This window comes from Desulfosarcina sp. (assembly GCF_046496365.1).
Classification (GTDB): Bacteria; Desulfobacterota; Desulfobacteria; order Desulfobacterales; family Desulfosarcinaceae; genus Desulfosarcina.
Genome location: NZ_JAWOHB010000058.1, coordinates 1 through 57,000, shown reverse-complemented (window position 1 = coordinate 57,000; position 57,000 = coordinate 1). Strand labels below are relative to the sequence as shown.

Below are 57,000 nucleotides of genomic sequence, written 5' to 3'. Positions count from 1 at the left end.
ACCGCAGACAGGCCAACCCCATGATTCCAGAGCGCATACGTTAAATATCACAGTTTTGCCGAAACGAAAATCGAAAAGCGGTCGGCGGAAAATTGACCGGCAGGGCTCGCAAAAAAATCATAAAAATACCGCCCAGCCAAAGCGCCGCTTGAAAAGCCGGCACCCCTTTGATAATTTGGTGAAAGTGACCCAGCCGCAATCCTGAGAGGTTGTATTGGAATATGACCATGATCAAATCCGAAGCCCTTGAAGCCAACCTGGCCAGCACCCATGTGGACGTAACCGTCGATGCCCGTTATGAGTGTATCCAGGCAGTCATGTCCCGTTACTACGGCCTGATGGAGGGGGTGAACACCTTCCTTCGGGAATTGAGCCATCCTTTTCGCAACTGGCAGTTTATCGTGGGGGAGGCCCGGGGATATGCGCTGGACTACTTCCACCTGTTTCAGTCGCATTCCCGTGGCGTCGAAGCCGCCGGGGCCATGGTGGGAATTTTTTGCGAAGTCATCGACGCTGACGTGGAGGACGGCGTACGCACGGATGCAGTCGACGACCTGCTGTTGTATCTGCAGCAGATCGTCATCGACTCCCGTGACCGTCTGCCCGAATTTCTGCCAGTTCTCAACACGGCCTTCAACTGGATCTACGAGTGCCCGGACGATCGGTTTTTTCTCTTTGTCAAAAGCTTCTATCCCCTCAAACGCATCATCCGGCTCCTGGGAGATAAAGCCAACGGGGCCATCTCCGATCATACCGTTGTCAACCGGCTGTTGATCCGCAGCTGCAGGGTCACCTATGATTTCTGGTGCGACATGAAGGACCCGTGGGAATCTTTCCAAGCCGCAGCAGGCCGGATTCAGGATTCGACGCCTGTCCGCGAATGTTTTTCTGACATTTCCCATGACGTACTGAAGGCCCTGAAAGAAGAATTGATTCAGATCGAGAACCTGCCCATTGATGCCGCCAGGTCGGTATTTGACCAGCTGCTTGGCCTGACCGATTTCAGCACCATTGTCGAGAGATATCGCAAAATGCCGCAAATGCTCCTGGAGGCGGGTACCGGCAGCGGCCATGGCAACCAGTGGAAGGTAATTTTTCTCTTTCACATCATGAGCATTTCCGACCTGAATCGGATCCATGAAGAGGCGTTGCGCGACATCAACCGTACCGTGGGATGGCTGATTGAAAATGAAAGCTATCGAAACATCGGAGATCTGATCGAAAAAACCTTATACATTCTCAAAACACGCACGGAGCAGTTCCCGGCCACCACACTCACCTGCGTCCTCAACATGGGCCAGGGGGTTTACAAAACTGATGAGATCGACCTGATCAACTTTTTTATCGATCGGGTGGTGGATCTGGGATTTCAGACCCCCATGCTGGGCGGCGTGGGCAACGACTGGCAGATCCAGGTCAATTCGGCACACCTGCAGAACATCCGCACCTGGCTGGAACTGATCGAATGCAAGCCCAAGTGGTCCTCACGGCTGCTCTCCAGTCTGATCATCAAGATCTCACTATCGGGCATCTTCATCAAGGACACCGACCTGTTCCCCAGAGATATCACCCGGTTTCTCAACAGTGAGATCGGGCCGGTTTATAATCTGGCCAAACAGCTGACCCGTCTGTTCCCGGCCTATTTTAACGACATCGGTGCTGAAGGGGTTTTGCGTGACATTTCCACCCGGCTGGATGAGATCACTCACCGGCGTGACATCTTGATCCATTTTCTGCGCAAGCAGAGCCATGTGGAGAGCTCCAATCGAATCATTCGGTTCATGGAGGCGGTTCTGCACTTCTGGAAGACACGGGAAAAGGCCCCGCTGCAGCCCTACGTTCCCCCCAACATCTTCGCGCAAATCGACGTTCAGGGTGAGTACATTGAGGGGGTCAATGCCCTGTTCACCCACCTGGAAACCCGTGGCCTAAAGCTCCCCGATGAACTGCTCGTGGAGGATGACGAACGCATCCATGCCCTGCTGTCCGAAGCGCCAGGCGCCCATGCCGTCGACATCGAGCGGGTCGCTCTCATCGCCGCTTTTTACAAACTGCTCTACCACAAGTATCAGCTGGACTACAGGTCCCTGCACCACCATCTGGATCAGCTGGACCGGGAGTCTTTTGCAGACCTGGAAAGCCTGCGTGTCGCCCTGGACGAGCCCGATCTGAAACGGCGCCTGTTCATGCTGATGGACTACCTGGAGAATCTCAAGGCGATCATTCTCTCCGAGGATACTTACGAAATCCGGTCCGACATCTATAAAAAACGTCACATCACCATTGACATCCCCTCCATGTACGGCAGCTACCATGAACGCAAGTTCGACGCACTCGGGCTCACCTTTCGGGTCGAGTCGCTGCTCAATGTGCTCTTCGAAGAGCTGGTGGATCAGATCAACCTGGGCCTGATCACCCGGGCAACCTTCCACGACATCTATGAACGGCTGACCCTGTTTGACAAGGCCCTTAGACTGGACGGCATTTATTCGGTGGAACTCGAACGCCAATTGGATCTGCTCGCGCATGCTTTAGAGGTGAGAGGGTTTACCTTTACCCAGTACCTGGACATTTTCAAGGGCTTCGCCGTGGCTGTCAAGAATATCATCAACGACTACTTCAACAACATCCACGGGCAGAACCTGACACGCATTCTCGGGCGTATGCCCATCGACCGGATCCTTGAAAAATACCTTCCCCGGGAGCCTGCCGTGGAAATGGACAAACTCAAGCACAGGGTGTCCGAGATCTTCTTCAGGGACCGTATCACCACCTCCCTGGGCCTGCAGCAGCTGGACCTTTTTTTGACCCGCATCCTCAACACCTTGTTCCACCAGTCCAACATGCTCCCCAAGGGCAAGCTCCACCTGTTGCTCAACTATGACCCCCAGCGAATCATAACCGGCCTGGAACAGATCAACAACAGTGCCGCGGGCATTATCTATATGGGCAACAAAGGGCTGAACCTGCTCAAGCTGAAAAATTTAGGCCTGCCGGTGCCGCCCGGGTTTATCGTAACCACCGAGGCCTTTCGCTGTCGGGAACTGATCGACGGTTTTGCACCGGTAAAGAAAAATTTCCGGCAGCAGGTTCGGCGCCATATCGCCCTGCTTCAGAAGATTACCGGCAAGCGGTTCGGAGACCCGGTCAACCCCCTGCTCTTTTCGGTGCGCAGCGGCGCCTCCATTTCTCAACCCGGCATGATGGAAACATTCCTGGACGTGGGCATCAATGAGGAAATCGCCGCCGGACTTGCCCGCAAGATGGAAAACCCCTGGTTCGCCTGGGATAACTATCGCCGGTTTCTGCAGTGCTACGGTATGGCCTTTGGATTGGCGCGCGACGATTTCGATGCCATCATCGCCGATTTCAAAGCACGCTTGGGGATCCCATTGAAAAAGGGGTTCACCGGTGAACAGATGAAGATGGTCGCCCTGGCCTACAAATCGCGCATCCAGGAAGCGGATGTTGAACTTCTGGAAGACCCTTTGGATCAGCTCTTCATGACCATCAATGCGGTGTTCGCATCATGGGAATCCCCGCGGGCACAGACCTACCGGAAGATCATGGGCATTTCGGACGACTGGGGCACCGCCGTCACCGTACAGGAAATGGTCTTCGGCAATTTATCCCCTCAGGCCGGCGCGGGTGTTTTTTTCACCCACAACCCACGCTGGTCCGGAGACACCTTGAGTCCCTGGGGCGATTTCAGCCTGGAAAACCAGGGGGAGGACGTGGTAGCCGGCCTGGTAAGGACCCTGCCCATCTCGGTCAAGCAGCAGGAAATCGAGATGCGCGACACCGACATCACCCTGGAAACCCATTTCCCGGCCATTTATGCAGCCATCCGCAAATGGGCTTCCCAACTCATTTATAAAAAAGGCTGGGGCCCGCAGGAGATGGAATTTACCTTCGAAGGTCCCACGGCCGAGAACCTCTACCTGCTGCAGACCCGGGACATGGCCATCCGTGAACGCAAGAGCGTACTCACCTTCGATCTCGACGTCGACCCGGAAGATCGCTACCTTGGCCACGGCATCGGTGTAGCCGGCGGCGCCATGAGCGGTCGGGCCGTCTTCACGATAGCGGAAATCAGCCACTGGCGGGAAGCCGAACCGGACAGGGCCCTGATCCTGATTCGCGGGGACACGGTTCCCGACGACATCAAGGAGATCTATGCCAGCGACGGACTGCTCACCGCCAGGGGCGGGCTGACCAGCCACGCCTCGGTGGTGGCCCACCGACTGGGAAAGACCTGCGTGGTGGGTTGCGGCAGTCTGGTATGCAGGGAGAAGGAGAAAACCGCCGTGTTCAATCGGCTGACAATCCAGGCGGGAGACTATATAAGCATTGACGGTCGGGAGGGATCGGTTTATCAAGGGGAGATGAAGATCAGGGAAGCTTGACACCCCGCCGTCGATGACCATTCCCGGCTTTGTTTTGCAAACTCCGGAGGAAAACCATGAACGAAGGATTGATGAAAATCGGTATCAACGGCCTCGGCCGCATCGGCAAGCTGAACGTGTGGCATCACGTGGGGCGACGCTATTTCAATGAGATTGTGGTCAATATCGGCCGGCAGGCGGGTTCGGGCCTGGCCGACGTGGCCCACTACCTGGAACGCGACTCCACCTATGGCGCCCTGCATGCATTTCTGCACGGGTATCAAGCCAAACCGGTGATCACCGATATCGATGACGGCGCCGGCACCATGGTTATCGACGGCATCCCGGTGAGGTTGCTGCGCAGCGCGCGCTTGCCCCAGGCTGTCGACTGGAAAGCACATGGCGTGCGCCTGGTGGTGGACACCACCGGCCAGTTCCTCGATCCCACGCTGCCCGCCAACCACCCCAAAGGATCGGTCAGGGGTCATCTGGAGGCAGGCGCAGAAAAGGTGGTCGTCTCGGCCCCATTCAAGATTAAGGAGGATCGCCTGCCCATGCCGAACGATGCGGTCACGACGGTAATGGGAATCAACGCCAACGATTACGACCCCCGGCGCCACCGGATCGTTTCCAACGCCTCATGCACGACGACCTGTCTAGCCCACATGATGAAACCCCTGATCAACGCCTTCGGGGCCAAACGCATCCTGTCGGCCTCCATGGCCACCATCCATGCCGCCACGGGATCCCAGCAGGTCCTGGATCGCCTGCCCCAATCCGGGAAAACCGATCTGAGAAAAAATCGGTCGATTTTAAACAACATCATTCTCACCTCCACCGGCGCGGCAAAAGCACTGCGGCTGGTAATACCTGAAATGGAACACATCGGCTTCATTGCCGAATCGGTTCGGGTGCCCGTCAGTTCCGGATCTCTGATCATCCTGGTGCTCAGTATCCAGGAGCGTCCGACCGAAGAACCCATCCGCCGCGGGGTGATCAACAGCGTCTATGAACAGGCGGCACAGCTGGATCCCAACGGGTACCTGCAGTATAACGAAAAACAGAATGTCTCCGGTGATATCCTCGGCACCCCCCAGGCTGCGGCGGTGATCGAAGGCGATGTAACCCATACCCGAACCGCAGATTTAAGTCTTGATCTGGCCGGCGTCCCTGGCTTTTCCCCAACCGTATTGAAAAGCCTGACAGACACGGTGGTGCGTGCGCCGGTTACCCAGGCCGTCATATACGGCTGGTACGATAACGAGATGGGCAGCTACGTGAATATGCTTGGCGACCGAACGGTATCCATCGCCGAAAACATGTAATCGATTCTGCACCGCTGCGGGATGCATGCACGGCAACGGTTTTGAACCCAAATGGCATTCAGCCCGCTCAAAAGATTTTTTCGGGCCACGGTATAGGCTGATCTTAGGGCTTGACGATATCGCGGCATGAACCTTATATTGTCGTCATTCAGTTTTCAATCCATGGAATCGGCAAGCCCACGAAAGAGTCATATAATGAGTGAAAAATCTGAAACGACGTTAGATGACTGCATCTGCACAGACATTCCCAAAGCATTGTACGATCGCGTCGAAGACTACTGCAAAGCAAGTGGCATCGCCCCCAGGGAATTCATCTTTGACGCGATCAGCGAAAAACTGTTTTCCATTCACCGGGAGCGGCGCCGAAAGCCACGGCTTTAAAGGAATTGGCATTGCTGTTTCCACACGATTCCGCCACAACGCCAACCTTGTCGCACCTCAACCCATCCACCCGGCAAAAATAGAGTCAAGCATCGGCTTGACGTCGACAACGCCCCATGCATCCCTTTGACATGTGCCCGCTCAAGTTGCTGCCGATCAGTCTGGCGCTCAGCCTGATTCTCTCCGGCTGCGTCGGCAGACAGCTGGGTCAATTCGAAACGCACGCGGCCCGTGGCGACCATGAATGGCTTGCCGCACAGGCAATTGTGTGCCCGAGAAGATCCGACGACGTTTGCAGGCGGCTGCATCTGATCAAGGCAGAGGCCTGCTTTCGCCTTGCAGAAGCGGGCAGGGAGGCCGCCGTCAACTACGCCTGTACCGCCGATGAACTGGAAAAGGGGCTTGCCTTGAAGTCGTCCGAAAAAAATGAAGGGGTTCAGGCTGACTATCACGAGAAGCTTTGCGAATCCCTGAGCCGCCTGCAGGATCTGCAACCTGCTGAAATGAACGCGCTGAACCCGGACCGGTTTGTGGAAGCGGCCAAGGCGCTTTTCCAGTTGGCCCCGCACAGCCTTGCAGCAGTGTACTACCTCGCCAGAGCCAACCTGAAGAAGGTTGAACCCGTTCTGGAGGAAATAAACGCCGCCAGCCGTCTACCCGTGTGCAACCGGCTCAAACGCAGCGTCACCGATGTGCTGGTGGTGATGCAAACCGCTAAAGGCCGGTCCGACAACGACTGGGAACGATTCGCCGACCGTTACCAACGGCTTGCCTTTGACCTGGGAAAGGCCATACAGGCTGCCGAATGCCGGTAAACGGACAGGAGCAAACACCCATTTCCAGAAACGGAAACGTAAGTTGAGCGGGTTATGGAATCCTCCCCGCGGCAAACCGCGGGGAGTGCGCTCGCTATCGCGGTTCAATTCTCAAGTGTGCATGGATTTCAGCACTGCCTGACGTATAGAGGCTGTCCAGGAATGCCACGAAAAAGCTGCCCGGCCGGTTGCTGGCGCCAAACGCCAGCTCCCCGCACAGGCCGTAAAAGCCGAAAGCGGCTGCCACAGCGCTTAAAAGGTGTTCACCAGCCACAGCACAGAAGGCACCGGCAACCGCCGACAACCCGCATCCCAGACCGGTCACCCGGGTCATCAGGGGCACGCCGTTGGCCACCCGCAACATCCGGCTGCCGTCGGTGATCAAATCCTTTTCCCCGGAAATGGCCGCGATACAACCGTACCGGCGAGCGATGTCACCGGCGGCATCCACGATCTCGTCGGACAGGCTCAGAGACGACTCCACGCCTCTGGTCTTCACGTCGTCAACGGCCAGAGAAAGCACCTCCGATGCGTTGCCCCGGATGATGGCTATTTTTGCTTCTCCAAGGATGTGCTTCACGGCTCGGGTGCGATAAGGGGTGGCACCGGCACCGACCGGGTCCAGTATTACCGGGATGCTCCGTTGATTGGCCGCCTTGGCTGCCAGTACCATGGCCTCGATCCATTTCTCCTCCAGTGTGCCGATGTTGAGCACCAGGGCACTGGCCATGGCGGCCATATCCGCCACCTCCCGTCGGCTGTGGGCCATGACCGGAGACGCCCCCAATGCCAGCAAAATGTTGGCCGTAGGGTTCATCACCACGAAATTGGTGATGTTGTGCACCAGTGGGGTGGTTGTTCTGATTTTATCGAGGAGCTCAGCGGTTATGGTCTTCATGTTCATCAAAATATCCCTTATATTTGAAGTGCTCAGGTGTGGGACGGCGGGGCATTTTCCAGTTGAAGCGCCACGAAATCCCAGTTGACCAGGTTGTCCAGGACGGTGCTGACAAAATCAATCCGCCGGTTCTGGTAATCCAGATAGTATGCATGCTCCCACACGTCCACAGTCAATAGGGGAATCTGACCATGGGCAAGCGGTGTATCCGCATTGGCGCCCGTAATCACCATCAGCTTGCCATCGTCCAGCACCAGCCACACCCAGCCACTGCCGAACTGGTCCTTGGCCGCGGTCAGAAAAACCTTTTTGAAATTGGCGAAACTGCCGAAAGCCGCATCGATCATTTCCGCCAGCAGGCCCCCCGGGGCGCCGCCGCCGTTCGGTTTGAGGCATTGGAAAAAAAAGGCGTGATTCCATGCCTGGGCGGCGTTGTTGAAAACAGCCGCCTTGGATGCATCACCCGCCGTCATCTGGATCACCGCTTCGGCTGATTTTCCGGCGTAGGAACCGCTTTTGGTCAGATCATTGGCCCTGTCCACATAGCCGGCGTAATGTTTATCATAATGAAACCCCATGGTGTCCGCACTGATAAAGGGCGCCAGTGCATCCTCGGCGTATGGCAGCGGGGCCTTGACGAAGATGGGCGAATCGCCGCCTCCACTGCACTGCAACAGGAAGAGGGCGGCGATGGCACAGGCCGCCAGAACCGATGAACGAACAAAAAGGCGTGGGCTGATAACGGGAAGGGTTGCCATGGTTTTTCTCCTTTTCGGTGGTCCGTAATGACGGTTGTTGAAGACTCAAGGATCGACGGAATCATCAATGCTTGGGGAAGCAATGGTCGGCTTTCAGGCAAGCGTCTCCTGAAACCGGACAAAAAGCACCAGCCCCGCACCGGTGACCAGTATCCCCACCACGCCGAGGGCATTGGGCGGGGCCGCGCCGATGATCAGGATCTCCCCGGCCAGGGCAAAGATCACCTCGCTGGACTGGGTGGCGTCCACGGCGGCCAGTTGGCTGCCGGATTTCGATTCGTTCCTCGCAAAGAGAAACAGGCTCGTGGCCATTACGCCTGAGAAAAGGGCCACCAGAGCCGTGTTCACGATCTGCCCGACGGCAGGCGGCGGCGGTGCGGTCACGGCCACCAGCAGGCACCAGAAGGGAACGCTGCCCAGGCACATGAGCAGCACCTTGACAAAGGGGTGTTCCAGTTCCGATCCGCTGATGTCAGGCAGCCGGCTGTGGCCGGTCTTGGCCTCCCACACCAACTGGTTGCCGATGGGGTAGCAGAAAGCGGCGATCAACACGGGCAGGGCGCCGTTGACCAGTTCCGCTGGATCGACCGCCCCCGCCTGGCTGATATTGACCAGAAACACACCGGCAAAGACGATGGTGGAAAATAGCCAGATCCGTCGGGGAAAGCGCCGGCCGAAAGCCGTCAGCACCACCAGCGTGGCAATAATGGTAAACTGCCAGGTGGTGGCAACAATCCAGCCGGGTGCATAATCGGCGCTGAAACAGATCAGGGCATAAAAAGCCCCGAAGCCGATGCCGCCCGCCGCCATCCAGAAACCCGCGTGGTTGAAAAACAGGCCCAGGGTGCGGGCAAAGGCGGCCGTTCCCCGAAACACCACCAACCAGGCCGTCAACAGAAGAATCATGTAGAGATAGCGGAGACTGGCGCTCCACACCCAGTGACCGCCGCCCAGGCTCATCATCCGATTGAGCACAAACGTAGAGCTGAAGAAGAATCCGGACAACAGGCCGATGAGAATTAGTCTCACCATCGTTTACCGCCTGCCGCGGTCATTTCCATATCCACGCCTATCGCCTTCCACGGCGAATACTCTCATACAGGGCGATGCCCGCTGCGGTGGAAAGGTTCAGCGAACGAATCTCGCCATTGATGGGAATCCGGAAGCAGGCTCGGGGATAACGGGAGAGAATCGCTTCAGGGAGCCCCCCGGTTTCAGATCCGAACACCAGAAACATCCGCCTTCGGGCCGGCATCTCCCAGAAAACCCGTTCTCCCCCCTTGGAGAACATCGCCATTTCACCGTCCACGGGATTGAGGGCCTCGCAGAACGCATCGAAACTATCCCAGATGCCGGGAGATACCCGGCTCCAGTAATCCAGGCCGGCCCGCTTCACCTGGCGGCTGTCCAGGGAGAAGCCCAACGGGTGGATCAGGTGCAGCCGGGCACCGGCCCCCAGACAGGTGCGGCCGATGTTTCCGGTGTTCCAATGGATTTCGGGCGCCACCAGCACCACGTGGCGCTCCGGTCCGGTGTCTGAGCATAGGGCAGTATCGCCCATATCGACACTGTTTGATGAACCCACCATTAGCAGTCGTCGTCTTGAAATTCAAATTTGGTTTCAAAGGGCGTCTTGGAGCAGGGTCAGTCCATAAATGTCAGCTTGTGGTTCAGATCAAGGCCGCAGCTATTTTGGTAACCGCAGGCGTAGCAGCGCTACGTCGAGGATTTCCAAATGGCGAGAACGCGGATCTGGGCCGCAAGGTGATATTTAGGGATCGGCACTACTTGATGTAGCCCCACTCCTTCAACCGCTGGTACGCGTACTGGGCCTGTTTTCCCTGCTGGACCTGCTTCAGGTACGCGTTGTATGCCTGAGCCGCCGGCTCGACTTTCTCCATGCCCTCCAGTGACAATCCCTGGAAGAACACCGTATTGGGATTGCCGGGCAGGCGCCGTTCATAAATGGAAAAATCCTCGTGAGCGGCGGCGTATTTTTTGGTGCGGATCTTGGTAATGCCGCTGACATGGTAGGCCTGGGCCTCGTCGGGGTAAACCTGCTTGGCCCGGTCGGCAAATCGCTCCGCCTCACTGTTTTTTTTCTGAACCAGCTGGCATTTGGCCATGAGCAACAGCCCTGCGTAGTCATTGGGCACTTGGTCCAGGGCCTGTTTGAACAGCCCTTCCGCCTGGCTGAACTGCTCTTTGCCCATGGCCGCTTCACCGTCCTGCATCAGCTTGATGGCGCCTTTGATTTTTCTCAGGCCGGCGGTATTGTCCATGTAGCGCTCCCGGTACAGGGGCTGACCGTCGTACTGTCGGTAATCATTGGTGGCCTGATTCACCGAGGTCTGGTAGCGTTCCGAGGACATGGGGTGGGTGGCAAACAGAAGGTCCGTGACACCGGCCTTGTGCTGGTTCATGCCGTTTAGCATCTCCATGAGCCCCACCATGCCCTGGGGGCCGTAGCCGGATCGGGCCATGTATTCCATACCCAGGCTGTCGGCCTGGCGTTCGTTGTCACGGCTGTAGGAGGCCAGCAGGGCTCCGGAGCCCAGCTGCCCCAGTTGCCCGGCAAGGTTCCCCGCACCGGAACCGACGGCCACACTGGTAAGGATGGCCAGGCCGCCCACGGCCATGCTGGTCAGCTGGGCCTTGGACATGATCTCAGCGGTATGCCGGGCATTGACGTGGCCCAGTTCGTGTCCGAGCAGGGCAGCCAGCTCGGCCTCGTTCTCCAGTTCCAGCAGAATGCCCCGGGTGCAGGCGATGCTGCCGCCGGGAAAGGCGTAGGCATTCACGTAATTGGCATTCACGCAGTGAAAATTATAGGGCATATGGCTGCGATGGGTATTGGGGGTCAGCCGCATGCCTGCGGTCTGCACATAGCCTTGCAGGACCCGGTCCTGAACGGTTCCGTAATCGGACGAAAACTGGTGGGGGGACTGCTGCCGGTCAACGGCAATTTCCTGCTTTTCATCCATGATCATGAACTGGGATTTTCCCGTTACGGGATTGGTGGCGCAACCCATTGCCAGCCCCGTGGCCGCCATGGAGGTCATGATGAGAAATTCACGCCGGCTCAGCCCGTTGATCGCCCTTTGGGAAACATGCATTTGCACCTCCTTGGTATTTAGGCCCGCTGCCCACAATGCGGACAATATTTGAACGCACTGTCGAATTCCCTCTTGCAGGCCACACAAACGGTGGAAAGTCCTGACAGCGGAACCTCCCGGGCCGGCGCCCGGCTGCCATCCACCGGCCGCTGGCAGCCGTCGCACCATAAAAACGGCGCACCCTGTTTCACCCGGATCAGGGGGATGAAAAACAGGCTCAGGTAATGATCCACCCGCGTGCGATAGGCCTGCGCCAGTCCGCAGACCGGGCATCGCTGGGGGTTATCATCCACCCGTCTGGTTTTGGGTTGAACGCCGGCGATTAAAAACATGCTGTCCCTGAAAAGACACCTGCCCGTAGATGAGCAGGGTTCCCCACGCTTGGCTGTTGCAAGCACTGGTTGTATTGTATAAGAAAAAGGCCCATAGTCAATAAACAAAACGCCCTTCCAGGAGCCTTTCATGATCATCGACTTTCACGTCCATACCTTTCCCGCCCGGATCCGGGAGCACCGGGATCGATTTTTCGGTGCCGAACCTGAATTCAAACTGCTGTACGAATCCTCCAAATCCAAACTGGTGGCCGCGTCGGAGATCATCGACATGATGGACGACCAGGGCGTGGATCTGTCGGTGGTGTTCGGCTTTCCCTGGCGGACACCCGACACCTGCCGGCGCAACAACGACTACGTCATCGAAGCGGCAAACCGCTATCCCCAACGGCTGCGGGGCCTGTGCTGCGTGGACAGCCTGAACCCGGACGCGGTAGAAGAGGTGCAGCGCTGCCTCGACGCCGGCCTGAGCGGTGTGGGCGAACTGGCTTTCTATGGCTGCGGCATCGACGGTGAATGCCAGCTGAGCCTGGACCCCATCATGGCGCTGTGCCGGCAGCGGGATGTGCCCGTGCTGCTCCACACCAACGAAGAGGTGGGCCACCTATACCCGGGCAAAACCCCCAACACCATGATCCAGATCTACGAAACCATGGCCCGCTTCCCGGACAACACCGTCGTTCTGGCCCACTGGGGAGGTGGGCTCTTCTTCTACAACCTGCTAAAAAAAGCGGTCAAGGAAACCCTGAAAAACGTCTATTACGACACTGCCGCCTCCCCGTTTCTCTATGACAACCGGATTTACCGCTATGCCAAGGATCTGGTGGGGATGGAAAAGGTGCTGCTGGGAACCGACTACCCCCTGCTGAAACCGCAACGCTACATTCAGGAGATGACCGACGCCGGATTGAGCCCGGATGATATGGCGATGGTCTGCGGACAAAACGCTGCGCGGCTGCTGAAAATCGGCAGCCGCGAAAAGAGATCCCAGCGCTGATAGATGCGCCTCGGGAGGATTCCTTCCTATGACGATCCCCCGCGGCAGGTTTGAAGGGACAACTCAATCGCCCTGACCAGTGCCTCTGGGTTGAACGGCTTGGCCAGGAAAGCAGAACCCGCGATCGCGTTGAGCTGGTCTGCGACTTCGTCACGCCCAAGACCGGACATGAAGACAATCGGGATATCGGACATTGACCTGATGCGGTTAGCCACATCAAATCCACTGTTTTCACAGCCTAAAAAACAATCCAGGAGGACCAGATCCGGCAGTTCCGCTTTTAACTTTTCCAAGGCATCCTCCCCTGAACAGGCGGATTCACACAACTGATAGCCCCTCCTGGCCAATTCTCTTTCCACGGACGAAACAAGAATAACTTCATCGTCGACAATCAGAATCTTGGCTTTGGGTGTCATTGCAGCGCTCCTATTCACCAGCAGGTGCTTTGAATCTCATGGGAATGTTTAAACGCAGGACTTGAGGTCGGTGATGTCCGCGCTGAAGATCACGATGCCGCCGATATCACCCGCCTGATCGCGCCAAGGTCCGGCCTCCCAGCGCAGCCACTGCACCGACCCGTCGGCCCGTTCGATCCAGTCGCACCGGATCTGCATCACCTCGCCCGCAAGTGCTCGGCGGTGGACTGTCTTCCAGCTCTGGGGGATTTGCGGAAAAAGGTCATAGTACGAAAGGCCGATCGGGTCGCGATCTTCGAGTCTGTTGTCGCTCAACCACCGTCGGCTGGCGATCAGGCAGCGCATTTCACGATCGAACATGGCCACGGACGCCGGGACATGTTCGACCAAAATACGGTATCTTGCCTCGCTTTGGCTGATGGTCCGCTCCACTTTTTTACTTTCACTGATATCACGAAATACCAGCACCGCTCCCAGAATACGGCCCCGTCGGTCACAGATGGGCGCACCGCTGTCATCGATGGGCACCTGCTCGCCGTCTCTGCGGATCAACACGGTGTGGTTGGCCAGACCCACAATTGTGCCGAGTCGGAGCACCTTCTCCACCGGATCATCGACAACCGCCCGCGTATATTCGTTGACGATGTGAAAGATCTCCTTCAGGGGTCTTCGCGTCGCCTCGGCCAGGGGCCAGCCGGTGAGTGACTCGGCCACGGGATTCATGAAGGTGATGCGGCTCTCGGCGTCGGTGGCGATAACGGCATCACCGATGCTGGTCAGGGTAACCCGCAGCCATTCACGTTGGTCGCGCTGTTGCCGCTCGGCCGCGTGCTTGAAAAGGGCCAACTCGATCTGTGCGGCCAGATCCCGCATCTCGAAAGGCTTCAAAATATAGCCAAACGGCCCGGTAAGCTTGGCGCGGGCCAGTGTGGCGGGATCCGAATGGGCCGTCAGGTAAATCACGGGAATATCGCATTGCGCCTGGATCATCCCGGCGGCTTCGACACCGTCCATTGGACCCTGCAGGTTGATGTCCATCAGCACCAGTTGAGGTTCGAGACGCAGGGCCATTTCGACCGCCGCTTCGCCCTCAGCAGCGATGCCTGCAGGGTCATGGCCGAGCTGCATCAGCTTGCAGGCCAGATTATGGGCAACGATGGCCTCGTCTTCGACGATAAGGATGGTGGTCCGGCTCATGGCTTCGGTCCCGCGAAAGTGATGGTAAAGGCGGTGCCTGCATCCCCGGCGACCGCCACAGTGGCGCGCAGCTGCCGGGCCAGCATCTGAACCAGGCGCAAGCCCAGGGAAGGCGCCTTCTTCCAGTCAAGCCCCGGCGGCAGACCGTTGCCGTCGTCGCGAACCTCGAGGCGCACCCGACCGCCGGCGTCTTGCCCCAGCGACACGGTAATCTGACCGCTTGGGCGTCCGCTGAAGGCATGTTTGAGCGTGTTGCTGAACAGTTCGTTCAGCATCAGACCGCAGGGCACCGCCAGATGGATCGGCAGAAATACCGGCGCCAGATCCAGGTCGAGCCGGATGCCGGATGCCGCGGCCCCCTGGGCCCGCCACAGATAACCCAGCAGCGTTTCGGTGTAGTCGGCAAACTCCACCCGGGCCAGGTCGCTGGACTGGTAGAGCTTCTCATGCACCATGGCCATGGAGCGCACACGGTAGACCACGTCCTGGAAAACCTCACGCATGGCGGCATCTTCGACCGCATCGGCCTGCAGATCCACCAGGCTGGAGATGACCTGCATGTTGTTTTTAACCCTGTGGTGGATCTCCTTGAGGAGCACCTCCTTCTCGGCCAGGGAGGCCTTGAGGCGCTCCTCGCTGTTGCGCTGCACAATTTCAGCCTGCTTGCGCTCGGTGATGTCCGTGTTGGTGCCACTCACCAGCAGCGGCCTGCCCGCCTCGTCGCGCTCCACGACCCGTCCACGCCCCAGGATCCACAACCAGGATCCATCCTTGGTGCGCATCCGGAATTCGGCGCTGTAGGACAGATCGTCGGAAGATTCCAACCTGGACCGTATCAAGTCCAAGGTCGGCTGGAGATCATCCGGGTGGCACAACTTTTTCCAGCCCTCGAGATTCATGGGGATCACCTGATTCTCGTAACCCAGCATCGCATACCATCGCGGGCTGTAATAGGTCTCCTGGGTAGCCAGATTCCATTCCCAGATGGCATCGGCGGTGGCGGACACGGATAGAGACAGCCTGCGTTCACTTTCCCGCAGCGCCTGCTCGGTTGCTTTCATCGCAGTGACGTCATTGCCGATGGCCAGAATTTCCTGAACATTGCCCTGCCCGTCCAGGATGGCCTTGTTGGCCCAGACAACCCAGACGCTCCGGCCGTCTTTGGTGATGTTCTCATTGTGTGTGTAGCGCTCGGAATGGACAACGATGTCCCTATCCAGTGCGTCCAGGTCGCCGCCGGTGCTCTGTTCACCCTTGGGTACGAGGAGCATCACGTTCCGACCGATCAGCTCCTTTGCCGAATACCCGAAAAAACGCAAGCCGAAATCATTGACAAACCGGATGACGCCCCGGTGGTCGCAGCGTAAAATGATGCTGTTGGCGGTTTCCAGCAGCTCGCGGTACTTTCTCTCGCTGGCGGCCACAGCCTCTGTGGCCCGCTTGCGCGCGGTGATATCTTCGGCGACGAAACCGCACCTTGGGTAGCCTGAATCGCCGGCCGGGACCGGCGTGACCGTTGCGCTAACCCAGGCAGCCCCCCCTGCAAAGCGGGGCTGTTGGTACTCGAACCGGACAGTGCTGTGGTCGGCCTGGCACTGGTGGTAGGCGTCGAGCCAAAGCGCATTGATCTCGTGGTTGGGGTTGAGCTCGGCAAAATCGCGTCCGGGGATTCGGTCGGGGGTGGTGTCGAAGAATGCGGCGACAAGTGTGTTGCCGTGAACGGCAATAACCTTTTCGCCATGGAGTTCGACCATGCCCATCATGAGTGGGGAACTGTCGTAGAAGGCTTGAAGCGTGGCCTGACTCTGGCGCAAGGCCTCCTCGGCCCTCCTGCGCTCGGATATATCTCGGCTGGAACCGGCAACGAAGGCGACCTGCCCGTCTGGTCCCAGTATGGGTGACAAGACATTTTCGAAATAGCCACCGAGGCCAGTGGTGCTTGTGTAATGGGTCACATTGATAACCACTTCCCCGGTTTGGCAAACACGCCTCACGCCGTCCAGCAACAGCCTCTCGACGCTCTCCGGATAATTCAGGTCGCGCATGGTTTTACCGACCGCTTGCCCAGCGGACATATTCCAAAGATCCAGAAGTTTTTTGTTCGCGAAGGTAAAGCGCCCCTCGGGATCGAAGATATAGACATAGTCCTGCACAGAGGAAAGCACCGCGTCCAGCTCCCGGGATCGCTTTTCCAGCAGTTCAGTGGTTCTAAGCAGGTTTCCCTCGATCTTCTTGATGTCGGTGATGTCCGCGCCAGTGGTGATGAAGCGGTTTCCCAGAGGAACGAAGGCAAACCGGAAGTATTTGTCGAGATGGGGAATATAGTCTTCATAGACGTGGGGTACACATTCGGTCATGATTTTGTGTACCACGGGGAGGTGGTGTTCGGTTGCACCCGGGCCGAAAATCTCATCGGCGGTTTTTCCCCTTATTTCGTCAACCGTTTTTTTGCCCCAGCTTTTGAGTGTCGGCGGGTTGACATCCACCAGCCGCCAGGTTCTGATCTGTCCGGATTCGTCGCGGACCACCTGCCAGAAATGCACCTCTTCGGTCATGTTTTCGAACAGGTTGCGGTATTTGGCTTCGCTCTCGCGCAGCGCCGCATCGGCCATATGGCGTTCGGTAATGTCACGAACCATGCCCACCGAGCGGACAATCCGGCCACCGTGGTCCCTTAGATGCTCGCATCGCTCGAGCACATGGCGAACCTCCCCATCGGGCCGGACGACCCGGTGCTCAACCTCATAGCTGTCCCGATTTTCCCGCAAAGAACCCGCATAGGCGTCGTCAACTTTTTGCCGGTCATCGGGGTGCACAGAATTTAAAAAAGCCGCGTATGTCGCATCGAACTGCTGGGGCTGCAGGCCGAATATGCGGTACACTTCATCGGACCAGGTCAGTTGGTTGTTTTGCAGGTCCAGTTCCCAGCCGCCCAGATGGGCGATCTCCTGGGACCGTTTCAGGCGCTCTTCGCTCTGCTTGATGGTGTGGGTCTTTCTGGCGACCTCGCGCTTCAAATACCAGGCGCTCGAGATCCCGATCAACGCCAGGAGCGGCAAAAGGATGAAAAACATGTATTTGGCGATCCTTGCCGGGCTGACGGCGGGCTGCGGCAGGATCGGACCGAACCACTTGTCATACAGTTCATCGTATTTGCCGGTGGTGACGACCAGGGCCAACCCCTCGTTCAGGCGCGCCAGCAGTTCCTTGTCACCCTCCTTGACGGCGATACAAATTTTTTGCTCGAACCCGGAGAGCGGGTCGGTGGCAGGTTTCAAGCTCGATTCATTAAATGAACGCACGCATACCACATTCGAAAGACCTAGTTTTTTGATGAGCTGAAGCCCGACCAGTTGCTGAGCGATCACTGCGTCATGCTTGCCGTCGGAAAGCAGCCTCATCGCTGTTTCGATGCTGTCGGTGGGGATCAGCCGGTCGGTAAGCTTCCTTCTGAGCGCATATTCGTGCGTCATGTCGTCCCGCATGACCAGAACTTCTTTTGCCTTCAGATCGGTCTCGTCCTGAATTGAATTTTCACCCCGGCGAACGAAAATGGTGCCATGCATCCGCAGGTACGGTGCCGTGAAATCAAAGGCCTTGTCACGTTCCGCCGAGTGCGCGACCAGGGGAAGGACGTCGAGTTCACCATTGGCCAGTCCGGTCTTGATTGCATGCCAGGGACCGACCTTGAATGTGATCTCCAAACCGACGGCGCTGACGACAGCCTTTAGAAGATCCACCGAAAATCCATCCGCGCCGCCGTCGTCGCGAACCAACGCAAAGGGCGGATAGTCCAGTTCACTCGCCGAGGAGAGTACCCTGGGGAAGGAATTGGGATGGTCGCCGCTGTCTGCCGCGCAGGCTAACCCCGCAAACAGGAACGGCAAAAAGACCAACAGTCGGGTGAAGATCCAACGGGAAGGCTGACTCAACATGAAACCCCTGCTTTCGGCTAGGCATCCCCTATGTGGTAGTCAGGATAAAGTTTTCTGATGCAATCCGGGCATATACCGTGAGTAAACTCAGCCTCGGAGTGATCCCTGATATAGGTTTCAATTTGATTCCAGTAGCCCTTGTCATCGCGGATTTTTTTGCAGGCGGAGCAGATGGGCAGCATTCCCGACAGCGTTTTGATTTTACCCATCGCCTCTTTTAAATCCGCGATCATCGCATCTTTTTCTGCTTCGGCGCGTCTTCGGTCGCTGATATCACGAAATACCAGGACCACACCGATAATACAGCCGCCCAGGTCACGAATGGGCGCAGCGCTGCTCTCTATGGGCACTTCCCTGCCGCCATGACCGAGAAGCAACGTGTGCACTTTCAAATCCATATTCCTGCCGCTTGCGAGCACATCCTTGAACGGATCGGTCAGGACCTTTCGCGTGAACCCATCCATCACGCCAAAGACCTCCTTCAACTGCTTTCCGGTCGCTTCTTCTAAGGGCCAGCCGATGAGGGAGGCCGCCACCGGGTTGATGAAGGTGATGCAACTGTCTGCATCGGTGGCAATGACGGCATCGCCGATGCTCGACAGGGTCACCCGCAGCAATTCGCGCTGCTGACGCAGCTGTCGCTCGGCCCTGTGCTTGAAAAGGGCCAGTTCGATCTGAATCTTCAGATCGTGTTCATCAAAGGGTTTGAGGATATAGCCGAAAGGTCCGGTAAGCTTGGCGCGGGACAATGTAGCCTGATCGGAATGGGCCGTCAGATAGACCACCGGCACGTCGAGCCGTTCCTGCACCGCCTTGGCCGTTTCGATGCCGTCCAGCGGACCTTTCAACTGGATATCCATCAGAATCAGCTGGGGGTTGCGGGTCCGTGCCATGTCCAGGGCTTCCTGGCCCTGTGAGGCGATTCCCGCGACCGCAAATCCGATGTGCTTCAGTTTGATCTCCAAATCTGCTGCAACGACGGACTCATCCTCGACAATGAGAATATCGGTTTTCACATGCAAAGCGCACCTCTTATCCTGCCGGACGATTGCCTAACATTCGCCGCTGAGGCCAAATTGTTTGTACATACCAATAACAACGCTCGGTCTGCAATCCCGTATTACTATATCGCCGATCGATTCTGGGCCTATGGCCTCACCAGCAGCACCTCATCGTTTTCAAACGCTTTGCGGCGAACATTGGAAAACATCTCCAGCAGTTTGGGCACAGTGAGCTTTTGTTTTTCCGCACCGGTGACGTCAATGATGATTTCACCGGCATCCATCATGAGCAGGCGGGTGCCGTAGGCAATCGCATGGTTCATGTTGTGGGTGATCATCAAGGTGGTCAGACGATGTTCACTGATGAAGCGGGTGGTCAGATCCATCACGATGGCGGCGTTGCGCGGATCCAGGGCCGCCGTGTGCTCGTCCAGCAGCGCGATAGACGGATTGGAGAGTACCATCATCAGCAGGGTCAATGCCTGGCGCTGCCCCCCTGACAGGGTGCTGACGTTCTCCTTCATGCGCGATTCCAGCCCCATCTCCAGTTTCACCAGCTGGCGCTTGAAACGGGCCCGCGTCTTGCGGTTGAGGCTGATCACCGGCCACTTGAAGCCCTTTTTGCAGGTAATCATCATGTTGTCTTCCAACGTCATGTTGGAGGCGGTGCCGGCCAGCGGATCTTGGAAAATCCGACCCATGGTTCCGGCCCGTTTGTACTCCGGATGGCCGGTGACATCCACCCCCTTGATGAAAACACTGCCGGATGTGGGTGACAGGTTGCCTGAAATCAGGTTGAACAAGGTGGTCTTGCCGGCGCCGTTGCTGCCGATGATGGTGACAAATTCACCGGCATCCACCGTCAGGTTCAGGTCCCGGATCACCGTTTTAGCGCTGGGTGTACCCACATGAAAGGTGCAGTTGAGATCCTTGAGGCGAATCATGCGGCGGTTCCCCCTTTTCCGCGAATACGGCGGTAGTTGGTCACGGCCAGGGAGGCGATGATCAGAACGCCGGCGATCAGCTTCAGGTCGTTGGGGGTCATGTTGACATAGTAGCCGTAGAAGCGGCCCAGATACATGATGGCCTTGAACAGGATCGCGCCCAGGATCACGCGCAGGGTAAGCATACCGATGCGGTTGGATTTGATGATAAACTCGCCCAGCATGACCGAAGCCAGACCGGACACGACGATCCCCTGGCCCAGATTAACGTCGGCAAAGCCCTGGTACTGGGCAGCGAAAGCGCCGGACAGCGCCACCAGCCCATTGGAGAGGCCCACGCCGATAACTTTGAGGGTGGCTGGATTGACCCCCTGGACCTTGACCATCTGTTCGTTGTTGCCCAGGGCGCCGAACACCAACCCCATATCCGTGTGAAAGAACAGATCCAGGGCAAACTTGATCGCCAGAACGACCATGGCGAAGAAAATCAGCGCGGCCCAGTCGGGGGCGATAATATGGCGTGTGGCCGCGGTGACCTGCGTGATGATCGTATCCACGCGCAGAAGCGGCAGGTTGGCCCGGTTGTCCAGAATGCGGATATTAACCGAATAGAGCATGGTCATGGTCAGGATGCCGGCCAGAAGGTGGGGCACCTTGAGCCGGTTGTGGATGGCCGCGGTGACGAATCCGGCCAGCACCCCGCCGGCAAAAGCCATCAGCAGCCCCACAAGCGGGTGGACGCCACCGGTGAGGGCCGTGGCCATGATCACCGCGCCCATGGGGAAGCTGCCGTCGACGGTAAGGTCCGGGAAATCGAGGATACGGAAGGTGAAAAACACCCCCAGAGCCATGATGGCGTATATCAACCCTTCGACAAAGATTCCTTCAAGCATGGTGAGTCAGCCTTCGGGTTGGCAGCGGCGAAAAAGGCGGAAAACCGGTATTTCCCGGCCTTCCGCCTTCCTTTGTGTTCAGATGTTCGCGTGTCAGGGTCTGCAACTTACTGTTTGATCAGTTGGCCGTCCTCGACAATGGTGTTGGCCTTGACGATGACATCTTCCGGGAAGCCCAAGCCCAGATCGTCGGCCACATCCAGGTTGATCAGCAGATCCACGTCGGACGCATCGGTCATGAAAATAGTGGGGATGGTTTCAGGCTTTTCGCCCTCGAGAATTCGAATCACCAGGCGGCCGGTGGCCTTGCCCATCTTGTAGTAGTCGAACCCCCAGGCGGCCAACACCGGCGTGGTCTCAGCGCTGCTGGGGTCGGCGGACATGACCGGGATTTTATATTTATTGGCCACGCTGGTCACGGCGGCCAAGGCCGACACCACGGTGTTGTCATTGGAGATGTAGATGCCGTCCACCCGACCCGCGATGGTCTGGACGGCCTGCTTCACCTCGGCGGAGTTGGATACGGTGGTTTCAACGAACTTGATGCCCATCTCCTGGCACACCTGCTTGGCAATGGCGGCCAGGCTTACGGCATTGGCTTCGCTGCTGGCATAGACGTGGCCAAGTGTCTGAATGGGCTTGATGCGGTTGAGCAGTTCAATCTGGGCCTTTACCGGGGTCATGTCGGAGATGCCGGTGACATTCTTCTCACCCTTTTGGGTTGACCCGATCAACCCCGCACCCACCGGATCGGTGACTGCACTGTATACCACCGGACGATCCTTAAGTACATTGACCAGAGCCTGGGCCGTGGGCGTGGCGATGCCGACGGCCAGGGTCACATTTTCGGCTTTGAACTTCTGGGCGATGGAAGCGGCCGTGGACATCTCGCCATTGGCGTTCTGCAGGTCAAATCGGGCATGCGGGTATTTGGCGGAGACCACTTCCTGAATCCCCTTCTCTATAGCATCCAGCGCCGGATGGGAGACAATTTTGGAGATGCCGATGAGAATCTGTTCGGATGCGGCCGCAGAACCCCCGACAACCCACCCAACCAATACCAGTATGACGGCAAGGGCGCACAAACACTTTCTCATGTACCTTTTTCCTTTCCTTTCCACAGGATTTTCTTTATGTACTGATGAGCAGAAACAAAAACAAACGCTCCTTAAGTATATAGGGAGGCAGGTAAAATCAAGACCTTTTTCCTGCACCCGACAATGAAAACCCAATCGGATCCATTCGGCTGCCTCCAGCCGCGACCCAAAAGGCCGACCCCATGAAAACCGTCACCCGTGAACTGATCGATATCTTCGCCCGGACAGATGACCGCAAAGAGATGGAAGTGCTTTTCCGGGAAATCTTTACCCCCAGTGAAATCGACACCCTGACCTTGCGCTGGCAACTGCTCAAGGATCTATACGCAGGCAAGACCCAGCGCAGGATTGCCGCTGAACACAAGATCAGCCTGTGTAAAATCACCCGCGGCTCCAAGCTCCTGAAAGCCAGAGGCAGCTACCTAAAAAAGGTGCTCGATGACATGTACGAAACGAAAAAGAGGGCGTAACGATACGATGGGGCTGCAGTCCGGTGATGATCATTTCTTCACATCCTTTTCCGCACCTGACATGTGCCTGGCCTTATTTGCACGGATGCACCGATTCGGCATGGCATAGCGATAAATCAAATTGAGGAGACATACCATGGGAATGACAACGGATGAACTCTACTTTAAACCCCGTCTTCAGGTCGTCAACGACGCCCAGATTGCCCAGATTCATATGGCCACGCTGGATGTGCTGGAGCGCACGGGCATCAAGATCACGCACCCGAAAGCCCTGGAAATCCTGGCCGGCGGCGGCGCCAGGGTCAACGGCGACCGGGTCAAGATTCCGGGGTGGCTGGTGGAAGATGCCATCCGCAAAGCCCCTTCCCGCATCGTTCTGGCCAAGCGCACCGGTGAACGCACCATCTTCCTGGAGCGGGACAAGAGCTATTTCGGCCCCAGCCTGGACTGTGTGGACTACCTGGATCCCAAAACCCATCAGCGCACCCGTTTTGTCAGCGACAACGTCAAAGCCACGGCGGCCCTGTGCGATGCCCTGCCCAACTTTCAGTGGTGCATGACCATCGGCATGGCCGACGACGTGCCTGCCGACATCGCCGACCGGGTCATCGCCCGCAAGGTGTTTGAAAACTGCAAGAAACCCCTCGTGTTCTGCTGCAAGGACACCAACAGCGTCAAGGACACTTATGACATGGCCCTGCTGCTGTGCGGCGGCAAGGAGAAGTTCGACGAGGCACCCACCATCGTGCACTACTCTGAGCCCATTTCACCCCTGGTCTATTTCGACCCGGCCATCGACAAGATCATGTACTGTGCCGAGAAACGCATCCCACTGATCAATTTTCCGGCACCCCAGTGCTGCGGCAGTTCCCCGGCCACCTTCGCCGGTGCCCTGGTTCAGGCCAGTGCCGAATCCCTCAGCGGTCTGGTGGTCCACCAGCTGGTGGCTCCAGGCGCGCCCTTTATCTACGGGGCTTTCACCACCATCATGGACATGCGTTCCACGGTCTTCTCCTACGGTGCCGTGGAGATGAGCCTGATGACCGCGGCCATGGCTCAGATGGCCCAGAATTACAAGCTGCCCTTCTTCGGCACCGCCGGCGCCACGGACGCCAAATTCTGTGACGCCCAGGCCGGCGCCGAGGCTGCACTCCAGATTCTTTCCGCCGCCACGGCCGGCTCGGGACTTGTGCACGACTGCAGCAGCTGGATGGACCACGGATCCTTGGCCTCACCGGAATTCATGGTGCTGGTCCACGACATCGTCGATTCGGTAAACCATTACATGCAGGGCATCCCCGTGACCGAGGAGACCCTGGCGCTGGGCGTGATCCACCGCGTGGGTCCGGGCGGACATTATCTCCAGGATCCCCATACCCTCAAGAATTTTAAAAAGATAAAATACTCCGAGATCTTCGAGCGCATGGTCTATGACCAGTGGCGCAGCGCCGGTGCCAGGACATTCGAGCAGCGGCTTCAGGAAGTAACCTTGAAAAAGATGGCCCATCGGCCGGAACCGCTGCCGGAAGAAACCCTTAAAACCCTGGACGACATGCAGCAGGGCTGGCACTGACAACCAGGCAGGAATAAAATGCCGTCATCCCAATCCGCTCAACGTCTCACAACAGTTTCCGGTGTCCTTGCCGTGCTGCTTGCGGCCGCCTGCTGGGGCGCATCGGGAATCTTCGTCAAGCTCATCATGGCCGCTGGCCCGGTCTCGTCCCTCTGCCTGGCGTTCTGGCGGGATACCGCCGCTTTTGCCGTCTTTTTCACCCTGGCCGTGAGTGTTGACCGCGACCGGATTGTGATCCGCCGGGCGGATGGGTTGCGGTTGCTGGGAATGGGCATCAGTCTGGGATTTTTCCACGTGGTCCTCAATTTGGGCTACCGCCTCAACGGGGCGGCCATCACCACCATTCAGCAGGCCGCCATGCCGGCCATCGTTCTGGTAGCGGCCCGGATCGTCTGGAAAGAGCCGCTCACCGAATTAAAGCTCTTCTGCCTGGCCATCATCGCCGTGGGAACGGTTCTGGTCTCCGGGCTTCTCAAGGCCGACGCCCCGGATGTCACCGCCGGGGGCATTCTGGTCGGTTTTTTGGTGCCTTGCCTGTATGCCGGTTGGAGCCTTTTCGGCAAGGCCCTGCGCACGGGTTACAGCGCCCTGGTCACCTTGTCCTGGGCCTTCGGAATCGCGGCCCTGATTCTGCTGCCGTTCCAGCTGCTTACCGGCGACCGTTTCATTCCCCGGCTGCCATCCATCGGGTGGGTATGGTTCGCCGGGTTGACTGGCATCTCCACGGCTGGCGGTTTTTTCGCCTTCACCTTCGCACTGGGGCGTTTGCCCGCCGGCATGGCCACCATTCTGGTGATGTCCGAAATTGCATTTGCCGTGGTCTACGCCCGCCTCTTTCTGGCTGAAATCCTCACGCCGCTGGAGATTGCCGGCACCATCGTGATTGTGGCCGGTGTGATCATACTGCTGATCCCCGGGACGACGGCGGCACAGATCCGGTCGGGTTGGCGCCAATAATACACCCACCGCGGCCCTTTTCCTTCAGCCCAACGGGAACGCCTTGCATAATCGATCGATCTATTATGCCATCGTATCTATTGATTTGACCGATGATCTATGGGTCCCTATTATATGCCCTTATGGATGGATCCGTCAGCGTGACCCTATGGCCCGCTGAACGCATTCGTTCACAAATACAAGATCTTAAAACGATAACTGGCTGCGGTGGACGACTACCGCCCCAGATAAAACTTTAGTCAAAACTGGAGGAGACCATGAACCACACTCTGCCCGAACTTCCCTATGCATATGACGCCCTGGAACCTTATTTGGATTCCCGAACCATGGAAATTCATCATACAAAACACCATCAGACCTATGTGGACAAGCTGAATGCCGCCCTCAAGGAGCATGCAGCGTTCCACGCCAAACGTGCCGACGAACTCTTAAAAGACCTGCACGCGATCCCCGAGAGTATCCGAACGGCTGTGCGCAATCACGGTGGGGGGCATGTCAACCACTCGTTCTGGTGGCCACTGTTGAAAAAGGAGGTTGCTTTTGGCGGGCCCATCGCCGATGCCGTCGCAAAACGATTCGGCAGCCGTGAGAAATTCAAAGAGACCTTTTCAAATACCGCCGCCCTGCTTTTCGGCAGCGGGTGGACCTGGCTGGTGCTGGACCGGGGCAGCCTGGAGATCGTGGCGACGCCCAACCAGGATAACCCGATCAGCCAGGGAAAAACACCGCTCATGGGCATTGATGTCTGGGAGCATGCCTACTACCTGAAATACCAGAACCGCCGGCCGGATTATGTCGCCGCCTTTTTCAATGTGGTCAACTGGGACCGGGTAAACGACATCTATACCGCAGCAAGGTAACCCTCGGCTGCGAAATTTTCCCTCGATGGAAGCGCCAACAATGACGCCCTTGGTTCTGGGCGGCGGCCTGCTGGCCCGTGGTGTGGTGTGCGAATTGCGTGAGGACGCGGATGACCTTTTTTTTCTTTTCTTTTCGAAAGGGTGTTGGATGGTGGCCGCCTCTTGTAAATAAGTGAATACTTCGTATACTAATGGTTCCCAGACATCGATGGCTGCCGTCAACTTAACCGGAAGGAAGGTCAATATGGTCGAACTGAAAGCCCTCAAACCCGAAGCGGTTCCAGCCGCGCTCGAAATGGCCGAACGCTATCGTCTGCTCAATGAGCCGGACGGGGCGGAGAGCATCTGCCTGGATATCCTGGCGGTCGCCCCCGACAATCAGGAGGCCCTGATCCTCCTTCTGCTGGCATTGACCGACAAGTTTTCCGAAAGCGGGCTCAACCCATCGTTTGAACAGGCCCGGGATCTGGTGACCCGGCTGGACAGCGCCTACTGCAAATCCTACTATAGCGGGATTGTGTTCGAGCGCCGGGCCAAATTTCATTTCAATCAGGGTGGGCCCGGTTCAGGCGCCGTGGCTTATGACTGGTTCGTCAAAGCCATAAAATCCTACGGTGAAGCGCTGTCCGGTTGCGACCCCGACAACCAGGATGCCGTCCTGCGCTGGAACGCCTGCGCCCGGTTCATCAACAGCCACCCCGAAGCCAAAGGGGATGGCGATGCCGATCATCCCGAAATGCTGCTGGACGCTTTCGATACGCCCCACTGAGACGTCGCATTCAGTTGTCGGCCTTTTTCTCATTGTGTTTCTCGATCATTCGTTTGGTCTGGTTGATCCGCTTGGTGATCAAAATGGAGCGCGGGCATGCTTGCGTGCATTTGAAATGGTTCTGGCAGGACCACACGCCGTCGGGTTGATCCAGCACGGGCAAACGCGCCTCGAATCCACGATCACGCGTGTCGGCGATAAAGCGGTAGGCCTGGGAGATAGCCGCCGGTCCGAGGAAATTGGTATTGTCGCCCAATACCGGACAGGCCGAGTAGCACGACGCGCACAGGATGCAGTTGGTGGTGTCATCGAATTGCATGCGTTCATCCTGGGACTGAATGCGTTCTTTTTCAGCCACCGGTTCGTCATTGATCAAAAATGGCTTGACCGCCCGGTATTTCTTGAAAAACTCGGCCTGATCGACAATCAGATCACGCTGAACCGGCAGGTACCTGAGTGGTTCCAGCACGACGGTATCGCCGTCCTTTTGGGCCACCTCCTTGACTAGGGTCTTGCAGGCCAGGCCATCCTTGCCGTTTATGCGCATGGCATCCGACCCGCAGACGCCGTGGGCGCAGCTCTTGCGAAAGCCCAGACTGCCGTCCTGAAAGCGTTTGACCAGCATCAGTGCATCCAGCAGCCGCTGGTTGGGACCCACCTTCACCTTGAATTCCTGAAAGTAGGGGGCGTCGTCGACGTCGGGGTTGTAACGCTGGATGTTGAGGATGATATTCATGATCGGCTCCTTGGAATCAATACGTACGCGGTTTGGGTTCCCAGATGGATGTGTCCACCGCTTTATGGTCAAGCCTGACCGTATCCCCTTCTAAATAGGCCAGGGAGTGCTTGAGCCAGTTGTCGTCGTCTCTTTGCGAGAAGTCCTCCCGGCTGTGGGCCCCGCGGCTCTCCCGGCGGTCGAGAGCCGCCGCTGCCGTCAGCAGCGATAGATCCAGCAGGTTGCCCAGCTCGATGATTTCCAGCAGGTCGGTGTTGAACGGCTTGGCAGTATCCTGCACACGCACGGAGCGATAGCGCTGCCGCAGGGCCTGAATGTGATCCACGGCCGCCTGCATCTCTTTCTCATTGCGATAGATTCCCACTTTTTCCATCATGGTGGTCTGCATCTCATCGGTGATGTGCCCGCCGTGGGGACCGGATGAACCGTCGGTCAGGCGTTCGATAAAGGCACGCGCCTCGTCGGCGGCGGCTGCATCCGGCTGGGGCATATCGGCCTGCTTCACGTAATCGCCGATGTGCTGTCCCGCCCGCCGGCCGAACACCACCAGGTCTAAAAGGCTGTTGGTCCCCAGACGATTGGCCCCGTGCACGGAAACGCATGCACATTCCCCGGCCGCGTATAGGCCGTCGACGATGGTTCCGGCAGCGTCCATGATCACCCGCCCGTGCACGTCCGTGGGGATGCCGCCCATGGCATAGTGCGCCGTGGGCAGCACCGGTATGGGCGTTTCGGCCGGATCGATACCCAGGTAGGTGTTGCAGAAGCCGGTAATGTCGGGCAGTTTGCTGGACAGGACCGCTTTGCCCAGGTGCGTGGCGTCCAGATGGACGTAATCGTCAATCTGACGGTCCCCACGAATTCCCTGGCCGGCGCGGATCTCAGTCAGAATGGATCGGGCGACAATGTCCCGGGGGGCCAGGTCCAGCAGTGTGGGCGAGTAGCGCTGCATGAAGCGCTCCCCGTCGCGGTTGCGCAGGATGCCGCCCTCGCCGCGCACCGCCTCGGAAATAAGGATGCCCAGCCCCATGATGCCGGTGGGATGAAACTGGAAGAACTCCATGTCTTCTAGTGGAATCCCGCGCCGGGCGCATACCGCCGGACCGTCGCCGGTATTGGCGTAGGCGTTGGAGGTGATCTTGAAAATGCGCCCAAAACCGCCGGTGGCGAACAGGACAGCCTTGGCGGCGAAGACATGCAGCTCGCCGGTGGCCAGTTCCACGGCCACGACGCCCTGGGAGGTGCTCCCGTCCAGGAGCAGATCCACGACCTGAAACTCGTCGAAAAAGGCGACCTCATTTTTGATGCACTGCTGATAGAGGGTCTGCAGGATCATGTGACCCGTGCGATCGGCAGCATAGCAGGCCCGACGAACGGGCCCCTGGCCAAAATTGCGCGTATGCCCGCCGAAGCGGCGCTGGTCGATGCGTCCCTCGGGTGTACGGTTGAATGGCAGGCCGCGGTTTTCCAAATCGTAGACTGCCTGGACAGCCTCTTCGGTAAGAATTTTGGCCGCCTGCTGATCGACGAGGTAGTCACCACCCTTGACCGTGTCGAAGGCGTGCCATTCGGGTTTGTCCTCTTCCACATTACCCAATGCGGCGCTGATGCCGCCCTGGGCGGCACCGGTATGGCTGCGGATGGGATAAAGCTTGGAGAGAACCGCTGTTTTGGACTGCTGACTGGCCTCCAGTGCGGCGTAGAGTCCGGCACCGCCGGAGCCGACAATCACCGTGTCGAATTGATGGATCACGAGCACCTCCTTTTGGTTTATCTCGGTTTCAACCCGAATACCGGGCACCTCAATTTCTTAGGGGGTTCCCGATCTACTGAATTTTTGGTAGCGGCCCACAAGCATGACGCCTCAACCGCGACCAGCACCAGGTTAACCGCCTATAATCTCATTTAATCCGTCAATAATGAGCGTTAATTCCTCCTCAGGTGCTTTTGCTATTTTCTTGCCGATCCGCTGCGTTGAAAACGTTCGAATCTGACTGAGCTTCACCCAAGATTTTTTGGGCAGATCGGTATCCACAAGTTCCAGGGTCAGCGGATAGCCAGCCCTTTGTGGTTGACTGGTGATTGCCACAGCAATGACAGTACCGGATCTCTCATTGAACACATTGTGGCTTAAAATAAGAACAGGGCGCAAGCTGCCCTGTTCGCTGCCAATTTCTGGGTTCAAATATGCCCAGTGGATGTCACCCCTCAGTATTGTGGCCATTCTTCCAACTCCGGCAGGAAGCCTTTCTCCGCCAAGGATTGTTCGAATTCTGGATTCAGTTTGGCGCACTCCTGGGCCAGACGGCTTTTCTCAATGCGCATGAGTTTTTCGTTGACAGCCTGCTGGATAGCCTTGCTCCGGTTTGGAAAAAATTTCGATTTAACAAGAATATCTAAACGTTTAAGTGTCTTGTCATCCATTGTAATTGCGATTTTTGATGCTGCCATTTAACCACCCCCGGTATGCAGTATGACAATATATCATACCATGGCGGCTTGCAAGCTAAATTTGCCTGACTTACCATTGGGTTGGGGAAACAGCAGGCATCAATGGCTTACATGGGCGCATCGAATGGTTGGGCATAACCGGTCAGCTCCACATAACCGAGGCCGTCGATCGCCTTTTCGTTGCGGGTGCCTTTGGCTTGAACACTGCCTTCCCAATATACCAAATTGGTGCTTTTCGGGGTGCGCATCTCCTGGTCGTCCAGGTTGGCCCTGAGGATCAATTCCAAGTCCAGCGGGACCACGGCCACCCGCCACTTTACCGGGTAGCGTGCGCCGCTGTGGGGACTGGTCCAATGCGACAGCGGCTGAATGCGCAGGTCAGTGGGCCGCAGGGTCTGCGTGCGTCCTGAAGGCGCAACGAATGTGCCGCCGGAGGCCGGATTCAGGGTTCCATCCCCATGACGCAGCAAAAAGATCATAAGCTCGGTCCGGTCACTCAACTGAAGGCCGAACCAATCCCAACCGGCGATTCCCGGCTGCAGTGGCGCCGTGCTGAATTCGTGGTCCATCCAGGCCGATCCCTGCACCTCATGGTGGTTTCCGTCCACCGTCAGGGTGCCTGCGGCCTTCAGGCGGGTAAAGGAGTAGTAGCAGCTGGCCCGCTCGGACGACTCTCCTTTGCGGCTGTAGCCGCCATCTCCGTGCATGACCACAGGCTTGTCCGAGGTCAGGTCGAGGGCCAGAGCAAATGCATCGGCGCTGGCCTGCAGGCGGTGACCCTGGGGCGCAATAACCGCCTGCCAGCCATGGAGGTGGATGGTTACCATGCCGCCCACCTGGCCCACCCCGGCCATGGAGAGCACCGGGCGGGCCATGCGTTCGGCCTGCAGATGGCGGCCGCCGCCGATGTCGCTGATTGCGGCATGAGCCAGGTAGATCTGGTCGGTGCGCCAGGCCGAGGCCGGATCCGGCCACTGTTTGCGTTCATCGGGCGGTCGCAGCCCGCTGCGGAAGAAGGTCAACTGAAAGCCGAAGCGGCGGTTGTCGCCATCGGTCACATTACCCGTGTAATACCACCATTCGGTGCGGTAATCCGTGTGGGGGCCATGATCGGCGGGAAAGGAGAACCGGCAGGGACCGGTGACCTGCTTGAATCCGTCGTCCGCCGCGGTCGCCCCAAAGGCGGTAAACGCAATCAGGAACACGGTCCGGATGAGAAGGCCATCGTGCCTGCAGGGTCCCATTTTGTTAATTCCTTTCCAATCAAAATTATTGGCGCGTTCCTCCGCGAAGCAGCATGGCCGGTGACACGCTCAGGGCCAAGTTGACCGCCGGCAGGGCGGCCAGCAGGGCTGCAGCGAAAATCAACGGCACGGCCATCAGTAGAGACGGCCAGTCGACCTGGTAGACAAAGGTCCATCCGAACGATTGCCGGTTGACGACGAAAATCAGCAGGGTCGACAGAATGAACCCGCAGGCCAGCCCGGCCGCCTGGCCAACCATCACGATCAGTCCCGCTTCCCAGAAAATCATCTGCCGCAGCTGGGCGGCGCTGCCGCCCACGGCGCGGATGGTGTTGAGCTGTCGGCGGCGCTGAAGTACCAGCACGGCCAGGGTCGTGGCGATCCCCAGGGCAGCCACCACCAGGGCAATCAGCAGCAGGACGGTGGTGATGGCAAATGTTTCGTCGAATATGCGCAGGACTGCCTGGCGCAGGCTTTGGCCCTCAATCATCTCTATCGTCTCCCCACAGCAGTTCAAAAGCGAGGTGCGCACCCGGTCGACGGCACCCGCCAGACCGGGGCCGCGCTCGGAAAAATTGATCTGCACGCCGCTCCAGGTTGGATCGTCGAAGCGCCGTTGGTAGTGGGTCAGCGAATAATACACCGCGCCGCCCCGGGTGCGATAGTCGCGAAAGACGCCCAGGATCGGCGCGTCGAGCAGATGACTTCCAATCTGCACCCGATAGCGGTCGCCGGTTCTCAGACCGGTGCTGTTGGCGAATACCTCGGATACCGCAACGCCCTTGCCGGCGATCAAATCGGCTTCGGTCCGCCGGGTGTCGCCGCCCATCCAGATAAATCGACTGCGCCGTGCATAGGCGCCGTAATCCATGGCCTCGAATAGGTGTTGGTGTCCGTTGACCTGCAGTTCCAGGCGATGCGTGGGCACCAGCTCCACGGGAACCGGCAGTGCCTGTACCGCTGCAACGACCCGGGGCGGCAACGGGTCCCGGAAACGATTCAGTTCGGCCAGTCTGGGTCGGACGTAGATGTCGCCGGCGATGCTTTGCTGCACCCACAGGGCCACGGTGCTGCGGAAGCTGTGGATCATGACCACCAGGGCCGTGAAAAGGGCCACCGCCGTGATCAACGCGCCCACGGATATCGCCGTCTGGACACCGCTCTGTTTGAGATAGCCGGCGGCTAGGAAGGCCGGTTGGCCGCCCAGACGCAGCAGCCGCGGCGGCAGCAGCCGACCGAATTGCTGCAGCATCAGGGGGGCCAAGAGCGCGAAGCCGACAAACAGCAGCAACGCCGCCAGGTATCCGGGCAGGGAGATCGACGGTGGACTGGGAAGTCGGGCGATGGGATAGACCAGCACCAGCAGGCCGACGCCTCCCAAGGCCATGCGTCGTATCAGCTGTGGCCGGATATTGGCGGTGGGGGCGATGTCCAGCGCTTCGCGCGGGGGTACGCGCATGGCCTCACGAGCCGGCTGCAGGGCAGCCAGAATCGCCACGGTCAGGGTGACACCAAGGGAGAGCAATATTTCCCAGGGGTCCAAGGTCAGCCCATCCACCTGCACACGAACGAAAAGCACGGACACGGTCCGGCTGACACCGGCCAGCAGGGTTTTGACCAGCAGGCTGCTGATCGGCAGGGCCAACAGCCATCCGCACAGGCCGATAAAAGCCCCCTCGCCCACGAACAGGAAAAAGAGCAGCCGCCCCGACGCACCGGTGGCCCGCATGACCGCCAGCTCGCGTCGACGGGCGGCAGCATTGAGCGCTACCAGGCTGTATACCAGAAACATGCCCACGAACAGGGATACGAAGCTCAAGAAGGTGAGACTGAGCTGGTAGCCCCGGATCATCCCCTGCCCGCTTTCACTGGGTGCCGAGGGCGACTGCATGACGGCGCCGGCGGGCAGCAGCGGTTGCAGAATGGTCGATGCGTCCCCCGCAGCGTCAGGCTTCAACCGTATATCGATGCGGTCCGCCAGGCCGAACTGGCCGGTGAATTCCTGGAAGGTGGCAATGTCGCACAGGGCGATGCGGCCGCCCTCAACCAGGGCCAGCCCTTGGGTATCCAACTGGGCCAGCACCTTGAAATCCAGGGTCTGCCGGGAGTGAACCAGCTTGATCGATTGACCCTCCCGCCAGCCAAACTGCTCGCCCAATTGTTGCCCGATCAGCAAGCTAAAGGGCTGGGTCATCATCGACGCCCAGTCGGCCTCCCCGCCTCCGCCTGGGGCTCGAACCGTCCAGCTGCGCAGGTCGCGGTCCAGGACGGGATCCAAACCCATCAACAGAAAAGGGGTTTCATGGTCGATCGGCCGGACATAGGCGGACAATACCGGCGACGCCGACTGAACGTCCGGGTGCCGCATCAGCGCAGCAACGAGCATGTCGGGTACCCGGCCGCCGGGGCGCAACAGAGTCAGGTCGCTGCTGCCGGCGATCAGGTCCATGCTGCGCGAATAGGAATCGATGGTGGCCTGTACGGCCAGGCGGACGCTGGTGAAGACCGCCGCACCCAGGGCAATTCCCAGCAGCACCGCCAGGGTCCGGCCCAGGTGGCTGCGCTGGTGGCGCAGAATAAACCAGCCAAACAGACGCAGGTCATTTGGCATCGCCGCCAGGGTATTCTTCATGTAGCCACACGGCCGTCTTGCAGCCTGAGCACCATGGTGGCGTATGCGTCAGCCAGGTCGCTGTGGGTGGCAATCACAACGGTCCGTTCGAACCGGCGGTTCAGGTCTGCCAGCAGGGCCATGACCGTGCGGGCATTGCGTGAATCCAGGTTGCCCGTAGGCTCGTCGGCCAGAACAATGGCCGGATCATTGATCAGCGCCCGAGCGATGGCGGTGCGCTGCATTTCTCCACCGGAGAGCTGACTCGGCTGGTGGCCGAGGCGGTCTCCCAGGCCAAGCCATTCGAGCAGTTCCCTGGCCTTGGCGCGTACCGTATGGTAGCCACGACCGGCCAGGAGACCAGGCAGACAGACGTTTTCCAGTACGGTCAACGTAGGCAGCAGGTTGAAAGCCTGAAAGACCATACCGACGGTGTGGCGTCGAAAGTCGGTCAGTTCGGCTTCACTGCCCTGATTCAGGTTGCGGCCGGCCACGGTCAGCTCTCCGGTGGTAAGCCGGTCCAGCCCGGCCAGCAGCGACAACAGCGTACTTTTTCCCGAACCGCTGTCGCCTTTGAGCACCACGAACTGACCGCGGGTAACGGAGAGATTGATCCCGTCGATAGCGCTCACCTGCACCGAACCGACCGTGTAAATACGGGTCAGATGTCGGGCGCGGATCGACAGGCGCCCTGCATCAGGTGGTGCTATCGCTGCCGGCGGCGCGCTCATGGCCACTGAACGCCTCATTTAAATAGGCATGACTGGCCCTTGTTCCTTGACAGGCATGCCCAGGTCACATAGATTGTCATAAAAAGCTTGACAGTACATTGCCGAACGTTCGTCATCGGCTGCGGCTGTTTTCGCCCGGGATGACGGATGGGAAGGACGACGATTATGGATGAAGCAACATTTTTGAATGTGCTCAAGATGACGGTTGAAAACCACGGCTGCACGATCGTAGATTTTGATCTTGAAAATCATATTGTCAACTTGGATGGGCCTGATGAAGCCGTGAACGCGTGCGCTCTGGCCATTGCCAAGCTTGTCGACGAATAAAACGGACCAGCCGGCGTTGGACGGGTGGGGTGTACGCCTCTATACCCGCAACGGTGAGGCAGGCATCAAAGGGTGCCGCAAGTACGACCTTGCCCCCTTTACGCTTCGAAAAGAATCCGGTGGTCCACCAGATTCATCCGTTTGAGCCTTCCCTTGACGCTGATCTGGTCACCGAAAATCCCCACCAGACGAAAGGTGCCGTCCGGTTCAGGCTGCACCAGGTCGACCGATTCCATCAGCAGGATTTCTTCGCCTTCTCTGACCATATATGCATTGGCTTCACACATGTTGGCGTACCTCCTTAATATTCAGGAATTCCATCATCTCCAGGAAAAAAACCCGCGAATGCGTCAGTGGGTTTAGAAGGGCCAAAAACCCCTATCGTTCCATATGCGTTCCCTTAACTCCGCGTCGATGCCGGCGAGGAACTCAAGGTGCTCCTTTTCCCAGTCGGCCAGCCACTGGTAGAGTTTTTTCTCTTGCGGATCCTGGGTCTCGCCCCCCCGCTGGGCATACAGGGAGATGGCGCGTTCTTCCATGAGCATGGCCGCTGAGATGGCAGCGGCTTCGAAATCTGCGGCGGCAATGCGCGCCATGACCTCAGGCGTCAACACATTTTGCGAGATGGTGCTCAATTGTGACCGATCCGCTGTTTTGAATTTTCCGGTTTCCTTGAGTGCTTTGAACTGGTCGGAAAGGATCTTGACATGCTGGACCTCTTCGGCAGCCATGGTTTCGAAGAACTCCCTCACATCGCTGTTCTGCGATTGATTCGCCGCCGTCTGATAAAACGATTGTCCCCGCTTTTCCAGTAGGATTGCATTTTTGAGAATATCCAGCGCACTGTTGTCCGTCATCGGATCCTCCTTATGGGGTCAAATGCAGAAACCAGCCACCGCTTGATGGCCATGATAATTAATTTTCCGATATTTTTAGGTATTTTAAAATCACCTTGACACATTTTCGGAGACACGTGTAAACTCCCATGGCAGCCGAAACCGCCTGCTGCCGGATCAGGCAGCCGCGACCAGGGAGATCGGAACCGTATCTCTCCTAACCGAATGTGCATCGAACATAAGTAATGCCATGCCGAAAAGCAAGCGACTGAGCGCCAATATGGAAGATTATCTCGAGACCATATACCATATTGTCTCCGATAAGAAAGCCGCACGGGCAAAGGACATTGCCGTCCGCATGGGGGTCAACAGCGCGTCCGTCACCGGCGCCTTGCGTCTGCTGGCGGAAAAGGGCCATATCAACTATGCACCCTACGATGTGATCACCTTGACCCCAGCCGGTGAAACCCTGGCCCGCGACATCGTACGCCGCCATGAAATCCTGAAAGACTTTTTTACCAAGGTGCTGGATGTCGATGAGCAGGAGGCGGAAGACAACGCCTGCAAGATGGAGCATGCCGTTTCACCGGTCATCATCGACCGGCTGGTGCGCTTCGTGGAGTTCGTTCAGATCTGCCCCCGGGGGGGGGAGGAGTGGATCGGTGGCTTCCGCCAGTTCTGCGAGCGGGATGATGCCCTGTCCGGGTGCGAAAACGCCATCTCCAGATGCCTGGATGATCTGAAAAAGCGTCAAAAACAGTTCCAGGAGGCCCGGCGGGAAACAATCACCCTGGAAAGCCTCGAGTCCGGGCAGGTGGCCCGGCTGGTCCGCGTCAAAGGCAAGGGCAGCATTGTGGACAAGCTGAAAAAACTCGACATCACACCGGGCAGCATTATCGAACTGGAGGATGTGGAGACATCCGGCGACAGGATCAACATCAAGGTGCGCGGCTACCACCTCTCCTTCCGCAAGGATGACTTCTCCAAAATCGAACTGGAAGTGATCCCGCCGACATAGCCGTCATCAAGGTGCCTCGGACCGCAGCCGCGGTCACTGGGGCTCGGAAACCCGATCCGCTTTCATTTTGTTCGCCCGCTCGCACAAACATACCCGATCTGAAAAAATGGCCCTTTGCCTTGCCGGCGGAAGTGCACATGTGCCGGCTGCCGGATGGCGGCCTGTGCGTGCGCGTTTTTCCTGACGCAAAATTTTTCCCGAACCGCTACCACTCGCTGTGCAGCTGCCGCTCAACATCCGGCCAGCGTGCCCTGAGATTGGAAATGGCATCCTGAGCAATGTCGAGGTGGATGTTCATGTGGTGCTTGTAAATCTCCTCGTGCATCTTTTTATCCTTGATACCCCGGCGCTGCAAAGGCATGTCGGACACCAGCATGATTGAACCGATGGGCACCTCATAACGGTAGGCCACGGAGAAAAGCGTTGCCAGTTCCATCTCGATGGCCAGAATCCGCTGGCAGCGCAGGTGCTCCACGAAATTATCATCGAATTCCCACAAGCGACGATCCGTGGTGTAAACGATGCCGCAGCGGGGGGTGATCTTGCGGGCCTTGACGGCACCGATGCACAACAGGTTCACGGACATGGCCGGCAGGGCCGGAAATTCAACGGGCAGGTAATGGCGGCTGGTTCCCTCCCCCCGGATGGCGGCCGTAGGCACCACGAAGTCGCCCACTTCCAGGATGTCGTCAATGCCGCCGCACATCCCCAGCATGATCACCGACTTCAAGTTGTCCAGGTACGCCAGACCGTTGATCACCAGGGCCGCCTGCGGTGAACCGATGCCAAAATCGATCATGGTGCAGTCCAGATCAGGTGCATTGACGATCCGAAAATTGCCTTCAAGGATTTCACAACCGGTCTGTTCGGCAAACGCCTTGATGTACTGGCGGAAATTGGTGATCAGCACGTGGCTGCAAAAATTTTCCAGCTTGCAGTTGGTGTAGCGCTCCAGCGTCTGCCGGATGTATTCGTGTTCCTTGAGTCCCATCGCTGCCTACCCCGTCAATCGGTTGAATAAGAACAGTGCTGTCCAGAATCCCTGGCCCAATAAATCCAATCATCAATTTTTGACCACGCCACCGGCCTGCATCGGCCTTAGACGGTTCGGCCGAACGCCTGCTGCGCCAAGTCCCGGTCGCGGGGGCGGTAGGTGCCGTCCGCCTTTTCTTTACGCATCACCTGCTGGAACAGATTGGACATTTTCATGCTTTGGGACTCGGTCCGGTAAAAGGCGTCCCAGGCAAAGGTCAACAGCTCCTGGAGCCTGTCGGCGCGCATGTGCTTGGGCTGGAACACGACCTTGTCGGCCGTGTATTCGTTCCAGTCAACGGAGAGGATCCGGTTCTTCCGTTTCAAGTCGTCGTAAGCCTTTGTGTGGGGAAAGGGCGTAAGTACAGTGAACTCGGCCAGGTCAAGGTCAATCTCCAGAAGAAAATCGATCAGCCGCAGAATACTGTCTTCGGTGTGGTTGTCCAGCCCCAACAAAATGGTCCCCTCCACACCGATGCCATGGTCATGGTAGCGCTTGATCCGCTCGCGAATATAATCCGAGGTGTCGAACACTGCCTGATAGACATACCAGGCACCTGCCTGGGCGGCCAGGTCCAGTACGCTGGGATCGTCCTCGATGGGATGGCAGCACCACTTCTTTTTCAAAGGGATCATTTCCCGGAACAGATCCATCTCCCAGCGGGTGTCTTGAGCCAGCGAGTTGTCCACGATAAACATGCGGTTGTTGTCGATGGCCGCCATCTCGGCGACCGCCTTGTCGATGGGGCGGGGCCGGAACTGCCGCCCACCCAGATAGGCCACGCAGCACGGGTAGCAGTTGTACCGGCACCCCCGGGAGGCGTGCACCAGGTCAACCATCTGGATGCCCCGGTAATTGTACAGCTCCCTTTTCAAGATATCCCGCCGGGCTGTCCCCACCAGCTCAACCGGGGGCGGGTCGGCCAGGTAGTTGTAGGTTTTTTTCAACCTGCCGGCCTTCAGGTCGGCAATCACCTGCGGCATGCGTCCTTCGGCCTCGCCCAGGAAGACCGCATCGGCGTGGGCCTGCGTCTCTTCGGCGTGGAGCATGGTGGCGATACCGCCGAATATCACCGGAACGCCTTGGGCCCGGTACAGATCGGCTATCTCCCATCCGCGTTTGACCTGGGCGGTAAGCATCATGGAGATGCCCACCACGTCAACGGATGCATCGAGGTCAAGGGATTCAAGGTTTTCATCGACGAATTCCACATCCACATCAGGCGGCAACGTGGCGGCAAAGACCACCGGGCCGTGCGGCGGCAGGTGAAACTCGGTCTGGCGCATCAGTTTTGGCCAGCGGGGATAGATCAGTTTGAATTTCATCGACAATCCCTTTGAGGAGAACCTCAGTTTAATGCATCGGGACGGCTTCCACAAGTTTCATCACCAGCGTGTAGGCGGGCTTTCCAGCAGCCTCGAGCGTCAGCTGCGGTGAAAACCCGCTTGGGTCGATCGCATCGCCAACCACGGTCTTCAAGGGGTCGTACTGCTGAATTCGCCAGCTTCCATCGGCCGCATTGATCACATCGATAAACCGGTTATCGTCTGATCGGTAGCGGCATCCCACGGCGCCGTCCGCAAAGTTTCCGGCAGCCTGCATCTGGCCTGCAGGCGCAAGAAAAATGAGCCGGATGTCTCGCATCACACCCGCGGCGAATTCTGGGTTGTCGAATGGTCCGAAGGCGCGCTTGACCGATACATCGCCATCGTCCACAGCTTCGAAAAGCACGAACCCTTCAAGGGTCATCAGTACACAATGAACCTGTGAATCAGCTGTGGACAGGATGATCACGCCGGTCAGTGCGGCCTGATGGCCATGATGAAGGCGGGCATGGATGGTATGCACCAGCTGCCAGCGGCCGACTGGGTAGATGGATCGGCAACCGGTTTCGATGCGGAATTGAAGGTCGGCATCCACCGGCTGAATGGGCGGAATCGGGGCACAGGCAATCAGCAGCAGTATGACCACCAACGACATCAGCTTCATTGCGCTTCATGAAAAAGACGGTCATCCAGAGCCGGATTGACCTGTGCGTTGCTGAACACCATGCGGGTGAATGCAGCGTCGCTTTCGAAAATCATCACCTGCCTGATCACCCCCGGCCGGTCGGACATCAGCAACTCGATCCGCTGGATGAACCGGGCCATCCCCGGATCCTTTGGCACCAGCAGGATTGAATTGATGCCATTGAGGCTGGCGTCGAAAAGCGGATTGTCCTGAAAGCGGCCAGCCAGCCAGCCGCTGATTTCCGGCATAACGAGCTGCATGGCCTGCAGGCGGACACTGGCATCTTCAACCAGTCCATCGTCGGACTGAACAAAGCGCCTGGCATTACCGTCTTGCAGAAGCAGGACGCTTTTCACCGGTGACGTGTATTCCCATCGCAGCGCATTGGAACGCCGGTATAAAAGGCGTCCTTCGGATACGAGCGGTTTGGCCAGAATCGGCAGGTGCTTCTCTTGAATGAAGTCGGCGCTGATGCTGTCTACGCCGCTGGCGGCAGCACGGATGCTTTCCCAGGAGTCCGCCCAGCCCAGGCACAAAGCGGCGACCATCACCAGGGCGGCGCCCAGGCAGCGGACGCCAAAGCGTTTCACCCGCACAGCAGAAGGATTGCATACGCAATGATTATTGATGAAAACCATCCATCTCAATGTAAATCCAATCGCAAGGGGGGACACCTAACACATGCCGCCATTGACGCCGATTACTTGACCGCTGATATAGGATGCATCCTCCGAGCAGAGAAACCGCACCACCCGGGCCACTTCCTCGGGCTTGCCCACCCGGGCCATGGGAATCATGGCCTTGATATGGGTCAACGGCAGGTCTTTGATCATGTCGGTTTCGATCAGCCCCGGCGCCACCACATTAACCCGGATGCCCAGCCGGGCGACCTCGGCTGCCAGGCTGCGGCTGGCACCGATAAGGCCGGCCTTGGCTGCGCTGTAATTGGCCTGGCCCCGATTGGCCATCAGACCGGACACCGAGGCAATCGAGACCACATTGCCCCGGCGCTGGCGAATCATTTTTTCGATGATCGGCCGGGTGACATTGTAGAAGCCGTCCAGGGTCGTGTCCACCACTTTTTTCCAATTTTCGCGGGACATCATCAGGAAGAGCCCGTCAGCGGCAACGCCGGCATTGTTCACCAGCACATCCAGGGATTCCAGATCAGCCAGCAGGGTTTCAATGGCCTGCTGAGAGCCTGGCGCGTCACGCACATCGAAGCCCAGAATCCGGCCGTCTCCGCCCAGGCGCCGCACTTGCGCCAAGGTGTCGGCGGCGCCCTCTTCATCTGAAAGATAATTGACCACCACGTCATGCCCGCAGCGGGCCATCTCCAGACAGATCGCCCTGCCGATGCCTTTGGAGCCGCCCGTCACCAGGGCAACGGGTCTTTTTTGCGCATCGTTCATTTTTCCTTCCTGTTCGCCATCGGTCAGTCGCCCGCCTCCACCACCTGAAGGGTCACCTCGGCAGCCAGCCGGCCGTTGATGGATGCGGTGCCAGTGATCTCACGCAGGTTGTCGAACGCAAACGCATTTCTAGTGGTCGTCGTCACCGGCTCACCGAGGACGATGGCTTCCACATGGAAGACCGCATTTTTAACGCCCACGAGCCATCCCCGGGTTTCCGAACCTTCGCCTCGCGCCTGCAGCCGTCTCAGACCGTTGTGGACACCGGCGGTCTGCGCCACCAGTTCCACCAGGATCAGTGGATTGACCACCCCTTTGTTGACAAGCGGCCAGTCCCGGCGGGCAATGGACAGCGTCGTTGCCTGTTCGGCATCCAGCGACAGGATCTCGCCCACCAACAGCATCCGGCCGCGATGGGGAAGCAGTGCTTGGGCGTTCAGGCGGACGTGATTTGGATCGACAGTCGACATGGTGCGCAAAAAGGCTTGAAAAGGATGTTAATCAATATATAGTATGTCGTTTTTTTAGGTGGCAGGATATACCACGAAAGCATCAGGCCTGTAAAGGAAATGCCCCATGGATGAATTGATAGATGAATTGCGTGAGAAAATTGTCGCGGCCCTCAATCTTCAGGACGTCGCACCGCAAACGATCGATCCGGACGAACACCTGGTGGGTGGGCGGCTGGGTATCGACTCCATCGACGTACTGGAGATGGTGATGCTGGTGGAAAAGGATTACGGACTGGCCATCGACAATCGCGAGCTGGGCGCCCGGGTATTCGCTTCGGTACGGGCACTGGCCGACTTCATCAATGACCCGACTTCACGGACAGTCAATTAGATTCCATGCCGTCTGTTTCTTTGATGGTTTGACGATATTGCAATGAAGATCCTGCTGATTTCCGCGAACACACTCAAAGCGCCCTATCCGGTTTATCCCATCGGCCTGGATCACGTGGCCGCATCCATCCATGGCAGACACCAGGTCCACATCGCAGACCTCAACGTCCTGGACGGTCCGGGTGTGCTGGCCGACCGCATCCGTGAATGTGATCCGCACCTAATCGGGATCTCCCTGCGTAATATCGACAACACCGACACCTCCGATCCCGTCGGATTCATCGGCGGCTATCGGGCGGTGATGACGACCGTGCGTCAGGCGTCCCATGCGCCGGTGGTGCTTGGAGGAAGCGGGTTCACCTTGTTTCCCGGACGGATTTTGGGGGAGCTGGGGGCGGATTTCGGCATCGTGGGTGAGGGCGAGCGATTGAATGGTTTGATCGATGCGCTGGAAGCCGGTCAGCACCCAAAGGGTCTGCCCGGCGTAATCACACCCGCTGAGGAAGAAATTCCTTTCCCGGCTCCCTGGACCGGTGAACGCAGACCGCGTTTGGAGCATCTTTCGGCGCACCAGCGCTGGTACCTCGCCCACGGCGGCATACTGAACCTGCAGACCAAACGGGGGTGCCCTTTCGGGTGCATCTACTGCACCTACCCGCTTATCGAGGGACGCAAACTGCGACGGGTGGCACCGCGTGATGCGGCAAGAACAGCCCTGGCCCTGGAAGCTAAAGGGGCCCGTTACCTGTATATCACCGATTCCTCGTTCAATGCCGACATCGATCACTCGCTGGAAGTGGCCGGGGCATTCATACGCGCCGGCCTGACCATTCCCTGGGGGGCATTTTTCACCCCTTTGCCCATGCCCGACGGATACTTCGAAACATTGGCCCAAGCGGGTTTGAAGCATGTGGAGTTCGGCACCGATTCCCTGTCCGATAAGGTTCTGCGGTCCTACGGCAAGCCCTTCACGGTCGACCAGGTATTGGCCGTCCACGAGGCGGCGCTGGCGGCCGGCCGTCACGTGGCCCATTACTTTTTGCTGGGTGGACCCGGCGAAACCCGGCAGACCCTCGAAGAGACCCTGACCCAGATTGACACGCTTCGTAAAGCGGTTCTATTTTTTTTCTGCGGAATGCGGGTTTATCCCCACACCGCGCTGTTTCATCAGTGTGCTGAAAAAGGGTATCTCGACGCGCAAAGGGATCTGCTCGCACCGGTTTTTTTCAACGGCGGCAACATGGGTGACGACGAAATCCTGCAGCGGGTCAACGAAAAAGCAGCCGGCCGTGCCAATTGGGTGGTTGGTTCAGGCGGCCGGGAAACCGCCGCCACCATCGCGCGCATGTATCAAAAGGGGTTTTCAGGCCCGTTGTGGGAGCACCTGATCCGCTGAGCCCCCTGTCGGTCGGACAGTTTTATACGCTTTCAAAAGCAGGTTAGAAAAACCAATGACAATGTGGTATGAACGGTCGCTTGACAAGCAGATGACAGATGGGGAAATGGTGGCCCATGTGCGGGTTCCGGCGGGCTCACCCTGGTTTGACGGTCATTTCCCCGAAGCGCCGGTGCTCCCGGGAGTTGCCCAACTGGGCATGGTCCACGACCTGTTGTGCCGGGCGCTGGATCAGACGTCGCCGGTCGCGCAGGTAAGCCGGGTGCGCTTCAAGCGGATGATCCGCCCCGATCAGGCCCTGATCCTGACGATAAAGACCGGCGCTGTAAACAGCAGCCACAGCTTCCGTATCAGCGGTGATGAGGGCCTGATTTGCAGCGGTCTGATCCGGCTGCGTGCAGACAAACAGTAGAACCTGTCCCTGAAACAGGGATGTGCACCTATTTCGGTTTTTTAAAGGAGACTGACAAACATGGCCATGGAAACTGATACAATCATCCTGCGCATCGCAAAGATCATGATTGATGAACTCAAACTGGAAGATATCACCGCCGACACGTTCGATCCGGATATCGATCTGGTTGATGAGGTGGGCATCGACAGCATGGATCTGGCCACCGTGGCCCTGGTCCTGCGCGATGAATATTCGGTTCGGATTGACGAGGACGATTACCCCAAACTTACCACCGTGCGGTTGATCGGGGAATATATCCACAAGAAACTGGCCGCATGACCGCCTTGCAGTGCCGATTGATAACCGGACCTGAATGTTAAGTTAATCGCGCGTGGATTCATTTCGGAGAGCAGCACCAACCATGGACGGGACACAAACCTGGAAATTTTCGGACCTGATCGCGGATCCCGAGGTCAACGCGCGCTGGGAGAAGGTGCGCAAGTACTTCTTCCTGCGCGAATCCACTTACGACATGACCCGGCGATGCAACATCCGCTGCAACGGCTGTTACTACTACGAAGGGGAAAAACAGAACACGCGGGACAATTCAAATCCGGAAGACTGGCGACGGCTGATGCGTGCCGAGAAAGACCGGGGCATTACCTTTGTGGTGCTGGCCGGCGCAGAACCCTCCCTGGTGGCGGAACTGTGCCAGGCCTGCTACGATGAGATCCCTTCAGGATGCATCGCCACCAACGGTCTCAAGCGGATTCCCGAATCTGTCGGCTACCGCATTCATCTTTCCGTGTGGGGCAACGACGCCTCCAGCCAGAAAACCCGCAATGCAAAAGGTATGCTGGCCCGCCAGCTGAATAATTATGCCGGCGATCCGCGGGCGGCCTTCGTCTACACCTTTACCCGTCACAACATCGACCAGGCCGAGGAGGTGGTCCGGATGCTGGCCGACCACGGGGCCACGCTGACGTTCAACATGTTCAGTGCGCCGGTGGGTTACACCGGCAACCTTCGCCACACACCCCTGAGTTTGGCCGACACCCGGCGAACCATGCTTGATCTGTTGAGAAAATACCCGCAAACGGTCCTGTTCTCCTGGTACAGTGCCATGGTCCACACCCACGAAAAAGGGCTCCACGACCTGTTCGGATGCCCCTATCCCCGCCAGAATCCAAGCACGGATGTGGGCCTGGGCCGTTCCTTTCGCCAATACCGCACAGACCTGACCTGGAACCGCGACGCGGCCTGCTGCGTGCCGGATACGAACTGCGCGGACTGCCGGCACTACGCAGCGGCCAGCGCCGTGGTCACCGCCCGGCTGTTCCGCCACGCCATTGATCCTGGCACCTTTAAATCATGGCTGGATTTTGTCGACACCTACCTGGCCGTGTGGGTCAACGGTTATGCAAAAGGCAAGAACCTGTGCAACCAGACTGTTCCTCCCCCCGGTGTGGAACTGACTGCCAATTGAAGGACCTTTTCTATGAAAACCGTCAGCTCGCTGCTGGACGACCAATGGTACGCCCGGTATAAACGCATTTCCAGACTCAACATCCGCAGCTCGATCTACGATGTGACCAATCGCTGCAACCTGCGCTGCAAGGGCTGCTTTTTTTTCTCCTCCGGTGAACACGAGGCAGCCAGGGAAGAGATGGACCTCACCCGCTGGGAAGCCTTCGTGGACAAGGAGACGACCCGCGGGGTCAACCTGGCCATTCTCATCGGCGGCGAACCGACCCTGTGCATGGACCGGGTGGAAGCGTTCTACAGGCGCCTGCCTACCTTCTGTGCCACCAACGGCATCATCAAGGTGTCCCGGGACCGTTTCCCTGACATGATGCTGGGCATCAGCCTCTGGGGTGACGAGGCGGATGAAAAAGTACTGCGCGGGAAAGACGCCTTTTCGATATCCAGCCGTAATTATGCGGGAGACCCGCACGCCTACTACCTGTATACAATCACCCCCAAACAGCTGGGCAAGACCGAACGGATAATCAAAAAAATTCGGGACGCGGGCCTTAAGGTCCACATGCAGCTGCTTTCCAACGACGAAGGGGTTGACGGGTTCCACTGGCAGCCCCAGGAGTTGACCCGGATCCGCTTTGAAATGGACCAAGTGCTGGATCGCTATCCGGAAACGGTGATCTCCTCGAGATACTATCACGAGATCATCACCACGGGTAAAATGCTGGGGCGTCCCTTCGGCTGGATGGAATGCCCATCGGTAACCGACCCATTGGACCAGCGCAACCCCAAACCCCGGCGGCTGACCAATTTCATCCGCTGGGCGTCGGACCTTGAGACCATGCATCGCTGTTGCACCTCGGAAACGCGGGACTGCAGCACCTGTAAAGACGGCGCGGCCCACATGAGTTGGGTGATGGTTAACAAACGCGCACACATGCAAAGCACCCGGGATCTTCAGAATTGGATCGAAATCTACGAAATGTTTGCCAAACTCTACCAATTTATTCCCTGGTGATGGTCCTTCTGCAAGGCCGCATCACTGCCTGTGGTCATGCGCACCTGCTCAACCATTGAGCAACTGTTAAATCAGGTTGAAGTCATGTTCAGCGACCCCGTGGTCATTCTCGGTTATGATGCGATCTCTCCCCTGGGGATCGATCTCGAAGATCAGTGGCAGCGCGCCCTGGCCGGCACAAGCGGCATCGGTCCGTTGACCCGCTTTCCTTTGATGGACGGATTTCCCGTGCGCATCGCCGGACAGACGCCGGATATCGATCACCTGCCCTGCGATTTTTTGAAACCCCGCGAAAAGGCCCGCTGGCCTTCACCAATTTTCAAATACGCCCTGTTGACAGTCTCCCGGGCATTGGAGAAAAGCGGCATCGCGATCTCGCCGGATCTCGCCCCGCGCACCGCCGTCACCTTCAGCAGCGCCATCGGTGGTCTTGATACCCTGCTGGACGCGGATCGAAGCCTGATGGGCCGGAACAAGCTGCCGCCGCCATTCGTCAATCCCAACGCCTGCATCAACATGGTCGGCGGCAAGATTTCCATGTACACCGGTGCCACGGGCCCCATCAGCGCCACGATCACGGCCTGCGCCACGGGGGTCACCTCCATGATCGTAGGTGCCATGCTGATCAACGACGGCCGCGCTGACGCAGCCATCTGCGGGGCGGTGGATTTCCCCCTGACCGAACCCATCGTGGCCGGCTTCGGCACCATGGGCGGTGCGTTCATACCCAAAGAGGGTGAAACCGAGGAGCCGCCCCAACAGGCCAGTCGGCCCTTTTCCCTCAATCGGCGGGGATTCGTGGTATCCGAAGGGGCAGGCTGCATCATCATTGCCAAAAAGTCCTTTGCGGCTGCCCACGGACTGGATTACGCCGCGGAAATCGCCGGCTGGGCCATGACCTCGGATGCCTTTCACCACGTGGCGCCGAATCTGGAAACGGTCCGGCGCTGCATCACCCAAAGCATCCAAGATGCCGGCATAACAGCAAACCTGATCAGCGCCGTCAACGCCCACGCCGCCTCCACGCGCCTGGGCGACCAGGTGGAAGCCGATGCCCTGCATCAGGTCTTCGGCAAGCGTGTGCCTCCGGTTACAGCCAACAAATCCATGCTTGGCCATGCCATGGGAGCGGCCAGCGCCATCGAGTCGATTTTAGCCCTCAAGGGGATGCAGACAGGCATGCTGCCCCCCACCATCAACTACACGCCGGATCCGGCCATCGGCCTAGACTGCGTGGTCGAAACCGGCCGGCAGGTGGACCAGGAATATGTGCTCAAAAATGCATTCGGGTTTGGCGGTTGCAATGCATGTATGGTATTCAAGCGGGGTGGAAATTGATGGACGAGACCTTATTTTCACCTGACAGCTGACACGCACTACCTGAAAAGCGGCAATTAAAAAAACCGGATAATTTCAGCATAGGATAACCAGGTCCCATGAAACCACCGTTAAACAGACGTGTGTTCGTAGTCGGGTACGATGCAGCCACCTGCCTGGGAAGCACCTTCGAAGCCACCTGGCAGCGGGCCGTGCGCGGAGAGGCCGGCTTCCGCCGGATCACCCGCTGCAAGACCTCCTCGCGCAGCAACGTGGTGGGGGAGATCCCGGACTGGACTCCCCGGGACCTGCCCTATATCGATAAGATGGACGGGCGCAACTGGAACGCGGACTACGTGCTGCTCACCATGGTGCTGTGCAAGCGGGCGCTGGACCACGCCGGTTTGCAAATCGATGCCGTGACTGGTCCCAGGACCGCCTGCCTGATGGGCTCGGCATTGAACGGCGCCGACGCCTACCGCATCGCCATGGACAGTTACGTCACGCAGGGGCCCACCAAGATCAGCCCTTATCTTTTGCCCAACCTGTGCGCCAATTTGCCGGCAGGCAAGGCAGGTATGCTGCTGGGGTTTACCGGCCCGATTTTTTCTCCCCAGGGGGCTTGTGCCTCGGGCAACCACGCCATCGGCATCGGCGCCCGCATGATCCGGGACGGCGAGTGCGACTTCGTCCTGGCCGGGGGGGTCGAAACCTGCCTGACTCCGGAGATCGTCCAGGGCTTTGCCAACATGTGGGCCACCATCAAGGTGGGACCCAACGACCGGGCCTTCGCCGATCCCACTCAGGCATCGCGGCCGTTTTCTGTGGATCGGCGGGGCATCGTGCTGGGCGAGGGGGGCGGCGTACTGGTCCTGGCCGCCGAAGCGGCCTTGAAACCATACCACCTGACCCCCAGGGCCGAGGTGCTGGGGGTCGGCTGGACCTCCGATGCCCATCATTTTACCCTGCCCAACCGCGAGACGATCGTGCGGGCAATTGCACAGGCCATCGACGACGCACAGATACGACCCGCGGAGATCGGCTACGTCAATGCCCACGGCACCTCCACCCAGAAAGGTGACGCCGTGGAGATCGAGAGCCTGCGTGAGGTGTTCGGCAGTTCGCTGGCGGCCATTCCAGTGTCGTCCAATAAATCCCAGATCGGCCACACGCTGGGTGCTGCCGCGGCCATCGAAGCCGCCCTGGCCATCGAAGGCATGCAGCAGGGTATCATCCTGCCCACGATCAACCACATTCCCGACCCCGAATTTGCCGACGTGGATGTGGTTCCCGACGCAGCCCGGCGCCATTCCCACACCACGCTCCTTTCCAACGCCTTCGGCTTCGGGGGAACCAACTGCTGCGTCGTCTTCCGGGGAGTTTGAGATGAAACCCAAGCCCTTTGTGCCGGAGCCCGTCAATGCGCACCCCCAGTATGTCAGGGACTGCATCGGCGGCATCGTCTGGCACCGCTGCGAGACCCGCACCCTGTATGCGGACACGGATCGCTCCCAGGTGGTCTATCACGCCAATTACCTGCGCTATTTCGAATTCGGACGAGCCACGCTGATGCGCGATGCCGCTTACCCGTATAAAGAGGTGGAAGCAAGCGGCTATGTTTACCCCATCATCAAGGTGGACATCGACTATTTCCGGCCCTTGTATTACGACGACGCCATGTGGGTGCATACCCGGCCGTCGGTTCTCGAGCGCGTGCGGCTTCAGTTCGACTATGTGATCACCCACCAGGCATCCGGTGATATCGTCTGCAAGGGATTCACCCGCCACTGTGCGGTCAACCTGGTGGGTACACCCGTGGAGGTGGATCCCAGAACCGTCCATCTGTGGGACATCTTTCCAAAACCGTGAAGACAGAATTCTTTCCCATAACCCTTTCGCCGCCGCCTTTTTTTCAGGATCATCATGTCGACAACCGGCCTGTGCTTGCGGCGGTGGAAGCCATGCAACAACTCGTCGCGGACACGTGTGGTCGTTTCCCGGAAAAGGACGGCCGCCGGCTCGCGGACATACACTTCAACAAATTCCTCCACCTTGACACGCAACACCCGTTGACGGCTATCAATCAGGTAGCCCACGCTGGCGACGGATCACTTCGCGCCATACTGTCCACCCGTTTTACATCCCCCCAAGCAAAAATCTCCCGCACCGTGGAACACGTCTCGCTGGTAATCGGGCGCGATGATCCGTCAGTGCCTGAAACGCCCCTGGATGCAGCCGCAGCCCTCAGCGGTGTCTGCACCGCCGTGGACCCGGATCGCATCTACCGCGAACTGGTCCCCTTCGGCCCGGCCTACCGCAACATCTGTGAAACGCTGTTGCTTTCGACGGACGGCGCCCTGGCACGCGTGCGTTCACCCCGGCCGCCCGACCCGCGCAGTGACCTTTGCCTGGGATCCCCGTATGTGCTGGATGCAGCCTTTCATGCAGCCTGCGTCTGGTGCCAGCGCTTTTGCGGCATCGTGGCCTTTCCCGTTTATATGCACCGGCGCACCATCATCCAACCCACTCGCATGAACGAGGTCTACACGGTTCGGGTGGTGCCGGTACAGACCGGCAATGCGCCTTTCGTGTTCGACATCTTCGTTTACGACGACACCGGCGCATTGCGTGAATCTGCCAGCGGCGTCCATATGCGTGACGTCAGCGGCGGCCGTGTTGTCCCACCACAAGGATTCCGGCAGACAACGCCCGCAGACACCCTGACCGCTTTTCACAGCCGCGTGTCGGCAATGGTCGTGCTGGAACGCAGGGCCGTGGCGGATTTTGCCGCAGCCGCACTATCCGGAAACGAAACTCAGCGTCTGACACCCATGGCCCCGGACCGGGCGAAGGGATATCTGTCCGCCCGACTGGCCCTCAAACGACTCAGCCGCAGGCTTTCAGGCGACGGCGACCGCCGGCAATCCCGGGAGATTGAAACCGTCGCAGTAAACGACCCCTCTCCCCGCTGTCCGCTGGCCGACGGAACCCTGCCCTTTTGCGCGGTTTCCCACGACCGGCGCTTCACCATCGCCGTAGCCGCCGATCGACCGGTAGGGGTAGATGTGGAGCCGCTGTCGGAAAAGCCGCTAAACGCAATCCACCTGTACATGGGCGGCGATGAACAGGCCGTGGTCCGCCGCTCGAGCCTGGGACTGGCAGAAGCGGCTCTGCGGGTTTGGAGCACCAAGGAAGCGGCGGCCAAGGCCCTGGGAATCAATCTGGCAGAATCCTGGGCCACCCTTCGGGTGATTGACGTGGCCGCGGCATCAAGCCAATTGGTAACGACCGGCGGAAAACAACTGACCGCGATTCATGCACCCATTGATGAACACCTGTTCACCTTGCTGAATGCCGATGGTCTGCCATGACCGGCCTGCCGATGTCTGTTTTGCTGTTTTCAGCCGTCTACGTGGCCGGTTCGGTGAATTTCTCCATCCTGGTGTTTCGAATCACCGGGCGCGACGATCCGCGGCACCACGGCAGCGGCAATCCCGGTGCCACCAATGTCTATCGTCAGGCCGGCATCGGCTGGGCGCTGATGGTCCTGCTCCTGGACATAGGGCGGGCGGTTGCCGTGGCCCTGGTGGCCAGCACGCTGCTGCCCTTGTGGCAGGTGCCCTGGATCGGATTCGCGCTGATCCTGGGCAACCGATTCCCCTGCTTTCACGGATTCAAGGGAGGCAAGGGGGTAGCCAACTATTTAGGTTTCACGGCCGTCAGCGCACCGGCATGGGCGGCCCTCGGCGTCCTCGCCTGGGGAGCGGCGCACCTGATGTGGCGCACGCCTTTTCTATCATCCTTTGCCATGGTGGCGGTGCTGGCTGCCGGGACAGCGATTGTCCAGGACGGCGCGTGGGTGGGAATTTTCGGCGTGGTGCTGACCGCCGTGTTCATCGCAGCGTGTCACCACGGCAATATCCGGGAGCGATGGGGCGGCCGACGGTGATGGCCGCCACACAGGCAATTAGACGATCTGAATGCAAATGAAAGCACCCATCAACATTTTTGCAATGCTGGCGGTAATGATCGCCGGCGCGGCCCTGTTCCTGATCGCCTTCCAGCGGATCACCATCGATACAGACATTGTCCAGTCCCTGCCCAGGAATGACCCGGTCATCGCCGACGGCATCCACATCTTCGAAAAAAATCCCATAAAGGATCAGATCGCCATCGATATCGGTTCCACAGCCAAGGATGATATCCCGCTGCTGGCTGCTGCGGAAAGGGTCGAAGCCCGGTTGCTGCAAAGCGGCCTGTTTGCCCAGGTGGGCACTCAGCCCATACAGCAAGGTCTGGCCGAGCTGGCCGACCAGGTCACCCAGCGCCTGCCGGTGCTGTTCACCGCCGGGGAGCTGCAGCGTCAGATTGCCCCCCTGTTGTCGGACGAGCGGATCCGACAGGCCCTGACCCAGGTTCGGGATGACCTTTACCAGATGGACGGCATCGGTCAGGCATCAACTGTGGCCGCCGACCCGCTGGGACTGCGGCACATCGTCCTGGAGCGGCTGACCGCCCTGAATCCCGTTCCCGGCGCGACCATCCGCCATGGCCGGATACGCTCCGCGGACCAGCACCATCTGCTTATCCTGGCCACTCCGGCCGGTTCCAGTACGGACACGACCGTGGCCCGATCCCTGGCCCGATTTTTTCAGGAACTGCAAACGGATCTGAAGCAGGATTTCGGCGAAGAAATCACCCTGACACCCAGCGGTGCGTTCAAGGCCGCTCTGGACAACGAGACCATCATCAGGCGGGATGTGCACCGGGCCGTCCTGTGGGCCACGCTGGGCATCAGCGTGCTGCTGCTGGCCGCCTTTTCCAATCCCGTGGTGGGACTCCTGGCCCTGCTGCCCGCCCTGGCTGGAACGGTACTGGCCTTTTTCGTTTTCTCCCTGGTCCATGACAGCATCTCCATCATGGTGCTGGGCTTCGGCGGCGCAATCATCTCCATCACTGTCGACCACGGCATCGCCTACATGCTTTTTGTGGACAAGGGCGGCAGGAACAGCGGAAAACAGGCTTCTGAGGAGGTCCGGGCCGTGGGTCTTTTGGCAGTGCTCACCTCCATCGGCGCCTTCGGTGTCCTGGCCTTCAGCGGTTTCACCGTCTTTGAACAGCTGGGGCAGTTCACGGCCATGGGTATCGGCTTTTCCTTCCTGTTCGTACACAGCGTCTTCCCCCGGATCCTGCGGGATCAACGCCCCGCTGCGGCGACCACCCGGCGGCGTCTATCCACGATCGTGAACCGTCTGGCATCGACCGGAAAATCCGGGCTGGCGCTAGCCCTGCTCACGGCGGCGCTTTTGGCCGTTTTCATCCGGCCCCATTTCAGTACCAACCTGAAAGCCATGAACAGCGTCAGCCGGGAGACGCGTTCAGCCGACGAGTTGATGACCCGTGTCTGGGGTGATATTTTTTCCAGTGTCTACCTGATGACCGAGGCGAATGACCTGAATTCACTGCAGGAAAAAAATGACCAGCTGCTGGCCCACCTGGAAACCGAAACCCATGCCGGCAGCATCCAGAAACCGGTGACGCCTTCCCGGTTCTTCCCGGGAAGCGACATCAGGAGGGAAAACTTCCGTGCATGGCGGCAGTTCTGGACCGAAGAACGCGTCCGGGAGGTATCCGGACGGTTCATCCGCCAAGGAGAATCCCTGGGATTCACCTACAGCGCCTTTGCCCCGTTTCTGCATAAGCTCGCTGGCGACCCGCCCGACTTAACGGGCATCCCGGAAAGGGTGCTGCCGCTGCTGGGCATCTCCAAAGACAAAGCCGACGGCCAGTGGCGCCAGGTCACCCGGATCACAGCACGCGAAGGGTTCGACAGCCAGCGTTTTTACAGCCGGATGTCCAGCATCTGCTTTGTTTTCGACCCGGCCCTATTTTCTGAACGCATGGGACAACTGCTGTTCGGCACGTTCTTCAAAATGCTGCTGATCATCGGGGTCAGCCTGATCTTACTGCTGGTGGTTTTCTTCGCCGATGCGGGTCTGCTTTTTACCGCCCTGCTGCCAATGGCCTTCGCCTTTGTCTGCACCCTGGGCACATTGGGTGTCATGGGCCGTCCCCTGGACATTCCGGCCTTGATGCTGTCGGTGATCATCCTGGGCATGGGCGTCGACTACACCCTCTTCATGGTGCGGGGCTACCAGCGCTACCAGCGCTTCGACCATCCCCATTTTGCGTTGGTGCGAACGGCGATTTGCATGGCTGCCGCATCGACATTGGTCGGTTTTGCCGTCTTGCTGGTCGCCGACCACAACCTGCTGAAAAGCGCCGGATTGATCTCCTTTTTCGGCATCGGTTATTGCCTGGTCGGCGCCCTGTTGATTCTGCCGCCGCTGCTGAAACGGCGCTTCGAAAGTCTGCCCGCGGAGACCGGCGGCATCGCCTGGCGTTATCGCAATATGGAACCCTACCCGCGCATGTTCGCCCAGTTAAAAGAGCGTCTGGACCCGCTCTTTGATGAGATCGCGACGCTGGTGCCGAAAAAAACCGACATCGTCAACATCCTGGATGTGGGCTGCGGATATGGGGTCCCGGCCTGCTGGATGGCCGAACGTTACCCCGGCGCCACCATTTACGGCATCGATCCCGACCCCGAGCGGGTGCGTGTGGCCGCCCTGGCATTGGGAGATCGGGGACGCATCTGCATCGGATGGGCCCCCGACCTCCCACCCGTGGAAGTGCTGATCGATTTGGCAACCATGCTGGATGTGGCCCACTTTCTGAAACCGTGGGAGCTGGAAAAGACCCTGCAACGCATCCATGAGCGTATGCTTCCCGGCGGCTGCCTGATCATACGGTCGGTGATGCCCCCATCCTCGACCCCCCCCTGGACCTGGCATCTGGAGCGACTCAAACTCAAAATCAACGGCACCGCGACAAACTACCTGGACAAGGCGGCCATCAGCGCCATGCTTGACAAATGTGACTTCGAGATGCTTGCCAGCCGTCCCTCCGGCAAGCGCGGGGACATGCAGTGGCATGTGGCCCGGCCCAAATAAGGCATCCATAACAGCCCGTCGGCGGACATCCATCAATTCCAGCCTTCCAAAACATAGGCGATTTTTCTTGATTGAGCGCCGCCATTGCCCAACTGGAACAATCAGAAAATCGGGGACCTATTTGAGCTTACCTATTCTTCAATCAGCAAAAGTGTAAAGGCGATCAATGACAAAATGGGGGTCGAACAAAGGCTTAAAGATCAAAATCAGGAATTAAATTCACATTTCAAGGTTTGACCCCGATACTCCAAAATCAGGAATTAAATTCACATTTCAAGGTTTGACCCCGATACTCTTCATAATATCTGGTTTGTACCCAGATTATCCCCGTAATCATCCAACCTTGTGTTTTTCCGGCACGATGGTAACATTTCCCGTAACGATACGATGCGGGTTCGAGTCACTGTTGCCTTCCTGTTCTGTTTGCGCCGCTGCTTATGACGTACTTTCCACTTTACCTTCTCTAAATGGTTTTAAAGCATTTTTTCGGCAGGGCGGCATACCATGAAACCAGGCACCCAGGACAAGGCGGAAGGCAAGTGGCACCAGGTGAAGGGTAAGATCAAGCAGGGCGTCGGAAAAACAGTCGGAAACCGCGACCTGGAAGCCGAAGGCCAGGCCGAAAATGTTGGCGGTAAAGTCCAGGAAAAGACCGGCGAGATCAAAAACGTCGGCGGGAAGTAAACACGAACGCCTGTCAACGGAATTTGAGGGCGTTAAAAAAAAGGAGGTCACCATGCTTTGGACCATATTTGTGATTCTACTGGTTTTGTGGGCGCTGGGACTGTTGACCGGCACCACGTTTGGCGGTGTCATCCACGCCCTGCTGGTCATCGCCATCATTGTGGTGGTGATCCAGGTGCTTCAGGGGCGAAAACGGGTGTGACCCGTCGGACAGAGGGAAGAGAAACGCAAAGAGAAGGGTGCAAGATTGCACCAACAACAAATCTCGATTCATCTATCTAAGGAGAAACAACATGAACACCATGAAGAAAGCCACAATTGCTTTTATCACGTCCGCAGCATTAGCCTTTGCCATGCCACTGTATGCCGCTGATAAGACTGGTATGAAATCCGACTCTCAACAGAAGGCAGGGACTCATCAGGGTATGAAATCTGACGCTCAACGGCAGGAAGGTTTAACTCAGCAGCAGACCGGTGAAATGCAGTCCGGTCACATGATAACTGCCGATAAGCTTCAAGGGATGACAGTCGTTTCCCAAGAGGGAAAAGCGATTGGTGAAATTGAAAAAATCACGATTGACAAGCAGTCCGGTGAAGTACAATTCGTCACTTTTTCCAGAGGCGGCATTCTCGGCATGGGCGGCAAAGAAGTTGCAGCTCCGCTGAGCGCGTTTGAATTTGGCGATGAAGAGGCCATATTGACCGTTGACCAGTCTAAGCTCGAAAATGTTCCGCAGCAGACAGCAGAGGCTACGGACAGTGACTACCAGCGCGACCTGGAGACCCACTATGGCGTGGCTCCAGCATGGAATAAAGGAGATTCGGGCGACACCCTCAAAAACCAGCAGGATCAAGACCCTACTAAACCAGGGAAAGTAGATACCCAGAACTAAGAATCTTTTTTATCTGCAAACGGCAGCGCTGCATCCGTGACGTTGCCGACTCATTCATTACCATGAGCAAAAGGGGTGCCCTCGGCGCCCCTTTTCGTTGTTCCTGGGCGCGGGTTTGTTCGCTTTCATCCAATCATACGCGCTGCTGGCTCCCATTTTGTTGTCCTTCCTTCTCAATATACTGGTTTCGCTCACAGTCAATCCATTGATTTCGTGGATACGATCTCTGACGGGTGGTCGAAAATTACCGGCGGGGCTGGTCGTGGGGGGGGTTGTCGCCGTCCTTGTCCTGACGGGATGGGCCTTTTTCGAGCCGATGAAGGAATCGGTCGCAAACCTCTCTGGGCCCAATCCTCAGCGCAGTGCCGGCACTGCTGCTGTCTCTCGGCGAAGGGGGCATGACCCCGCTGTGGGTCTTGCTCGCCTATCTTGCGGT

Annotated in this window: 55 protein-coding genes; 27 read left to right on the top strand and 28 right to left on the bottom strand. The window is 58.3% G+C overall.

Going from position 1 to position 57,000, the window contains the following annotated elements:
* The first annotated feature begins 227 nt into the window (after positions 1-227).
* From R6V78_RS04795 to R6V78_RS04780, 4 genes are all read left to right on the top strand, one after another.
* Complete coding sequence (locus tag R6V78_RS04795; RefSeq protein ID WP_410288196.1) at positions 228-4,406, top strand: PEP/pyruvate-binding domain-containing protein; 4,179 nt, start codon at positions 228-230, stop codon at positions 4,404-4,406.
* A gap of 56 nt (positions 4,407-4,462) precedes the next feature.
* On the top strand, positions 4,463-5,710 hold the full coding sequence (locus R6V78_RS04790) for a type I glyceraldehyde-3-phosphate dehydrogenase (protein ID WP_410288195.1): 1,248 nt from the start codon (positions 4,463-4,465) through the stop codon (positions 5,708-5,710).
* A 195-nt stretch (positions 5,711-5,905) separates the two neighbouring features.
* Positions 5,906-6,091 carry a hypothetical protein gene (locus tag R6V78_RS04785; protein WP_410288194.1) on the top strand — a complete coding sequence of 62 codons (186 nt, stop codon included), beginning with the start codon at positions 5,906-5,908 and terminating at the stop codon, positions 6,089-6,091.
* A 116-nt stretch (positions 6,092-6,207) separates the two neighbouring features.
* Positions 6,208-6,906 carry a hypothetical protein gene (locus R6V78_RS04780; RefSeq protein ID WP_410288193.1) on the top strand — a complete coding sequence of 233 codons (699 nt, stop codon included), beginning with the start codon at positions 6,208-6,210 and terminating at the stop codon, positions 6,904-6,906.
* 94 nt (positions 6,907-7,000) lie between these two features.
* On the opposite strand, the gene thiM is transcribed toward R6V78_RS04780, so the two are convergent.
* The 6 genes from thiM to R6V78_RS04750 all read right to left on the bottom strand — a co-directional run bounded on the left by thiM (position 7,001) and on the right by R6V78_RS04750 (position 12,010).
* Positions 7,001-7,810, bottom strand: a complete 810-nt coding sequence (gene thiM / locus R6V78_RS04775; protein WP_410288192.1) for a hydroxyethylthiazole kinase — start codon at positions 7,808-7,810, stop codon at positions 7,001-7,003.
* A 26-nt stretch (positions 7,811-7,836) separates the two neighbouring features.
* A complete protein-coding gene (locus R6V78_RS04770; RefSeq protein ID WP_410288191.1) occupies positions 7,837-8,562 on the bottom strand; it encodes a superoxide dismutase in 726 nt (241 codons plus the stop codon).
* A 93-nt stretch (positions 8,563-8,655) separates the two neighbouring features.
* Positions 8,656-9,594, bottom strand: coding sequence for a multidrug resistance efflux transporter family protein (locus R6V78_RS04765; protein WP_410288190.1), 939 nt, complete (start codon positions 9,592-9,594; stop codon positions 8,656-8,658).
* 37 nt (positions 9,595-9,631) lie between these two features.
* A complete protein-coding gene (locus R6V78_RS04760; RefSeq protein WP_410288189.1) occupies positions 9,632-10,150 on the bottom strand; it encodes a tRNA (cytidine(34)-2'-O)-methyltransferase in 519 nt (172 codons plus the stop codon).
* 196 nt (positions 10,151-10,346) lie between these two features.
* Positions 10,347-11,678, bottom strand: coding sequence for a M48 family metalloprotease (locus tag R6V78_RS04755; protein WP_410288188.1), 1,332 nt, complete (start codon positions 11,676-11,678; stop codon positions 10,347-10,349).
* A gap of 17 nt (positions 11,679-11,695) precedes the next feature.
* On the bottom strand, positions 11,696-12,010 hold the full coding sequence (locus R6V78_RS04750) for a zinc ribbon domain-containing protein (protein WP_410288187.1): 315 nt from the start codon (positions 12,008-12,010) through the stop codon (positions 11,696-11,698).
* A gap of 130 nt (positions 12,011-12,140) precedes the next feature.
* Here R6V78_RS04750 and R6V78_RS04745 point away from each other — a divergent pair, with 130 nt between their 5' ends.
* The gene (locus tag R6V78_RS04745; protein WP_410288186.1) at positions 12,141-13,007 is read left to right on the top strand and encodes an amidohydrolase family protein; all 867 of its coding nucleotides are present in this window, start codon (positions 12,141-12,143) and stop codon (positions 13,005-13,007) included.
* Between the two features lie 26 nt (positions 13,008-13,033).
* Here R6V78_RS04745 and R6V78_RS04740 read toward each other — a convergent pair whose 3' ends face one another.
* The 7 genes from R6V78_RS04740 to R6V78_RS04710 form a co-directional block, all read right to left on the bottom strand.
* Positions 13,034-13,423 carry a response regulator gene (locus tag R6V78_RS04740; RefSeq protein WP_410288185.1) on the bottom strand — a complete coding sequence of 130 codons (390 nt, stop codon included), beginning with the start codon at positions 13,421-13,423 and terminating at the stop codon, positions 13,034-13,036.
* A gap of 48 nt (positions 13,424-13,471) precedes the next feature.
* Positions 13,472-14,620, bottom strand: a complete 1,149-nt coding sequence (locus R6V78_RS04735) for a PAS domain-containing protein (RefSeq protein WP_410288184.1) — start codon at positions 14,618-14,620, stop codon at positions 13,472-13,474.
* A complete protein-coding gene (locus tag R6V78_RS04730) occupies positions 14,617-18,555 on the bottom strand; it encodes a PAS domain S-box protein (RefSeq protein ID WP_410288183.1) in 3,939 nt (1,312 codons plus the stop codon). Before R6V78_RS04730 ends, R6V78_RS04735 begins: the two co-directional genes overlap by 4 nt.
* Before the next feature lie 17 nt (positions 18,556-18,572).
* Positions 18,573-19,571: a response regulator gene (locus R6V78_RS04725; RefSeq protein WP_410288182.1), complete on the bottom strand. Its 999-nt coding sequence runs from the start codon at positions 19,569-19,571 to the stop codon at positions 18,573-18,575.
* A gap of 131 nt (positions 19,572-19,702) precedes the next feature.
* The gene (locus R6V78_RS04720) at positions 19,703-20,500 is read right to left on the bottom strand and encodes an ABC transporter ATP-binding protein (RefSeq protein ID WP_410288181.1); all 798 of its coding nucleotides are present in this window, start codon (positions 20,498-20,500) and stop codon (positions 19,703-19,705) included.
* Positions 20,497-21,393 (bottom strand): ABC transporter permease, encoded by an 897-nt coding sequence (locus tag R6V78_RS04715; RefSeq protein ID WP_410288180.1) that lies wholly within the window; start codon positions 21,391-21,393, stop codon positions 20,497-20,499. The genes R6V78_RS04720 and R6V78_RS04715 overlap by 4 nt, the downstream gene beginning before the upstream one ends.
* A 107-nt stretch (positions 21,394-21,500) precedes the next feature.
* A complete protein-coding gene (locus R6V78_RS04710) occupies positions 21,501-22,490 on the bottom strand; it encodes an ABC transporter substrate-binding protein (RefSeq protein WP_410288179.1) in 990 nt (329 codons plus the stop codon).
* Positions 22,491-22,672: 182 nt separating this feature from the next.
* Between R6V78_RS04710 and R6V78_RS04705 the strand changes: the two genes are divergently transcribed.
* The 5 genes from R6V78_RS04705 (at position 22,673) to R6V78_RS04685 (ending at position 27,119) form a co-directional block, all read left to right on the top strand.
* Positions 22,673-22,960: a Trp family transcriptional regulator gene (locus tag R6V78_RS04705; RefSeq protein ID WP_410288178.1), complete on the top strand. Its 288-nt coding sequence runs from the start codon at positions 22,673-22,675 to the stop codon at positions 22,958-22,960.
* A 136-nt stretch (positions 22,961-23,096) separates the two neighbouring features.
* Positions 23,097-24,533, top strand: coding sequence for a trimethylamine methyltransferase family protein (locus tag R6V78_RS04700; protein WP_410288177.1), 1,437 nt, complete (start codon positions 23,097-23,099; stop codon positions 24,531-24,533).
* An 18-nt stretch (positions 24,534-24,551) separates the two neighbouring features.
* A complete protein-coding gene (locus R6V78_RS04695; RefSeq protein ID WP_410288176.1) occupies positions 24,552-25,490 on the top strand; it encodes a DMT family transporter in 939 nt (312 codons plus the stop codon).
* Between the two features lie 257 nt (positions 25,491-25,747).
* Positions 25,748-26,350: a superoxide dismutase gene (locus tag R6V78_RS04690; RefSeq protein WP_410288175.1), complete on the top strand. Its 603-nt coding sequence runs from the start codon at positions 25,748-25,750 to the stop codon at positions 26,348-26,350.
* A gap of 244 nt (positions 26,351-26,594) precedes the next feature.
* On the top strand, positions 26,595-27,119 hold the full coding sequence (locus tag R6V78_RS04685; protein ID WP_410288174.1) for a hypothetical protein: 525 nt from the start codon (positions 26,595-26,597) through the stop codon (positions 27,117-27,119).
* Positions 27,120-27,129: 10 nt separating this feature from the next.
* Here the strand turns inward: R6V78_RS04685 and R6V78_RS04680 are convergent, their stop codons facing one another.
* The 7 genes from R6V78_RS04680 to R6V78_RS04650 form a co-directional block, all read right to left on the bottom strand.
* On the bottom strand, positions 27,130-27,855 hold the full coding sequence (locus R6V78_RS04680) for a succinate dehydrogenase iron-sulfur subunit (RefSeq protein ID WP_410288173.1): 726 nt from the start codon (positions 27,853-27,855) through the stop codon (positions 27,130-27,132).
* 16 nt (positions 27,856-27,871) lie between these two features.
* Positions 27,872-29,608, bottom strand: coding sequence for a succinate dehydrogenase flavoprotein subunit (sdhA, locus tag R6V78_RS04675; protein WP_410288172.1), 1,737 nt, complete (start codon positions 29,606-29,608; stop codon positions 27,872-27,874).
* A 132-nt stretch (positions 29,609-29,740) separates the two neighbouring features.
* Positions 29,741-30,079 carry a type II toxin-antitoxin system PemK/MazF family toxin gene (locus R6V78_RS04670; RefSeq protein ID WP_410288171.1) on the bottom strand — a complete coding sequence of 113 codons (339 nt, stop codon included), beginning with the start codon at positions 30,077-30,079 and terminating at the stop codon, positions 29,741-29,743.
* Positions 30,064-30,306, bottom strand: coding sequence for a CopG family ribbon-helix-helix protein (locus tag R6V78_RS04665; RefSeq protein ID WP_410288170.1), 243 nt, complete (start codon positions 30,304-30,306; stop codon positions 30,064-30,066). The genes R6V78_RS04670 and R6V78_RS04665 overlap by 16 nt, the downstream gene beginning before the upstream one ends.
* Before the next feature lie 107 nt (positions 30,307-30,413).
* Complete coding sequence (locus R6V78_RS04660) at positions 30,414-31,550, bottom strand: lipocalin-like domain-containing protein (protein ID WP_410288169.1); 1,137 nt, start codon at positions 31,548-31,550, stop codon at positions 30,414-30,416.
* A gap of 25 nt (positions 31,551-31,575) precedes the next feature.
* Positions 31,576-34,182 carry an FtsX-like permease family protein gene (locus tag R6V78_RS04655; protein ID WP_410288168.1) on the bottom strand — a complete coding sequence of 869 codons (2,607 nt, stop codon included), beginning with the start codon at positions 34,180-34,182 and terminating at the stop codon, positions 31,576-31,578.
* Positions 34,179-34,892 (bottom strand): ABC transporter ATP-binding protein, encoded by a 714-nt coding sequence (locus R6V78_RS04650; RefSeq protein WP_410288167.1) that lies wholly within the window; start codon positions 34,890-34,892, stop codon positions 34,179-34,181. Before R6V78_RS04650 ends, R6V78_RS04655 begins: the two co-directional genes overlap by 4 nt.
* 165 nt (positions 34,893-35,057) lie before the next feature.
* On the opposite strand from R6V78_RS04650, the gene R6V78_RS04645 reads away from it, so the two are divergent.
* A complete protein-coding gene (locus tag R6V78_RS04645; RefSeq protein ID WP_372678071.1) occupies positions 35,058-35,219 on the top strand; it encodes a hypothetical protein in 162 nt (53 codons plus the stop codon).
* Between the two features lie 98 nt (positions 35,220-35,317).
* On the opposite strand, the gene R6V78_RS04640 is transcribed toward R6V78_RS04645, so the two are convergent.
* The gene (locus R6V78_RS04640) at positions 35,318-35,506 is read right to left on the bottom strand and encodes a CooT family nickel-binding protein (RefSeq protein ID WP_410288166.1); all 189 of its coding nucleotides are present in this window, start codon (positions 35,504-35,506) and stop codon (positions 35,318-35,320) included.
* A 72-nt stretch (positions 35,507-35,578) separates the two neighbouring features.
* A complete protein-coding gene (locus R6V78_RS04635; RefSeq protein ID WP_410288165.1) occupies positions 35,579-36,076 on the bottom strand; it encodes a ferritin family protein in 498 nt (165 codons plus the stop codon).
* A gap of 229 nt (positions 36,077-36,305) precedes the next feature.
* On the opposite strand from R6V78_RS04635, the gene R6V78_RS04630 reads away from it, so the two are divergent.
* Positions 36,306-37,073 (top strand): DtxR family transcriptional regulator, encoded by a 768-nt coding sequence (locus R6V78_RS04630; RefSeq protein WP_410288164.1) that lies wholly within the window; start codon positions 36,306-36,308, stop codon positions 37,071-37,073.
* Positions 37,074-37,278: 205 nt separating this feature from the next.
* Here the strand turns inward: R6V78_RS04630 and R6V78_RS04625 are convergent, their stop codons facing one another.
* The 6 genes from R6V78_RS04625 to R6V78_RS04600 form a co-directional block, all read right to left on the bottom strand.
* Complete coding sequence (locus R6V78_RS04625) at positions 37,279-38,064, bottom strand: AMP nucleosidase (protein WP_410288163.1); 786 nt, start codon at positions 38,062-38,064, stop codon at positions 37,279-37,281.
* A gap of 107 nt (positions 38,065-38,171) precedes the next feature.
* Positions 38,172-39,431, bottom strand: a complete 1,260-nt coding sequence (locus tag R6V78_RS04620) for a B12-binding domain-containing radical SAM protein (protein WP_410288162.1) — start codon at positions 39,429-39,431, stop codon at positions 38,172-38,174.
* A gap of 28 nt (positions 39,432-39,459) precedes the next feature.
* Entirely contained in the window at positions 39,460-40,095 is a 636-nt protein-coding gene (locus R6V78_RS04615) for a hypothetical protein (protein ID WP_410288161.1), read from the bottom strand.
* Complete coding sequence (locus R6V78_RS04610; protein WP_410288160.1) at positions 40,092-40,706, bottom strand: outer membrane lipoprotein carrier protein LolA; 615 nt, start codon at positions 40,704-40,706, stop codon at positions 40,092-40,094. The genes R6V78_RS04615 and R6V78_RS04610 overlap by 4 nt, the downstream gene beginning before the upstream one ends.
* 84 nt (positions 40,707-40,790) lie before the next feature.
* On the bottom strand, positions 40,791-41,528 hold the full coding sequence (fabG, locus tag R6V78_RS04605) for a 3-oxoacyl-ACP reductase FabG (protein WP_410288159.1): 738 nt from the start codon (positions 41,526-41,528) through the stop codon (positions 40,791-40,793).
* A 23-nt stretch (positions 41,529-41,551) separates the two neighbouring features.
* Positions 41,552-41,998: a hypothetical protein gene (locus R6V78_RS04600; RefSeq protein ID WP_410288158.1), complete on the bottom strand. Its 447-nt coding sequence runs from the start codon at positions 41,996-41,998 to the stop codon at positions 41,552-41,554.
* Positions 41,999-42,104: 106 nt separating this feature from the next.
* Between R6V78_RS04600 and R6V78_RS04595 the strand changes: the two genes are divergently transcribed.
* The 15 genes from R6V78_RS04595 to R6V78_RS04525 all read left to right on the top strand — a co-directional run bounded on the left by R6V78_RS04595 (position 42,105) and on the right by R6V78_RS04525 (position 56,564).
* Positions 42,105-42,371: a phosphopantetheine-binding protein gene (locus R6V78_RS04595; protein ID WP_410288157.1), complete on the top strand. Its 267-nt coding sequence runs from the start codon at positions 42,105-42,107 to the stop codon at positions 42,369-42,371.
* Between the two features lie 42 nt (positions 42,372-42,413).
* On the top strand, positions 42,414-43,766 hold the full coding sequence (locus R6V78_RS04590; RefSeq protein ID WP_410288156.1) for a lipid biosynthesis B12-binding/radical SAM protein: 1,353 nt from the start codon (positions 42,414-42,416) through the stop codon (positions 43,764-43,766).
* 55 nt (positions 43,767-43,821) lie between these two features.
* Complete coding sequence (locus R6V78_RS04585) at positions 43,822-44,178, top strand: hypothetical protein (protein WP_410288155.1); 357 nt, start codon at positions 43,822-43,824, stop codon at positions 44,176-44,178.
* Between the two features lie 60 nt (positions 44,179-44,238).
* A complete protein-coding gene (locus tag R6V78_RS04580) occupies positions 44,239-44,499 on the top strand; it encodes an acyl carrier protein (protein ID WP_410288154.1) in 261 nt (86 codons plus the stop codon).
* A gap of 82 nt (positions 44,500-44,581) precedes the next feature.
* Positions 44,582-45,646: a radical SAM protein gene (locus R6V78_RS04575; RefSeq protein ID WP_410288153.1), complete on the top strand. Its 1,065-nt coding sequence runs from the start codon at positions 44,582-44,584 to the stop codon at positions 45,644-45,646.
* Positions 45,647-45,658: 12 nt separating this feature from the next.
* Positions 45,659-46,657, top strand: coding sequence for a radical SAM protein (locus R6V78_RS04570; protein ID WP_410288152.1), 999 nt, complete (start codon positions 45,659-45,661; stop codon positions 46,655-46,657).
* 84 nt (positions 46,658-46,741) lie between these two features.
* On the top strand, positions 46,742-47,995 hold the full coding sequence (locus tag R6V78_RS04565; RefSeq protein WP_410288151.1) for a beta-ketoacyl-[acyl-carrier-protein] synthase family protein: 1,254 nt from the start codon (positions 46,742-46,744) through the stop codon (positions 47,993-47,995).
* 98 nt (positions 47,996-48,093) lie between these two features.
* The gene (locus tag R6V78_RS04560) at positions 48,094-49,359 is read left to right on the top strand and encodes a beta-ketoacyl-[acyl-carrier-protein] synthase family protein (protein WP_410288150.1); all 1,266 of its coding nucleotides are present in this window, start codon (positions 48,094-48,096) and stop codon (positions 49,357-49,359) included.
* 1 nt (position 49,360) lies between these two features.
* Positions 49,361-49,843: an acyl-CoA thioesterase gene (locus R6V78_RS04555; RefSeq protein ID WP_410288149.1), complete on the top strand. Its 483-nt coding sequence runs from the start codon at positions 49,361-49,363 to the stop codon at positions 49,841-49,843.
* 92 nt (positions 49,844-49,935) lie between these two features.
* On the top strand, positions 49,936-51,345 hold the full coding sequence (locus R6V78_RS04550; RefSeq protein WP_410288148.1) for a polyketide synthase dehydratase domain-containing protein: 1,410 nt from the start codon (positions 49,936-49,938) through the stop codon (positions 51,343-51,345).
* Positions 51,342-51,923 carry a glycerol-3-phosphate acyltransferase gene (locus R6V78_RS04545; protein WP_410288147.1) on the top strand — a complete coding sequence of 194 codons (582 nt, stop codon included), beginning with the start codon at positions 51,342-51,344 and terminating at the stop codon, positions 51,921-51,923. The genes R6V78_RS04550 and R6V78_RS04545 overlap by 4 nt, the downstream gene beginning before the upstream one ends.
* A gap of 31 nt (positions 51,924-51,954) precedes the next feature.
* The gene (locus tag R6V78_RS04540) at positions 51,955-54,987 is read left to right on the top strand and encodes a methyltransferase domain-containing protein (protein ID WP_410288146.1); all 3,033 of its coding nucleotides are present in this window, start codon (positions 51,955-51,957) and stop codon (positions 54,985-54,987) included.
* 549 nt (positions 54,988-55,536) lie between these two features.
* A complete protein-coding gene (locus R6V78_RS04535; RefSeq protein ID WP_410288145.1) occupies positions 55,537-55,671 on the top strand; it encodes a CsbD family protein in 135 nt (44 codons plus the stop codon).
* Positions 55,672-55,723: 52 nt separating this feature from the next.
* A complete protein-coding gene (locus R6V78_RS04530; protein WP_410288144.1) occupies positions 55,724-55,873 on the top strand; it encodes a lmo0937 family membrane protein in 150 nt (49 codons plus the stop codon).
* 91 nt (positions 55,874-55,964) lie between these two features.
* Positions 55,965-56,564, top strand: coding sequence for a PRC-barrel domain-containing protein (locus R6V78_RS04525; protein WP_410288143.1), 600 nt, complete (start codon positions 55,965-55,967; stop codon positions 56,562-56,564).
* The last annotated feature ends 436 nt before the right edge of the window (positions 56,565-57,000 follow it).

Excerpts from the sequence above, each read along its gene's own strand:
- R6V78_RS04760 (WP_410288189.1), bottom strand. The coding sequence starts at position 10,150 with ATGGTGGGTTCATCAAACAGTGTCGATATGGGCGATACTGCCCTATGC.
- thiM (WP_410288192.1), bottom strand. The coding sequence starts at position 7,810 with ATGAACATGAAGACCATAACCGCTGAGCTCCTCGATAAAATCAGAACA.
- R6V78_RS04645 (WP_372678071.1), top strand. The coding sequence starts at position 35,058 with ATGGATGAAGCAACATTTTTGAATGTGCTCAAGATGACGGTTGAAAAC.
- R6V78_RS04740 (WP_410288185.1), bottom strand. The coding sequence starts at position 13,423 with ATGACACCCAAAGCCAAGATTCTGATTGTCGACGATGAAGTTATTCTT.
- R6V78_RS04590 (WP_410288156.1), top strand. The coding sequence starts at position 42,414 with ATGAAGATCCTGCTGATTTCCGCGAACACACTCAAAGCGCCCTATCCG.
- R6V78_RS04575 (WP_410288153.1), top strand. The coding sequence starts at position 44,582 with ATGGACGGGACACAAACCTGGAAATTTTCGGACCTGATCGCGGATCCC.
- R6V78_RS04685 (WP_410288174.1), top strand. The coding sequence starts at position 26,595 with ATGGTCGAACTGAAAGCCCTCAAACCCGAAGCGGTTCCAGCCGCGCTC.
- R6V78_RS04690 (WP_410288175.1), top strand. The coding sequence starts at position 25,748 with ATGAACCACACTCTGCCCGAACTTCCCTATGCATATGACGCCCTGGAA.
- R6V78_RS04660 (WP_410288169.1), bottom strand. The coding sequence starts at position 31,550 with ATGGGACCCTGCAGGCACGATGGCCTTCTCATCCGGACCGTGTTCCTG.
- R6V78_RS04700 (WP_410288177.1), top strand. The coding sequence starts at position 23,097 with ATGGGAATGACAACGGATGAACTCTACTTTAAACCCCGTCTTCAGGTC.
- R6V78_RS04720 (WP_410288181.1), bottom strand. The coding sequence starts at position 20,500 with ATGATTCGCCTCAAGGATCTCAACTGCACCTTTCATGTGGGTACACCC.
- R6V78_RS04630 (WP_410288164.1), top strand. The coding sequence starts at position 36,306 with ATGCCGAAAAGCAAGCGACTGAGCGCCAATATGGAAGATTATCTCGAG.
- R6V78_RS04785 (WP_410288194.1), top strand. The coding sequence starts at position 5,906 with ATGAGTGAAAAATCTGAAACGACGTTAGATGACTGCATCTGCACAGAC.
- R6V78_RS04650 (WP_410288167.1), bottom strand. The coding sequence starts at position 34,892 with ATGAGCGCGCCGCCGGCAGCGATAGCACCACCTGATGCAGGGCGCCTG.
- R6V78_RS04620 (WP_410288162.1), bottom strand. The coding sequence starts at position 39,431 with ATGAAATTCAAACTGATCTATCCCCGCTGGCCAAAACTGATGCGCCAG.
- R6V78_RS04755 (WP_410288188.1), bottom strand. The coding sequence starts at position 11,678 with ATGCATGTTTCCCAAAGGGCGATCAACGGGCTGAGCCGGCGTGAATTT.
- R6V78_RS04715 (WP_410288180.1), bottom strand. The coding sequence starts at position 21,393 with ATGCTTGAAGGAATCTTTGTCGAAGGGTTGATATACGCCATCATGGCT.
- R6V78_RS04540 (WP_410288146.1), top strand. The coding sequence starts at position 51,955 with ATGCAAATGAAAGCACCCATCAACATTTTTGCAATGCTGGCGGTAATG.
- R6V78_RS04655 (WP_410288168.1), bottom strand. The coding sequence starts at position 34,182 with ATGAAGAATACCCTGGCGGCGATGCCAAATGACCTGCGTCTGTTTGGC.
- R6V78_RS04695 (WP_410288176.1), top strand. The coding sequence starts at position 24,552 with ATGCCGTCATCCCAATCCGCTCAACGTCTCACAACAGTTTCCGGTGTC.
- R6V78_RS04600 (WP_410288158.1), bottom strand. The coding sequence starts at position 41,998 with ATGTCGACTGTCGATCCAAATCACGTCCGCCTGAACGCCCAAGCACTG.
- R6V78_RS04770 (WP_410288191.1), bottom strand. The coding sequence starts at position 8,562 with ATGGCAACCCTTCCCGTTATCAGCCCACGCCTTTTTGTTCGTTCATCG.
- R6V78_RS04670 (WP_410288171.1), bottom strand. The coding sequence starts at position 30,079 with ATGGCCACAATACTGAGGGGTGACATCCACTGGGCATATTTGAACCCA.
- R6V78_RS04635 (WP_410288165.1), bottom strand. The coding sequence starts at position 36,076 with ATGACGGACAACAGTGCGCTGGATATTCTCAAAAATGCAATCCTACTG.
- R6V78_RS04530 (WP_410288144.1), top strand. The coding sequence starts at position 55,724 with ATGCTTTGGACCATATTTGTGATTCTACTGGTTTTGTGGGCGCTGGGA.
- R6V78_RS04735 (WP_410288184.1), bottom strand. The coding sequence starts at position 14,620 with ATGAGCCGGACCACCATCCTTATCGTCGAAGACGAGGCCATCGTTGCC.
- R6V78_RS04570 (WP_410288152.1), top strand. The coding sequence starts at position 45,659 with ATGAAAACCGTCAGCTCGCTGCTGGACGACCAATGGTACGCCCGGTAT.
- R6V78_RS04795 (WP_410288196.1), top strand. The coding sequence starts at position 228 with ATGATCAAATCCGAAGCCCTTGAAGCCAACCTGGCCAGCACCCATGTG.
- R6V78_RS04750 (WP_410288187.1), bottom strand. The coding sequence starts at position 12,010 with ATGTTTTTAATCGCCGGCGTTCAACCCAAAACCAGACGGGTGGATGAT.
- R6V78_RS04730 (WP_410288183.1), bottom strand. The coding sequence starts at position 18,555 with ATGTTGAGTCAGCCTTCCCGTTGGATCTTCACCCGACTGTTGGTCTTT.
- R6V78_RS04625 (WP_410288163.1), bottom strand. The coding sequence starts at position 38,064 with ATGGGACTCAAGGAACACGAATACATCCGGCAGACGCTGGAGCGCTAC.
- R6V78_RS04545 (WP_410288147.1), top strand. The coding sequence starts at position 51,342 with ATGACCGGCCTGCCGATGTCTGTTTTGCTGTTTTCAGCCGTCTACGTG.
- R6V78_RS04710 (WP_410288179.1), bottom strand. The coding sequence starts at position 22,490 with ATGAGAAAGTGTTTGTGCGCCCTTGCCGTCATACTGGTATTGGTTGGG.
- R6V78_RS04705 (WP_410288178.1), top strand. The coding sequence starts at position 22,673 with ATGAAAACCGTCACCCGTGAACTGATCGATATCTTCGCCCGGACAGAT.
- R6V78_RS04585 (WP_410288155.1), top strand. The coding sequence starts at position 43,822 with ATGACAATGTGGTATGAACGGTCGCTTGACAAGCAGATGACAGATGGG.
- R6V78_RS04790 (WP_410288195.1), top strand. The coding sequence starts at position 4,463 with ATGAACGAAGGATTGATGAAAATCGGTATCAACGGCCTCGGCCGCATC.
- R6V78_RS04565 (WP_410288151.1), top strand. The coding sequence starts at position 46,742 with ATGTTCAGCGACCCCGTGGTCATTCTCGGTTATGATGCGATCTCTCCC.
- R6V78_RS04765 (WP_410288190.1), bottom strand. The coding sequence starts at position 9,594 with ATGGTGAGACTAATTCTCATCGGCCTGTTGTCCGGATTCTTCTTCAGC.
- fabG (WP_410288159.1), bottom strand. The coding sequence starts at position 41,528 with ATGAACGATGCGCAAAAAAGACCCGTTGCCCTGGTGACGGGCGGCTCC.
- R6V78_RS04525 (WP_410288143.1), top strand. The coding sequence starts at position 55,965 with ATGAACACCATGAAGAAAGCCACAATTGCTTTTATCACGTCCGCAGCA.
- R6V78_RS04555 (WP_410288149.1), top strand. The coding sequence starts at position 49,361 with ATGAAACCCAAGCCCTTTGTGCCGGAGCCCGTCAATGCGCACCCCCAG.
- R6V78_RS04680 (WP_410288173.1), bottom strand. The coding sequence starts at position 27,855 with ATGAATATCATCCTCAACATCCAGCGTTACAACCCCGACGTCGACGAC.
- R6V78_RS04595 (WP_410288157.1), top strand. The coding sequence starts at position 42,105 with ATGGATGAATTGATAGATGAATTGCGTGAGAAAATTGTCGCGGCCCTC.
- R6V78_RS04550 (WP_410288148.1), top strand. The coding sequence starts at position 49,936 with ATGCAACAACTCGTCGCGGACACGTGTGGTCGTTTCCCGGAAAAGGAC.
- R6V78_RS04560 (WP_410288150.1), top strand. The coding sequence starts at position 48,094 with ATGAAACCACCGTTAAACAGACGTGTGTTCGTAGTCGGGTACGATGCA.
- R6V78_RS04615 (WP_410288161.1), bottom strand. The coding sequence starts at position 40,095 with ATGAAGCTGATGTCGTTGGTGGTCATACTGCTGCTGATTGCCTGTGCC.
- R6V78_RS04745 (WP_410288186.1), top strand. The coding sequence starts at position 12,141 with ATGATCATCGACTTTCACGTCCATACCTTTCCCGCCCGGATCCGGGAG.
- R6V78_RS04665 (WP_410288170.1), bottom strand. The coding sequence starts at position 30,306 with ATGGCAGCATCAAAAATCGCAATTACAATGGATGACAAGACACTTAAA.
- R6V78_RS04640 (WP_410288166.1), bottom strand. The coding sequence starts at position 35,506 with ATGTGTGAAGCCAATGCATATATGGTCAGAGAAGGCGAAGAAATCCTG.
- R6V78_RS04580 (WP_410288154.1), top strand. The coding sequence starts at position 44,239 with ATGGCCATGGAAACTGATACAATCATCCTGCGCATCGCAAAGATCATG.
- R6V78_RS04780 (WP_410288193.1), top strand. The coding sequence starts at position 6,208 with ATGCATCCCTTTGACATGTGCCCGCTCAAGTTGCTGCCGATCAGTCTG.